49 protein-coding genes and 1 riboswitch are annotated in these 48,554 nt (G+C 70.8%); of the genes, 16 read left to right on the top strand and 33 right to left on the bottom strand.

Translation table 11 applies throughout. The features are described 5' to 3' along the window. The coding region (locus GWK61_RS19060) for a hypothetical protein (protein ID WP_194909869.1) at nt 1-197 on the bottom strand (197 nt) is incomplete at its 3' end. Between the two features lie 195 nt (nt 198-392). Here GWK61_RS19060 and GWK61_RS19055 point away from each other — a divergent pair. Next, the gene (locus tag GWK61_RS19055) at nt 393-2,408 is read left to right on the top strand and encodes a DUF8189 domain-containing protein (RefSeq protein WP_194909867.1); all 2,016 of its coding nucleotides are present in this window, start codon (nt 393-395) and stop codon (nt 2,406-2,408) included. Between the two features lie 129 nt (nt 2,409-2,537). On the opposite strand, the gene GWK61_RS19050 is transcribed toward GWK61_RS19055, so the two are convergent. The 3 genes from GWK61_RS19050 to rsmD form a co-directional block, all read right to left on the bottom strand. Continuing rightward, entirely contained in the window at nt 2,538-3,812 is a 1,275-nt protein-coding gene (locus GWK61_RS19050) for an ATP synthase subunit B family protein (RefSeq protein WP_194909855.1), read from the bottom strand. Between the two features lie 96 nt (nt 3,813-3,908). Beyond that, on the bottom strand, nt 3,909-4,406 hold the full coding sequence (gene coaD, locus GWK61_RS19045) for a pantetheine-phosphate adenylyltransferase (protein WP_194909878.1): 498 nt from the start codon (nt 4,404-4,406) through the stop codon (nt 3,909-3,911). A 17-nt stretch (nt 4,407-4,423) separates the two neighbouring features. After that, entirely contained in the window at nt 4,424-5,032 is a 609-nt protein-coding gene (gene rsmD / locus GWK61_RS19040; RefSeq protein ID WP_194909853.1) for a 16S rRNA (guanine(966)-N(2))-methyltransferase RsmD, read from the bottom strand. Nucleotides 5,033-5,034: 2 nt separating this feature from the next. On the opposite strand from rsmD, the gene GWK61_RS19035 reads away from it, so the two are divergent. Then, nucleotides 5,035-5,187, top strand: coding sequence for a hypothetical protein (locus GWK61_RS19035; protein ID WP_194909841.1), 153 nt, complete (start codon nt 5,035-5,037; stop codon nt 5,185-5,187). Between the two features lie 5 nt (nt 5,188-5,192). On the opposite strand, the gene recG is transcribed toward GWK61_RS19035, so the two are convergent. Further along, the gene (recG, locus tag GWK61_RS19030; RefSeq protein ID WP_194909839.1) at nt 5,193-7,433 is read right to left on the bottom strand and encodes an ATP-dependent DNA helicase RecG; all 2,241 of its coding nucleotides are present in this window, start codon (nt 7,431-7,433) and stop codon (nt 5,193-5,195) included. A 19-nt stretch (nt 7,434-7,452) separates the two neighbouring features. Beyond that, a complete protein-coding gene (locus GWK61_RS19025; protein ID WP_194909837.1) occupies nt 7,453-9,273 on the bottom strand; it encodes a DAK2 domain-containing protein in 1,821 nt (606 codons plus the stop codon). Nucleotides 9,274-9,532: 259 nt separating this feature from the next. On the opposite strand from GWK61_RS19025, the gene rpmB reads away from it, so the two are divergent. The 5 genes from rpmB to egtD all read left to right on the top strand — a co-directional run bounded on the left by rpmB (nt 9,533) and on the right by egtD (nt 14,041). Then, complete coding sequence (gene rpmB, locus GWK61_RS19020) at nt 9,533-9,718, top strand: 50S ribosomal protein L28 (RefSeq protein ID WP_194909835.1); 186 nt, start codon at nt 9,533-9,535, stop codon at nt 9,716-9,718. Between the two features lie 180 nt (nt 9,719-9,898). Next, nucleotides 9,899-10,990 carry a glutamate-cysteine ligase family protein gene (locus GWK61_RS19015; RefSeq protein ID WP_194909833.1) on the top strand — a complete coding sequence of 364 codons (1,092 nt, stop codon included), beginning with the start codon at nt 9,899-9,901 and terminating at the stop codon, nt 10,988-10,990. Continuing rightward, nucleotides 10,987-12,327, top strand: a complete 1,341-nt coding sequence (gene egtB / locus GWK61_RS19010; RefSeq protein WP_194909831.1) for an ergothioneine biosynthesis protein EgtB — start codon at nt 10,987-10,989, stop codon at nt 12,325-12,327. The genes GWK61_RS19015 and egtB overlap by 4 nt, the downstream gene beginning before the upstream one ends. Next, nucleotides 12,327-13,073, top strand: coding sequence for an ergothioneine biosynthesis protein EgtC (gene egtC, locus GWK61_RS19005; protein ID WP_194909829.1), 747 nt, complete (start codon nt 12,327-12,329; stop codon nt 13,071-13,073). Before egtB ends, egtC begins: the two co-directional genes overlap by 1 nt. Beyond that, the gene (gene egtD / locus GWK61_RS19000) at nt 13,070-14,041 is read left to right on the top strand and encodes an L-histidine N(alpha)-methyltransferase (protein WP_194909827.1); all 972 of its coding nucleotides are present in this window, start codon (nt 13,070-13,072) and stop codon (nt 14,039-14,041) included. Before egtC ends, egtD begins: the two co-directional genes overlap by 4 nt. Before the next feature lie 592 nt (nt 14,042-14,633). On the opposite strand, the gene thiD is transcribed toward egtD, so the two are convergent. From thiD to GWK61_RS18985, 3 genes are all read right to left on the bottom strand, one after another. Then, nucleotides 14,634-15,455: a bifunctional hydroxymethylpyrimidine kinase/phosphomethylpyrimidine kinase gene (gene thiD, locus GWK61_RS18995; protein ID WP_228562543.1), complete on the bottom strand. Its 822-nt coding sequence runs from the start codon at nt 15,453-15,455 to the stop codon at nt 14,634-14,636. A 44-nt stretch (nt 15,456-15,499) separates the two neighbouring features. Further along, complete coding sequence (locus GWK61_RS18990) at nt 15,500-16,027, bottom strand: GNAT family N-acetyltransferase (RefSeq protein WP_194909823.1); 528 nt, start codon at nt 16,025-16,027, stop codon at nt 15,500-15,502. Nucleotides 16,028-16,127: 100 nt separating this feature from the next. Next, on the bottom strand, nt 16,128-17,030 hold the full coding sequence (locus GWK61_RS18985) for a LysR family transcriptional regulator (RefSeq protein ID WP_194909822.1): 903 nt from the start codon (nt 17,028-17,030) through the stop codon (nt 16,128-16,130). 142 nt (nt 17,031-17,172) lie between these two features. On the opposite strand from GWK61_RS18985, the gene GWK61_RS18980 reads away from it, so the two are divergent. Then, entirely contained in the window at nt 17,173-17,460 is a 288-nt protein-coding gene (locus tag GWK61_RS18980; RefSeq protein WP_228562542.1) for a YciI family protein, read from the top strand. Between the two features lie 23 nt (nt 17,461-17,483). Here GWK61_RS18980 and GWK61_RS18975 read toward each other — a convergent pair whose 3' ends face one another. Beyond that, complete coding sequence (locus GWK61_RS18975; protein WP_194909821.1) at nt 17,484-17,771, bottom strand: Dabb family protein; 288 nt, start codon at nt 17,769-17,771, stop codon at nt 17,484-17,486. A gap of 107 nt (nt 17,772-17,878) precedes the next feature. Here GWK61_RS18975 and GWK61_RS18970 point away from each other — a divergent pair, with 107 nt between their 5' ends. Further along, nucleotides 17,879-19,252, top strand: coding sequence for an MFS transporter (locus GWK61_RS18970; protein WP_194909818.1), 1,374 nt, complete (start codon nt 17,879-17,881; stop codon nt 19,250-19,252). A gap of 77 nt (nt 19,253-19,329) precedes the next feature. On the opposite strand, the gene GWK61_RS18965 is transcribed toward GWK61_RS18970, so the two are convergent. Further along, on the bottom strand, nt 19,330-20,331 hold the full coding sequence (locus GWK61_RS18965; RefSeq protein ID WP_323747637.1) for a thiamine-phosphate kinase: 1,002 nt from the start codon (nt 20,329-20,331) through the stop codon (nt 19,330-19,332). A 131-nt stretch (nt 20,332-20,462) separates the two neighbouring features. On the opposite strand from GWK61_RS18965, the gene GWK61_RS18960 reads away from it, so the two are divergent. After that, nucleotides 20,463-20,702, top strand: a complete 240-nt coding sequence (locus tag GWK61_RS18960) for an Lrp/AsnC family transcriptional regulator (protein WP_015796587.1) — start codon at nt 20,463-20,465, stop codon at nt 20,700-20,702. Between the two features lies 1 nt (nt 20,703). Further along, nucleotides 20,704-21,330, top strand: a complete 627-nt coding sequence (locus GWK61_RS18955; protein ID WP_323747636.1) for a DUF3515 family protein — start codon at nt 20,704-20,706, stop codon at nt 21,328-21,330. Nucleotides 21,331-21,355: 25 nt separating this feature from the next. Here the strand turns inward: GWK61_RS18955 and GWK61_RS18950 are convergent, their stop codons facing one another. Then, nucleotides 21,356-22,528 (bottom strand): D-alanine--D-alanine ligase family protein, encoded by a 1,173-nt coding sequence (locus GWK61_RS18950; RefSeq protein WP_194909814.1) that lies wholly within the window; start codon nt 22,526-22,528, stop codon nt 21,356-21,358. Nucleotides 22,529-22,566: 38 nt separating this feature from the next. On the opposite strand from GWK61_RS18950, the gene GWK61_RS18945 reads away from it, so the two are divergent. Continuing rightward, nucleotides 22,567-23,877 (top strand): MFS transporter, encoded by a 1,311-nt coding sequence (locus tag GWK61_RS18945; RefSeq protein ID WP_228562539.1) that lies wholly within the window; start codon nt 22,567-22,569, stop codon nt 23,875-23,877. A 63-nt stretch (nt 23,878-23,940) separates the two neighbouring features. Here GWK61_RS18945 and GWK61_RS18940 read toward each other — a convergent pair whose 3' ends face one another. Next, nucleotides 23,941-24,948: an NAD(P)H-dependent glycerol-3-phosphate dehydrogenase gene (locus GWK61_RS18940; RefSeq protein ID WP_194909812.1), complete on the bottom strand. Its 1,008-nt coding sequence runs from the start codon at nt 24,946-24,948 to the stop codon at nt 23,941-23,943. Then, nucleotides 24,945-25,784 carry a lysophospholipid acyltransferase family protein gene (locus GWK61_RS18935; protein ID WP_194909810.1) on the bottom strand — a complete coding sequence of 280 codons (840 nt, stop codon included), beginning with the start codon at nt 25,782-25,784 and terminating at the stop codon, nt 24,945-24,947. The genes GWK61_RS18940 and GWK61_RS18935 overlap by 4 nt, the downstream gene beginning before the upstream one ends. Before the next feature lie 74 nt (nt 25,785-25,858). Here GWK61_RS18935 and cofC point away from each other — a divergent pair, with 74 nt between their 5' ends. Both cofC and GWK61_RS18925 read left to right on the top strand, forming a co-directional pair. Continuing rightward, nucleotides 25,859-26,605: a 2-phospho-L-lactate guanylyltransferase gene (gene cofC / locus GWK61_RS18930; RefSeq protein ID WP_194909807.1), complete on the top strand. Its 747-nt coding sequence runs from the start codon at nt 25,859-25,861 to the stop codon at nt 26,603-26,605. A gap of 7 nt (nt 26,606-26,612) precedes the next feature. Next, complete coding sequence (locus GWK61_RS18925; RefSeq protein ID WP_194909805.1) at nt 26,613-26,831, top strand: hypothetical protein; 219 nt, start codon at nt 26,613-26,615, stop codon at nt 26,829-26,831. A gap of 306 nt (nt 26,832-27,137) precedes the next feature. Here the strand turns inward: GWK61_RS18925 and GWK61_RS60820 are convergent, their stop codons facing one another. The 4 genes from GWK61_RS60820 to leuC all read right to left on the bottom strand — a co-directional run bounded on the left by GWK61_RS60820 (nt 27,138) and on the right by leuC (nt 30,416). After that, a complete protein-coding gene (locus tag GWK61_RS60820; protein ID WP_194909803.1) occupies nt 27,138-27,848 on the bottom strand; it encodes an HU family DNA-binding protein in 711 nt (236 codons plus the stop codon). Nucleotides 27,849-27,979: 131 nt separating this feature from the next. Continuing rightward, a complete protein-coding gene (locus tag GWK61_RS18915) occupies nt 27,980-28,276 on the bottom strand; it encodes an SCO5555 family protein (protein WP_194909801.1) in 297 nt (98 codons plus the stop codon). A 102-nt stretch (nt 28,277-28,378) separates the two neighbouring features. Then, the gene (gene leuD / locus GWK61_RS18910; RefSeq protein WP_194909799.1) at nt 28,379-28,978 is read right to left on the bottom strand and encodes a 3-isopropylmalate dehydratase small subunit; all 600 of its coding nucleotides are present in this window, start codon (nt 28,976-28,978) and stop codon (nt 28,379-28,381) included. Nucleotides 28,979-29,009: 31 nt separating this feature from the next. Further along, nucleotides 29,010-30,416 carry a 3-isopropylmalate dehydratase large subunit gene (leuC, locus tag GWK61_RS18905; RefSeq protein WP_194909797.1) on the bottom strand — a complete coding sequence of 469 codons (1,407 nt, stop codon included), beginning with the start codon at nt 30,414-30,416 and terminating at the stop codon, nt 29,010-29,012. A gap of 129 nt (nt 30,417-30,545) precedes the next feature. On the opposite strand from leuC, the gene GWK61_RS18900 reads away from it, so the two are divergent. Both GWK61_RS18900 and GWK61_RS18895 read left to right on the top strand, forming a co-directional pair. Continuing rightward, nucleotides 30,546-31,262, top strand: a complete 717-nt coding sequence (locus GWK61_RS18900) for an IclR family transcriptional regulator (RefSeq protein ID WP_194909796.1) — start codon at nt 30,546-30,548, stop codon at nt 31,260-31,262. A 69-nt stretch (nt 31,263-31,331) separates the two neighbouring features. Next, on the top strand, nt 31,332-32,579 hold the full coding sequence (locus GWK61_RS18895) for an outer membrane protein assembly factor BamB family protein (protein WP_194909795.1): 1,248 nt from the start codon (nt 31,332-31,334) through the stop codon (nt 32,577-32,579). A 101-nt stretch (nt 32,580-32,680) separates the two neighbouring features. On the opposite strand, the gene GWK61_RS18890 is transcribed toward GWK61_RS18895, so the two are convergent. From GWK61_RS18890 to GWK61_RS18820, 15 genes are all read right to left on the bottom strand, one after another. Further along, nucleotides 32,681-33,517 carry a bifunctional 5,10-methylenetetrahydrofolate dehydrogenase/5,10-methenyltetrahydrofolate cyclohydrolase gene (locus GWK61_RS18890; RefSeq protein WP_194909794.1) on the bottom strand — a complete coding sequence of 279 codons (837 nt, stop codon included), beginning with the start codon at nt 33,515-33,517 and terminating at the stop codon, nt 32,681-32,683. A 25-nt stretch (nt 33,518-33,542) separates the two neighbouring features. Then, nucleotides 33,543-33,630, bottom strand: a riboswitch (ZMP/ZTP riboswitch). A 42-nt stretch (nt 33,631-33,672) separates the two neighbouring features. After that, nucleotides 33,673-34,992: a geranylgeranyl reductase family protein gene (locus GWK61_RS18885; RefSeq protein WP_438939772.1), complete on the bottom strand. Its 1,320-nt coding sequence runs from the start codon at nt 34,990-34,992 to the stop codon at nt 33,673-33,675. Nucleotides 34,993-35,283: 291 nt separating this feature from the next. Then, the gene (locus GWK61_RS18880; RefSeq protein WP_323747634.1) at nt 35,284-36,909 is read right to left on the bottom strand and encodes a N,N-dimethylformamidase beta subunit family domain-containing protein; all 1,626 of its coding nucleotides are present in this window, start codon (nt 36,907-36,909) and stop codon (nt 35,284-35,286) included. Between the two features lie 4 nt (nt 36,910-36,913). Beyond that, on the bottom strand, nt 36,914-37,609 hold the full coding sequence (locus GWK61_RS18875; protein WP_194909793.1) for a demethylmenaquinone methyltransferase: 696 nt from the start codon (nt 37,607-37,609) through the stop codon (nt 36,914-36,916). 42 nt (nt 37,610-37,651) lie between these two features. Further along, nucleotides 37,652-38,953 carry an amidohydrolase family protein gene (locus GWK61_RS18870; RefSeq protein WP_194909792.1) on the bottom strand — a complete coding sequence of 434 codons (1,302 nt, stop codon included), beginning with the start codon at nt 38,951-38,953 and terminating at the stop codon, nt 37,652-37,654. Between the two features lie 157 nt (nt 38,954-39,110). Then, nucleotides 39,111-40,784, bottom strand: a complete 1,674-nt coding sequence (locus GWK61_RS18865; protein WP_194909786.1) for an alkaline phosphatase family protein — start codon at nt 40,782-40,784, stop codon at nt 39,111-39,113. 245 nt (nt 40,785-41,029) lie between these two features. Further along, nucleotides 41,030-42,574 (bottom strand): AMP-binding protein, encoded by a 1,545-nt coding sequence (locus GWK61_RS18860; RefSeq protein WP_194909782.1) that lies wholly within the window; start codon nt 42,572-42,574, stop codon nt 41,030-41,032. 60 nt (nt 42,575-42,634) lie between these two features. Beyond that, the gene (locus tag GWK61_RS18855; RefSeq protein ID WP_194909780.1) at nt 42,635-43,075 is read right to left on the bottom strand and encodes a DUF1003 domain-containing protein; all 441 of its coding nucleotides are present in this window, start codon (nt 43,073-43,075) and stop codon (nt 42,635-42,637) included. Between the two features lie 22 nt (nt 43,076-43,097). Further along, on the bottom strand, nt 43,098-44,312 hold the full coding sequence (mqnC, locus tag GWK61_RS18850) for a cyclic dehypoxanthinyl futalosine synthase (RefSeq protein ID WP_194909778.1): 1,215 nt from the start codon (nt 44,310-44,312) through the stop codon (nt 43,098-43,100). 76 nt (nt 44,313-44,388) lie between these two features. Further along, complete coding sequence (locus tag GWK61_RS18845; RefSeq protein WP_194909776.1) at nt 44,389-45,351, bottom strand: DUF1152 domain-containing protein; 963 nt, start codon at nt 45,349-45,351, stop codon at nt 44,389-44,391. Between the two features lie 139 nt (nt 45,352-45,490). Further along, nucleotides 45,491-46,030: a PaaI family thioesterase gene (locus GWK61_RS18840; protein ID WP_194909773.1), complete on the bottom strand. Its 540-nt coding sequence runs from the start codon at nt 46,028-46,030 to the stop codon at nt 45,491-45,493. 147 nt (nt 46,031-46,177) lie between these two features. Beyond that, nucleotides 46,178-47,068: a menaquinone biosynthetic enzyme MqnA/MqnD family protein gene (locus GWK61_RS18835; RefSeq protein ID WP_194909771.1), complete on the bottom strand. Its 891-nt coding sequence runs from the start codon at nt 47,066-47,068 to the stop codon at nt 46,178-46,180. A 159-nt stretch (nt 47,069-47,227) separates the two neighbouring features. Beyond that, the gene (locus GWK61_RS18830; protein ID WP_194909769.1) at nt 47,228-47,641 is read right to left on the bottom strand and encodes a DUF4229 domain-containing protein; all 414 of its coding nucleotides are present in this window, start codon (nt 47,639-47,641) and stop codon (nt 47,228-47,230) included. Nucleotides 47,642-47,689: 48 nt separating this feature from the next. Continuing rightward, the gene (locus tag GWK61_RS18825; protein WP_194909768.1) at nt 47,690-48,199 is read right to left on the bottom strand and encodes a GNAT family N-acetyltransferase; all 510 of its coding nucleotides are present in this window, start codon (nt 48,197-48,199) and stop codon (nt 47,690-47,692) included. Between the two features lie 17 nt (nt 48,200-48,216). Continuing rightward, nucleotides 48,217-48,465 (bottom strand): hypothetical protein, encoded by a 249-nt coding sequence (locus GWK61_RS18820; protein WP_194909767.1) that lies wholly within the window; start codon nt 48,463-48,465, stop codon nt 48,217-48,219. Between the last annotated feature and the right edge of the window lie 89 nt (nt 48,466-48,554).

Raw genomic sequence — 48,554 nt, 5'->3', positions numbered from 1 at the left:
CCGTCGGGGACCGTGAAGATCCCGTCCTGGGTGAAGGTCTGCGAGGTCTGGGCCCACGCCGGGGCGCTCCCCAGGCAGGCGCCGATCAGCACAGCCGCGCCTGCGGCCGTCGCCAGGCGCCGGGTCAGGACCGGCTTCACGTCCTCGCGCACGATGGCTCCCTGGGTCGCGGTCGACCGGTCACGGTCGACCGCCATGGACGAGCACTGTCGGCGCTTACTTGACTACCGCCGACCGCCTGCCGCCAAGTCCCTTTGCGCCGAATGAGTGCATTGTGACGTGCCGGATCCGGCTCCGCGTGTCGCGCCGGAACTCAACCGCGTCAGACGTGTACGGATAAGGCCGAACAGGCCCCAAGTCGTCGGTTTCCCCTCATCGAACTGGACATTTCCATGCGCCGCCACCTCAGATTCCGCGCCGCCGTGCTGGCGTTCGCGGCGGCCCTGCTCGGGGTGCCGCCGTCACCGGCCCGCGCCGACACGTTCGCCGCCTCGCCGACCATCGTCCAGGTCGTCGCGCACGCGGACGACACGTTCCTGTTCTTCAATCCGGACCTGCGCAAGGTCTACGACTTCCCGCTCGTCACGGTGTTCCTCACCGCCGGCGCGGCCACCACGCAGGTCGGGCCGGGCCAGCCGTTCTCCAGCACCTGCCTGTACGGCAAGAGCCGCGACAAGGGTGCCCGGGCGGCCGCCGCGGAGATCGCCGGCGTGCGCAACCCGACCTGGACCCGGACCCCGCTCACCTTCGCGGGCAGGGTCGTGGAGGAGGACACCCTCGACCAGGCGCCGCAGGTCAAGCTGGTGTTCTTCAAGATGCACGACGCCGGGGACGCCAACTACGTCAGCGGCGTGAACCACCAGGGGATCCTGGAGCAGATCTACAACTCCGGCCAGATCACCGGCTGGCACGAGGCCACCATGGGCACCCTGGCCGCGGACGGCGGCTCGGACTGCGAGCAGCAGTACGCGAACCAGACGTACACGAAGTCCCAGCTGACCGCTTCGCTGACGGCCTTGTACGCGCACTACAACGCGACCGTCGTCTACGGCATGGACCCGCACCGGTTCGACAGCGACCCGGGGAACACCGACCACCTCGGCGCCGGCGGCTTCACGCTGGACTCGGTCGCGGCCTACCACGGCCCGGGCAGCAACGGCCACGTGCTGCTGCGGCCCTACCGGGACTACAACATCAGCAACGAGGAATCAGACCTCGACGCCGGCAACGCCGCAGCGAAGAACGGCGACTTCCTCAGCTATCTCGGTCCGGACCGCGGCGACATCCCCGGGGTGTACCACGGCCTGTACGACACCTCGCCGGATCCGAACAACTCCTTCTACTCGCCGTTCTACACCCGCCAGTACTCGCGCTGGCCGAACGGCTCGGTGTGGACCGCGACCGACGGGACCGGCAAGCTCAACGCCTTCGCGATCCTGGACAGCCAGATCCAGCAATGGGTCGAGACGAGCCCCGGCGGGGCCTGGACGGGCCCCACACCGATCCCGGGCAGTCCGGGGCTGACCCCGAGGCTGTCGGTCACCGTGGACCCCTCAGGCATGGTGCGGGTGTTCACCACAAGGCTCTCGGACTACGCGGTCATGACGGACGTGGAGACCGCGCCGGGCGTCTGGGGCGGCTGGAAGTCGCTGGGCACCCCCAACACGTCGAACCCGACACTGGTCGGCGATCCGGCCGCGTTCACCGAGCAGAACGGGAACGTGACCGTGTTCGTGCGCAACCTCGGCACCGGGGTCAGTGCCAAGACCCTGAACGCCGGGAGCAGCTGGCCCAGCGCCTGGGCCGATCTCAGGGGCTTCCAGGTGCGGGACGACCTGGCGGTGGGCTTCGGCGGCAGCGGCGCCGGCGAGCTGTTCGCGCCGTCCGGCCAGGGCATCCTGCACTGGAAGCAGAACGCCCAGCGGCGGTGGGCGATGGACAGCGCGCCGCTGACCCCGGCGGCGATCGGCAAGACGCAGGTCTCGTTCGCGGTCAACGGCGACGGACGGCCGGAGATCTTCTACGCCGACCCGGACAATCCGACGGTCGCGACGCAGTGGACACAGCTCAACGGCGCCTGGACCACGTCGCCGGGGCTCATCGGCGGCAGTCCGCCGATGCTGGAGAGCGTCGGCGCCACGACCGCCGGCGACGGCCGGATCACCATCGCGATCCGGAACTCCGGGGGCGGGGTCAGCATCGTGTCGCAGACCGCGCCGAACGCCGGGTTCGCCGGGTCCTGGCCGGATCTGGGGAACGTGATCGTCGGGGCGCCGGCGTTGACGGTCGACTCCGACGGAGCGCTGGTGGTGCTGACGTTGGAGCTGGACGGAGCCCTGCACGTCAACCGGCAGACGGCGGTGGGGACGGACAGCCCGTTCGGCGGGTGGCAGTTGGCAGGGGCCTGATACGTGGCCTGATGCCACTGCGGCGAACGGCCCGCTCCCCTTCGTCGGGGTGCGGGCCGTTCGCCGTATCAAGTGCCGCTCAGCGCTGCCCGATGCAGCTCGGTGCTGCTCAGTGCCGCTCCGTACTGCTCAGTGCTGCTGGTACGGGTCGTCCCGGAACTGGCGGACGTCGATCATCCCGGTGTCGAAGAACCCGGACGCCTCGGGGTGCTGCTGGTGCGAGGGCTGCTGGGCGTACTGCTGTTGCTGCTGCTCGTGCTGCGGGTACGCCTGGTACTCGCCGGTGTGGTACTCCGGCTGCTGCTCGTACTGGGCGCCGTAGGGCTGCACCGGGTACGGGACCGAGGCCGGGTCGTTGTAGTTCGCGGCGTAGCCGTTCTCCTGGTCGTAGCCGTAGCCCACCGCGACCTGCGCCGGCTGCTGCTGCTGCTGGTGCTGGTACTCCTGCGGCGCGTAGTCCTGGGAGAAGTCCGGGCGCTGGAAGACGCCGCTCATGTCGGCCGCGGCGAACTCGTGCGAGAGCTCCGGCTCCGGCAGGCCGTACTCGCTGTGGCCGTACTCGTTCTGGCCGTATTCGCCGGCCTGCGCGTAGGCGGGCTGCTGGCCGTAGCCGGCGTCGGCCGGGTAGGCGGCCTCCTGGTAGGCGGGCTGCTCCTGGTAGGCGGGCTGCTCCTGGTACGAGGGCTGCTCCTGATAGGACGGCTGCTCCTGGTACGCGGGCTCCTGGTAGGCGGGCTCCTGCGGCTGGTAGACAGGCTCCTGCTGGTAGCCGTCCTGCTGGGCCTCGTACCCCTCGTCGGTGTACTTGGGGTACTCGCCGGTGTTGTACTCGATGCGGGCGCCGGCGTCGCGCTGGTAGCCGGTGGGGACCTCGTCGCGGTCGTCGAAGTCGTACTCCGGCCGGGTCGCCGCCTCGACGGCGTCCTGCTCGGCCATGTGCTCGCCGAGCTCGGACATCGGGTCCCGGCCGACCATCTTGGCCCGGCCCCGGCCCACGGCCGAGAGCGTCTTGGTCAGCACCACCTCGAAGTTGGCGAGCTTGTCGTCGACGTAGTTGTCGGCGTCCTCGCGGATCCGGCGCGCCTCCTCCAGGGCGGCGCCGCGGATGCGCTCGGCCTCCCGGCCCATCTCGGTGCCGGAGAGCATGCTGCCGCGCTCACGCCGGGCGGCCTCGATGTGCTCGGAGGCGTCCCGCCGAGCCTGGGCTATCACCTCGTCGCGCTCGGCCACGAGGCGCCGCGACTCGGCGAGTTCCTCGGACACCCCGGCGGCGAGCTCGTGCAGGATCTCCAGGACCTCGGCGCGGTTGATCACGCAGGAGGCGGACATGGGGACCGCCTTCGCGGTCTCCACGATCTGCACGAGATCTCCGACCATCTGCTCCAGGCGGTCGCTTGTGGTCACTTCTCACTCGCTCCTCTAGCGGCCCCGAGGGGCCGCCCCTTCTTGGCGACGGTCGGTCTTCGCGGGGGTCCTTGCGCGAGCCCCTAGCGGCAAAGGCTACGCGGACTTCTTCTTCCGTTCAGCCAGTCGGTCGGTAAGGGCCGAAAGCACCAGGTCGGGGACCAGGCCCGAGACGTCCCCGCCCAAGGAGGCGACCTCCTTGAGCAGTGACGAGGACAGGTAGCTGTACAGCGGATTCGAGGCCACGAACAGGGTCTCGATGCCGGACAGCCGGTGGTTCATGTGCGACATCTGGAGTTCGTACTCGTAGTCGCTCACCGCGCGCAGGCCCTTCATGATGGCCCGGATCCGGTGCGTCGCGCAGAAGTCGACGAGCAGTCCCTCGAAGGGCTCGGCCCGCACGTTCCCATACTCGGCGCTGACCTGCTCCACCAGATCGATCCGCTCCTCGACGGTGAACAGCGATCCGGCCTTGCCGGCGTTCACCCCCACCGCGACGATCACCTCGTCGAACAGCCCCGAGGCGCGTCCGATGATGTCCAGATGACCGTTGGTGATCGGGTCGAAGGACCCGGGACAGACCACTCGACGGATGACGGGCTCGTCCATGGTTACTCCGGCGGATTGAGGGGACCGGTCGTTGACGCGCCGCGAACGTACCAGACAGCGAAGTTCATGCGGGCCTCCCCGTAGCTCTTGGTCCGCGTGGCCTCATAGCCCGCCGGCCAGCGGAAAACCTCGTCGCGCGCTGATCGTTCCAGGACGACGACGGCGTCCGGAGCGAGCCAGCCGCCCGCGCCGAGCGCTGTGAGGATGGTCACGACCTCGGCGTCGGGCACCGCGTACGGAGGATCGAGCAGCACCAGGTCGAACGGCGCCTCCTTCGGCACGTCACCGGCCACGGCCCGCTCGGCCCGGTCGGCGACGACCCGCGCCCCGGGCAGGTCGACGGTGGCCACGTTCTGCGCGATCAACCGGGTGACCCGCCGGTCTGCCTCGACCATCAGAACCCTGTCGGCGCCGCGCGAAAGGGCCTCCAGACCCAGCGCGCCGGAACCGGCGAAGAGGTCGAGCACTGACAATCCGGACAAGCCGCCGAACTCGGATTCGAGGGCGGAGAACAGGCTTTCCCGGGCCCGGTCACCGGTCGGCCGGGTGCCGTCGCCCGGCGGGACGGCCAGGCGGCGGCCTCGGGCGGTGCCGGCGATGATGCGGGTCATGAGTGGCGCACCCCGAGGTCCGCTACGGCCTTACCGCGATGGACATCGACATCGGCATGGACGGCACTGGCATCTGCGGGCACGGCGGCACGGCCCGGGCGGCACGCGCCTTCGAGCGCGGCGGCGCGAGCCGAACTGCGGCCGGCGAGAACTGAGCTGATCATGTCTTGCCCAAGTATTCCGCCTGCTCCGGGTCCAGCAAGACGGCAATTGTCCGGGCGAGCGCCGGGTAGGCCGCCAGCGTCGGGTCCGCCTCGACCAGCGGGGTGGCCTCATCGCGTGCGGCGCGGATCACGTCCTCGTCGTCGATCACACTCAGCAGGCGCAGTGAGCTGCGGTAGCCGGACTGCGTGGCGCCCAGGACGTCGCCTTCCTTCCGGATCGCGAGGTCTATCTTCGACAGCTCGAAGCCGTCGAGGGTGGAGGCCACGGCCGCCAGGCGTTCGCGGGCCGGCGCCCCGTCCGGCGACTCGGTGACCAGCAGGCACAGGCCCGCCCACTTGCCCCGGCCGACGCGGCCGCGGAGCTGGTGCAGCTGGGAGACGCCGAAGCGGTCGGCGTCCATCACCACGATCACCGTCGAGTTCGGGACGTTCACGCCGACCTCGATGACCGTGGTCGCGACCAGCACGTCCAGCTCGTGCGCGGCGTACGCGCGCATCACCGCGTCCTTGTCGTCCGGCGCCATGCGGCCGTGCAGCATGCCGACGCGCAGGCCCTTCAGCGGGCCCTCGGCCAGCTTCGCCGCGACGTCCACCACGGCCAGCGGCGGCCGCTGCTGGCCGGGTTCGGAGACGAGCTCGGAGCCGTCGTCGCTCGCTTCTTGATCAACACTGCCCTCGCCGGCCTCGCCGATGCGCGGGCACACCACATAGGCCTGATGCCCCGCGCCGACCTCCTCGCGGATCCGCCCCCACACCCGCGCGAAGTGCGAGGGGTGCTCGTGCGCGGCCACCACGTGGGTGGCGATCGGCGAGCGCCCGGCCGGCAGCTCGGACAGGATCGAGGTCTCCAGGTCGCCGAAGACCGTCATCGCCACGGTGCGCGGGATCGGGGTCGCGGTCATGACCAGGACGTGCGGCGGGTCCTCGCCCTTGGCGCGCAGCGCGTCGCGCTGCTCGACGCCGAAGCGGTGCTGCTCGTCGATAACCACCAGGCCGAGATCGGCGAACTGGACGTGGTCCTGGATCACCGCGTGGGTGCCGATCACGATGCCGGCCGCGCCGGAGGCCGCGTCCAGCAGGTTGCTGCGGCGGTCCTTCGCGTTCTGCGATCCGGTGAGTAGCGCGACCTTCACCTGCTTGCGGGACGGGTCGAAGGGGGTCGCAGCAGGGTCGGCAGCCTCGGAGAACAGGTCCATCGGCACATCCGCCGAGGCGCCCAGCATCTGCACGATCGACCGGTGGTGCTGCTGCGCCAGCACCTCGGTCGGCGCCAGCATCACCGCCTGCCCGCCGGCGTCCACCACCGCGAGCATGGCGCGCAGCGCGACCATCGTCTTGCCCGAGCCCACGTCGCCCTGCAGCAGCCGGTGCATCGGGTGCGAGGAGGCCAGGTCCTGCTCGATCTCCACGCCGACCTGCTTCTGGCCCGCCGTCAGGGTGAACGGCAGGGCGGCGTCGAACGCGTCGAGCAGGCCGCCGGGGACGCGGCGGCGCGGCACCGCCGGCAGCGCCTTGAGGGCCTCGCGCCGCTGGGCCAGCACGACCTGCATCGGCAGCGCCTCGTCCCACTTCAGGCGCTTGCGGGCGACCGCGATCTCCGGCCAGTCGTCGGGCCGGTGGATCCTGCGGAACGCCTCGGTCAGCGGGAGCAGGCCCTGCCGGGCCCGGACCGGGCGGGGCAGCGGGTCGTCCGCCAGATCGGCGTCGAGCTGGTCCAGGACCATCGCGACGCAGCGCGCGATCATCCGCGGCGCCAGGCCGCTGGTGGTGGGGTAGATGGGCAGCAGCTCGCCGGCCCAGCTGTCCACGTCGGTGTCCTCGGTATCCGCGTCCAGCTTCTCGAACTCGGGGTTCGTGAGCTGGATCTTGCCGTGGTACTCGCCGACCTTGCCGGCGAACATGCCGAGCATGCCGGGCTTGAGCGCGTTGGCGGCGCGCGGGTTGAAGAACGTGATCTCCACCGGCACGTCGGCGGCGTCCCGCACCTCGACGGTCAGCATCTGGCCGCGCCGGGCCGCCATCGAGCGCCGGCTGACCTTGGTGACCTGCGCGACGATCGTGGCCTCGGAGCCCGGCTCCAGCTCGGAGAGCTCGGTCAGCTGGCCGCGCTTGACGTACCTGCGCGGATAGTGGCGCAGCAGATCGCCGATCGTCTCCAGGTTGAGTTTGGTGCGCAGCACCTTGGCGGTGCGGTCGCCCACGGCCTTGTGCAGGGGATCGTCCAAGCGGATGCCCATGGTCCGGACACCTCCCGGCTCACTCGACGCCGATCAGGAGCGGGTAGCCGGTCTGCCCGCCCTCGTACACCACCACGTCCACGACCGGATGCCGGGCGCGCACCCGGTCGGTGACGGCCTCGGGCATGCCGGGTTCGGTGCCGTCGCCGACCACCAAGGTCACCATCTCACCGCCCGCCGACAACATCCGCTCCAGCACCGCCTCGGCCGCGGCCGCCTGGTCGTCCTCGATCAGCGCGACGTCGTTCTCGACGTGCCCGAGCACCTGCCCGGGCCGGCACACCCCGGCCATGGTCCAGGCCTCGGTGGCGGCCACCTCGATGGCCCCGTACCGGGTCGCGCCGGCCGCGGCGGTCATGGCCACCACGTCGGCGTCGAAGCGCCGGGACGGCTCGTGCACCGCCAGCGCCGCTATCCCCTGCACGGTCACCTTCGCCGGCACCGCCGCGACCCGCATCGACGGCTGCCCGGCGGACAGCCGCTCGGCCACCGCCGCGGCGACCGCGGTGGTCTCCGCGTCGTTGGACAGCAGCACCACCTCCGAGGCGCGGGTGGCGGCCACGGCCCGCTCGAAGTCGGCGGCGCTCGGCGGCCGGCCGGGCTCGGCGCGCAGGACGTGCGCCCCGGCCGACTCCAGCAGCCCGGCGATGCCGTCGCCGTAGGCCACGGCGACCACGGCCCGGGTCGGGCGCAGGATCGGCGCGGCCGAGGCGCCCGGGGCACCCGAGGCGGCCGAGGCCGGCAGCGGCTCGGCGTGCGGCGCGGCCTGCGAGGCCAGGTGGGTGATCTGGATGTCGCGCGGACGCCCGGCGGCGATCCCGGCCTCCAGCGCGACCCCGGCGTCGTCGACGTGCACGTGGACCCGCCACAGCCCGTCGCCGCCGACCACCACCAGGCTGTCGCCGCCGCCGCGCTCGCAGAACTCGTCGAGCTCGCGCCGCAGCTCGGCGATCGCGGAGTCGGTGGCCTCCACCAGGTAGATGACCTCGAACTCGGGATCCGTCCGGGCCGGGGCCGGGGGCCGCTCGACGGCCGGGGCGGCGGCCAGCCGCCGCTGCCGGTAGGCGCCGCGCGGGTCGAGGCCGCCGGTGTAGGCCGCGAGGGTGTCCAGGAGCACGACCAGGCCGAGCCCGCCGGCGTCGACCACGCCGGCCTGGCGCAGGACCTCGAGCTGGTCGGTGGTGCGGGCCAGCGCCTCGCGGGCGCCGGCCGCCGTGGCCTGCGCGACGTAGGCCAGGGAGTCGTTCGCGGTGAGCTGCGTGGGGGCGGCGGTCAGCTCCCCGATCGCCACCACCGCCGCCGAAGCGGCCTGGGCCGCGGCCGCGGCCACCGACAGGATGGTCCCGGGCGCGGGCCGCGCCACCGCCTCGTACGCCGACTCGGCCCCGGCCGCGAGCCCGGCGGCCAGCGCCGCGCCGTCGACCGCCGAACCGGTGTAGCGGGCCCCTGCGGCGCCGCGCAGCAGCTGGCTGAGGATGACCCCGGAGTTGCCGCGGGCGCCGAGCAGGGCGCCGTGGGCCAGGGCCTGCAGCGCCTCCGGGACCGAGGGCGCGGGGCCCGAAGCGGCCAGGCGGTCGTCCAGGGCGCGGCACGCGGCCTCGAACGTGAGGTACATGTTGGTGCCGGTGTCGGAGTCGGCGATGGGGAAGACGTTCAGCGCGTCGATCTCCTCGCGGTGCCGGCCCAGCACCGCCAGCGCCGCCCCGGCCCAGCGGCGCAGCGCCCCGGCGTCGACGGGGGAAGCGTCGGGTGCCGCGTCGGGTGTCGCGCCGAAGGACGCGTCCGCGCGCGAAGGCGGCACGGCGGCGCTCGCGGCGGATCCGGGGACGCTGGGGGGCATGGCCGCCAGGGTACCGCTGCGGCCTGTGGCAACCGGCGCACGCACCGCCTGGACGCCGTATGTGCGGTGTATATGCACCGCACAGGCACCGGATTGGCGTCACGCCCCGCGCGTCGGGTACTCTGACCAGGTTGCCAGGACGGGCAGTGCCCCCCGGCCATCAGTACCTGCCCGCCGATGACGGCGGGGCTCAAGCAAGCACGCAGCCGCAAAAGACAAGCAACCGGCAGCGTCAACGACTCGGTAGAGGTGAATCGAAGTGGCTGCCAACTGCGACGTGTGCGGCAAGGGGCCGGGCTTCGGCCACAACATCTCGCACTCGCACCGCCGGACCAAGCGGCGCTGGAACCCGAACATCCAGACCGTCCGCGCGGTCGTGAACGGGACCCCGAAGCGCGTCAACGCCTGCACCTCCTGCATCAAGGCGGGCAAGGTCGCGCGCTGAGCGTGTGCGTCGGCGCCGTGCTCACCAAAAGCACAAAGCGGTAGTAAAGACCGCACGCCGTGACGACTTGAGAAACCGCAGGTCAGCCCCACCGGGGCAGACCTGCGGTTTTTCGTGTTCAGAAAACGGTAAGGCTCTCGGCCCACGACTGTGTCGGTACCGCATGTCACGATGGAGTGCATGACCCATCTCACGGTGGAAGGTGCCCTGGAGTACATCTCGGGCATCTGTTTCAAGACCGGGCCGCCCAGCCGTGTCGGCGTGGAACTGGAATGGTTCCCCCGGGACGCGCGCCGCCCGGAGCACCTGCCGGAGCGCGAACGCCTCATGCGTGCCTTCGCGGACGCGGCGGACCAGCCGTTGTCCGGTTCTCTCACGATGGAACCCGGCGGCCAGTGGGAACTCAGTTCCTCCCCCGCCGACACGGTCCGCGATCTGATCGCCGCCACGGACCGTGACCTGACCCTTTTACGGCGATCGGCTGCGGAGGCAGGCTTAGAGCTCGTCGGCACGGGCCGCGAGCACGGCCACCCCCCGAGTCGCGTCATCGACCATCCCCGCTACGTCGCGATGGAGCACTTCTTCGACCGCGACAACGGCTCCGGCCGCGTCATGATGTGCTCGACCGCCTCGATCCAGGTCAACCTGGACGCCGGCACCGAGCACGACGGTCCGGAGGGTTTCCGCCGCCGCTGGCGGCTGGCGCACCAGCTCACCCCGGTCCTGACCGCCGTCTTCTGCCGGACCGACCGGCCGGCGGTGTGGGCCGCGATCGACCCCGGGCGCACCGCCGCCCCACCCCTGGAATCCCCCGACCTGCGTCTGGCGTACGCGCAGTACGCGCTGGACGCCAAGCTGATGTGCGTCCAGCGCCCGGACGGCGCGCCCTGGACCGCACCGCAGGGGCTCACCTTCCGGGAGTGGATCAAGACCGGTGCGCTGGAACCCGGCGAGGACCGCGCCCCCACCCTGGACGACCTCGCCTACCACCTGACCACCCTCTTCCCGCCGGTCCGGCCGCGCGGGCACCTGGAGTTCCGGGTGCTCGACGCGCTGCCCGGCGATCTGTGGCGCGTGCCGACGGCACTGCTCACAGCCCTGTTCCACGACGCCCGGGCGACGGACGACGCCCAGGCCGCCCTCGAACTGACCCCGATCCGGAAAGCCGCCGCGGCCTGCTTCGACGCCGCCCTGTCCGCCCTGGAGCGGATGGACGTGCCCGCCGAGCTCACAGCCGAAGTCGCGCGCTACGCCGAGGAGGACCTCCCATGACAGTGCCCATAGACCACACCAGCTCAGAAGTCGGCGCAGCCGACCTCACCGAGCGCATAGCCCGCAGCCTGGAGCGCGCCCGCGAGCGCACCCAGGGCCTGACCGGACCGGTCGACGAGCCGGACCTGATCCGCCAGCACTCCCCGTTGATGTCGCCCCTGGTCTGGGACCTGGCGCACATCGGCAACCAGGAGGAGCTGTGGCTGCTGCGCAACCTCGGCGGCCGCGAGCCGATGCACCCCGAGATCGACCCGCTGTACGACGCCTTCGAGCATCCGCGCGCCGAGCGCCCCACTCTCCCGCTGCTGCCTCCGGACGAAGCGCGCCGCTACGTCCACGAGGTCCGCGGCCGGGTGATGGACATGCTTGAGCAACCCCGATGGGGAGACGCGGAGCTGAGCCGGGGCGGATTCGCCTTCGGCATGGTCGCGCAGCACGAGCAGCAGCACGACGAGACCATGCTGATCACCCACCAACTGCGGACCGGCGAACCGGTCCTTCACCGCCCCGCGCCCCCCGCACCGCCGGCCGACGCGCACGCGCTGCCGGCGGAGGTCTTCGTCCCGGCCGGGCCGTTCACCATGGGCACCTCGACCGAGGCCTGGGCCCTGGACAACGAGCGGCCGGCGCACGAAGTCGACGTCGCAGGGTTCTGGCTCGACACCACGCCGGTCACCAACGGCGCGTACACGGAGTTCATCGCCGACGGCGGCTACGACGACCCCCGCTGGTGGTCGGAGGCCGGCTGGGCGCACCGGCAGAAGGCGAACCTGGTCGCCCCGCTGTATTGGACGCGCGAGGGTGAGCAGTGGCTGCGCCGACGTTTCGGCGTCGTCGAGCCGGTGCCGGCCCAGGAGCCGGTCGTCCACGTCACCTACTACGAGGCTGAGGCCTACGCGGCTTGGAAGGGCCGGCGCCTGCCGACCGAGGCCGAATGGGAGAAGGCCGCGCGGTACGACCCGATCAGCGGCCGGTCGCGGCGCTACCCGTGGGGCGATGAGGATCCCTTGCCCCAGCACGCGAATCTCGGCCAGTCGCACCTCCAGCCCTCGGCCGCCGGCTCCTACCCGGACGGCGAGGCGCCGTGCGGGGCACGGCAGCTGATCGGCGACGTCTGGGAGTGGGTGTCGTCGGACTTCCTGCCCTACCCCGGCTTCGTGGCGTGGCCGTACCGGGAGTACTCGGAGGTCTTCTTCGGCCCGGACTACAAGGTGCTGCGCGGCGGATCGTTCGCCGTCGACCAGGTGGCGTGCCGGGGCACCTTCCGGAACTGGGACTACCCGATCCGGCGGCAGATCTTCTCCGGCTTCCGGACCGCGCGGGACGGGGCGCTCTGATGTGCCGACACCTGGCCTATCTGGGGCCGCGGAAGTCCTTGCGGGAGTTATTGATCGACCCGCCGCACTCCCTGTACCGGCAGAGCTGGGAGTCGGCTCGGCAGACGCACGGCGTGGTGAACGCCGACGGATTCGGCGTCGGCTGGTTCGCCGACGGGGACCCGGTTCCGGCGCGGTACCGGCAGGGCGGCCCGATCTGGGCCGATCCCTCGTTCCCTGACATCGCCCGGGTGACGCGCAGCGGTGCGGTGCTGGCGGCCGTCCGCGACGCCACGACCGGCTCGGCCACCGGCACCGAGGCCGCCGCGCCGTACCAGGGCCGGGGTTGGCTGTTCAGCCACAACGGATCGATCGGCGGCTACCCGGGTTCGGTGGCGAAGCTCGCCGAGACCGTGCCAGCCGCCGATCTGCTGGCCCTGGAATCGCGGACGGACTCGGCGTTCGTCTGGGCCCTGATCCAGGCCCGGGTGCGCGAGGGCGCCGCGATGAACGAGGCGGTCGCCTCGGTGGTCGCCGACGTCACCGCGGTCGCGGAGGCCCGGCTGAACCTTTTGGTGATGAACGACACCACGATCGTCGCCTCGGTCTTCGGCGACACCCTCAGCGCCCGGACCGGCGACGGCTTCACGGTCGTCGCCTCGGAGCCGGACGACGACTCGCCCGGTTGGGCCGACGTCGGCGAGGGCGTCCACACGTGGAGCGCAGAAGGCTGGAAGGGATCTCAGGAAAGGTCAGTGGGACGATGAGCGGTATAGAGATCGAGCGGCACCTGCCGGAGGACTTCTTCGCGGCGGCGCTGCGGGACGACGTTCTCAAAGGCCTGACGGACGAGCCGAAATGGCTGCCGCCCAAGTGGTTCTACGACGCGCGCGGCAGCGAGCTGTTCGAGGAGATCACCCGGCTGCCGGAGTACTACCCGACGCGCGCCGAGCGGGAGATCCTGGCGGCCCGCGCGGCCGAGATCGCCGACGTGACGCGCGCCGAGACGCTGGCGGAGCTCGGTTCGGGCTCGTCGACCAAGACGACGCTGCTGTTGGACGCCCTGCGCGACATCGGCACGCTGCGCCGGTACGACCCGATCGACGTCAGCGAGGCCGCGTTGCTGGCCTCCGGCGAGCAATTGCAGCAGCGCTACCCGGAGCTGACCATCCACGCGGTCGTCACCGACTTCGAGGAGCGGCTGGCGATCCCGGAGTCGGCGGGCCCGCGGCTGGTGGTCTTCCTCGGCGGGACGATCGGCAACCTGCTGCCGGAGGAACGATCGGTATTCCTCTCACGGGTGCGCGCCGGACTTCGGCCGGGTGAGTGGTTACTGCTCGGCACCGACCTGGTGAAGGACCCTGAGACGCTGGTCGCGGCATACGACGACGCGGCCGGAGTGACGGCGGAGTTCAACAAGAACGTGCTGTCCGTCGTGGACCGCGAACTGGACGCCGACTTCGATCCCGACGACTTCGACCACGTGGCACTCTGGGACGCGAACGCGGAGTGGATCGAGATGCGGCTGCGCGCCCGACGGGACCTTTCAGTCCGGCTCAAGGAGCTGGATCTGGGGGTGTCGTTCGAGCGCGGCGAGGAGCTCCGGACGGAGATCTCGGCGAAGTTCCGGCGCGAGGGCGTGGCGCGCGAACTCGGCGCGGCCGGGTTCGCGGTGCGGCGGTGGTGGACCGATGAGGCCGGGCGGTTCGGGCTTTCGCTGGCTGAGGCGGTCTGAGGCGCTCTAAAGCGGTCTGAGGTCTGATGGTCTCCGGGGAACGGGATGCGGATCCCGTTCCCCGGACATCTCAACGCAGGTGGACCAGCCGATCCCAGCCGACCCTGTCCAGGGTCTCCTAGTAGTAGTTGGGGGCGTTCCACTGCCCGTCGGGCAGACCGTTGAGACCGCCGGACTCGTCACACGCCTTGGTGATCTGGATGAACTTGGTGAGGCAGTTGTTCACCATGAGGTTGTGGTCCTTGCAGCGGTATCTGAAGTAGCTCGGCGTCGTAGCTGTCTCAAAAAGTCGTTCACCATCTGCTGGAATGAACCGTGCCTGCGCCAGCCGTGGTCCTGGGGCCAGCGGTACGCCCAGCCGATGTGTCCTAAGTGCACCGGTGCCTTCGGCGCGTCGAACAGGCACACTCTGCCGTCCAGGTAGCTGAGCGGCTTAGCGTGCTGTCGCTGACGCGGCCGCCAATGCCGCGATCGCGCACTTTATCGCCTTTCGCAAGGTGGTCCTCCATCTCCGGGGAGGCCGCCGCGATCCGACGGCCTCTTGGGGATATCGGCCTTGTCGATCAGGGACTGAAGGGCGCGCGGTTGGGCCCTACCGCCAGCGCCAGCCGTGGTCCACCGGCCCGATGCCGGCGCCGAGGGGGAAGCCGGCCGCGATGCCGCCGGTGACGTACTCCTTCGCGGCGCGGACCGCGGTCGGGACGTCGTCGCCGAGGGCCAGGCGCGAGGCGATGGCGCTGGCGAGCGTGCAGCCGGTGCCGTGGGTGTGGCGGTTGTCGTGGCGCGGGGCGCGCAGCCAGTGCTCCGCGCCGTCCGGGCCGACCAGGAGGTCCACCGATTCCGGGTGGTCGCTCAGGTGGCCGCCCTTGACCAGCACCCAGCGCGGGCCGAGGTCGGCCAGGGCCCGCGCGGCGGCCACCATCCCGGCCTCGGCCACCACGTCCAGGCCGGTGATCAGCCGGACCTCGTCGAGGTTCGGGGTGACGACCGTGGCGCGCGGCAGCAGTTCGCCGCGCAGGGCGTCGAGCGCCTCCGGGGCCAGGAGCGGGTCGCCGTGCTTGGACACGCTCACCGGGTCGACGACCACCGGCACCGCCGGGTCCAGCGTGCCGATCAGCCGGGCGACCGTCGAGGTCAGCTCCGGCGAGGCCAGCATCCCGGTCTTCACCGCGTCCACGCCGATGTCGTCCACGACGGACCGGAACTGGCGCTCCACCGCCTCGATGGGCAGGGCCCAGAAGTCTTGGACGCCGACCGAGTTCTGCGCCGTGACCGCGGTGAGGACGGACATGCCGTGCACGCCGTGCGCCAGCATCGTCTTCAGGTCGGCCTGGATGCCCGCGCCGCCCCCGGAGTCGCTGCCGGCGATGGTGAGGACGCGGGGCGGGGCGCTGGAAACGGGAGCTGCGGACATGGTGATCAGCATACGAGCCGCAGAGGCGGGGTCGCCGGGCGCGGTCAGGCGCGGAAGTCGAGCATGTAGAAGACCTTGTCGTAGCGCCGCTCGCCGACCGCGACGAAACCCGGGAGGCGGCCGTACTCGCGGAAGCCGAGGGTGCGGTACAGGTGCAGCGCGTTCGCGTTGTCACCGCGGGCGTCGAGGGTCAGGACCTCGATGCCGGCCTCGCGCGCGCTGTCCACCAACGCGGCGGTGAGCAAGCGGCCGACTCCCATGCCCTGCGCGTCGGAGGCGATGGCGAGCTTTTCCAGATCAGCGTTCGGACGGTGCGTGGGCCGCTCGTAGCGCAGCCAGTAGCCGAGGCCCAGCAAGCGGTCGCCGGAGTACGCCAGCCGCAGCGCGCCATCGCCGACGCGCGAGGCGGCACTCACCTTCGCCAGGAGCGTGGCGATCTCAGGCTTCGAAGGCGGGTCCACCCACCCGAGCGCGGCGCCGCCGGCGACCAGGTCGGCGAGGATGGCCTGCGCGGCGTCGACCACATTCTCATCGGCCGCGACACCATCGCGGATCTCCACGGCATTGTTCATGATCCTCAGCCTGCCGGGCACCGGACCCCCGAGCCAATGGATGCTGTGGCCAGAGTGCGCGCCGCAGCTGGCCACAGAGTCGCTACCGCGGTGCCCGTGCCTACGCCATCGCCCAAGCCGCCGGGCTGAACTTCTGCGTCAGCTCCACCAAAGCCTTCAACGGCGCCGCCGCCGGCCCGATCCCGTCCCGCCACCGTGCCTCGATGGTCAGCGGCGCCAAGCCCTGCTTCAGATCCAGCATCACCAGGTCGCCGGACTCCAGCTCCGCCGCGACCGAGAACCTCGGGAGTAGCGCCGCGCCGCGGCCGTACACCGTCAGCCGCCGCAGCGCGTTCAGCGAGCCGGTGATCATCGCGATCTTCAACGACGGGCCGAGGTCGCGTCCGCTCTCGTCGAAGAGCTGCCGGTAGATGCAGCCGATCTCGGTGACCATGAACTCGGTGGCGCGGACGTCGTCCAGCGTCAGCGGGCGCACGCTCGCCAGCGGATGCGAGGGGGCCGTCACCAGCACCACGCGGTCGGTGCCGACCACCGCGGTCGGGCCGTCGTAGGCCGGGCCGCTGTCCAGCGTGAACACCGCGTCCAGGCGGGCTTCCTGCAGCTCCTCCATCAGCCGGGTGCGGCTGGTGACGGTGACCGTGACGTCTGCGGTCTCGGGCCCGGCGGCTCCGTGGTCGAAGGCCGTCAGCATCTCGGGCAGCCACTCGTCGGCCAGCGACTGCAACGCCCCGATGCGCAGCAGCGGACGCTTCCCGGAGACGGTGCGGCGCATCTCTCCGTCCAGGTCGAGCATCCGGCGCGCGTACGGCAGCAGGCGCTGGCCGGCCTCGGTCGGGACCGTGCCGATGCTCGTCCGGTTCAGGACCGGCGTGCCGAGGTCCCGCTCCAGGGTCCGCAACTGGTCGCTGACGCTGCTCTGCGCATAGCCGAGCTGCTCGGCGGCCGCGGAGATGCCACCGGCGTCCACGACCGCGAGGAACGCGCGCAACTGTCGGGTGTCCATGCCACCATCCTGCCATCGGCTTCTCCGATAGGGGCGGTCCGCAGGGTACGGTGCGTGCGAAGCCCGGGGCCGCGCGCCGGATCCCCCGGAGCCTTTGAACAGAACGCCGTCGCTGGACTGAAACTTCCATTCCCAAGGAGACATGGTGGCTCGCTTCGCCGTCGAATACGTCTACACCGCGGACACCGCCAAGCGGGACGAGGTCCGCCCGGCACACCGCGCTTTCCTGGCGGAGGCCCAGGGCCGCGGGGAACTGCTGGTGTCCGGGCCGTGGGCCAACAACACCGGCGCGCTGCTGATCTTCGAGGTCGAGGACGAGGCGGCGCTGAAGACTCTGCTGGAGCACGACCCGTTCGCCGAGGCCGACCTGGTCAGCCGGGTGCGGATCAACGAGTTCAACCCGGTGTTGGGGAGTTGGCTGGAGGGCTGAGGAGCCAACCGTCCGGCGACCAGTCAGATACGGAACAGGATCCGTTCCCGCTGAGCGCGGATCGGGTCGAGGAACCGCGACCGCACCTCGTGGTGGCCGGGGTCCGCGACCCAGGCCCGGTAGGCCTCCTCGTCGTCGAAGTCGGCGATCACCGCGGCGTCCATCGCGTCGTCCGTCAGCCGGGCGTCGCGGTGGAACTCGAAGTGCCGGCGCCGCTCGAACGGCAGGTCGCCGAGAGCCTTGCCGAAGGCCTCGATCTGTTCGTCGGTGGCTTCGGGCGTGAATTTGATGAGCAATATGCTTCTGATCACGCTCCGATCCTCGCGCAGACTCCGCTGATCTCGCCATCGGAGTCCCCGATGGTCCGATCGGAAAGAGGGTCTGTCGGTGGCAGCGGGATCGGCCCGATCCTCGAAGCATGGCACTGACCGACGAAGCCGCATCAAAGACCACCGTCCCTGTTCCCCCTGCTGCTCCCAGCGGCCGGACCAAGGCCGCGTTCGCCGGCATCGTGGCCGGCAACTTCATGGTCCTGCTCGACGCGACCATCCTGAACGTCGCCCTCCCCGACCTCAAGACGAACCTGCACGCCTCGGCCTCGGCGCTGCCGTGGACCGTGGACGCTTACACCGTCGTGTTCGCCGGGCTGATGCTGGCCTCCGGCGCGATCGCCGACCGGTTCGGCGCCCGCCGCGTGTACCAGAGCGCGGTCGCGCTGTTCGGCGTGATATCGCTGCTGTCCGCGGCGGCGCCGAACGTCGGCGGCCTGATCGCCGGCCGTGCGCTGCTCGGAGCCGCGGCGGCCGGCATGGTCCCGGCCTCGCTGGCGCTGCTCGCCGGCCTCTACCCCGACGCCAAGGAGCGGATGAAGGCGGTCGGCGCGTGGGCCGCGCTGTCCGGGATCGGGCTGGCCGTCGGGCCGGTACTCGGCGGCGCGCTGGTCGCGGCCGGCGGCTGGCGCCTGGTGTTCGTCGTGAACCCGCCGCTGGCGCTGGTCTCCTGGTTCCTGGTGCGCGGCCTGTCCTCGAACCGTTCCGAGCAGCGCAAGAAGTTCGACATCCCCGGCCTGGCCCTGTTCACCGTCGCGCTCAGCGCCCTGACCTACGGCCTGGTCGACGCCGGCACCGAGGGCTGGGGCACGCCGTCCGCGCTGATCGCGCTGGCGGTCGCGGTTTTGGCGGCCGTCGCGGTGGCCCTCGTCGAGCGCCGGGCCGAGACGCCGGTGCTGCCGCCGGAGCTGCTGCGCCTGGGCCGCGTCCGCAACAACCTGGTGACCGCGGTCGCCGCGAACTACATCTTCTACGGACTGCTGTACTCGGTCACGCTGTGGCTGGAGGAGACGCGGCACCTGAGCGCGGCCATGACCGGCATCGCGTTCCTGCCGATGATGGTGCCGATATGCATCCTGCCGTTCGCGACCAGCCGGCTGGCGCACCGGTTCGGCGCGCGCCCGATGGTGATGGTGGCGATGGCGGTGAACGTCGCGGTCGGCGCGGTCCTGTTCACCGTCGGCCCGCACACCTCGCTGGCCGTGGTGACCGTCGCGCAGGTCCTGATGGCCATCGCCACCACGATGACCATCCCCTCGATCACCGCCGACATGGCCGTGGCCACGCCGCGGGCGCTCGCCGCGACCGGCCAGGGCGCCCTGAACGCGGCCCGGCAGACCGGCAGCGCGCTGGGGGTGGCGATCCTCGGCACGCTGTCCGGGATGCACGCCGCCGGGATCGCGATGGCCGTCGGGGCGCTGGTCACGCTGGTGCTGACCGGGCTGACGCGGCGCGGTGCCTGATCCGCATGTCGGATGCCGAGGTGCGGTTTTGCCCGGCGGGCGGCGCCGGTCCCACGGGGGGATCGGCGCCGTCCGCGTTACGCCGAATGGCCGAAGTGGCTGAAGCCGCCGGGACCCTCCCAGGGCTTACCGTCCACGGTCACGGCCGCGGCGCCTTCGTACACGGTGCCGATGGGGCGCCAGCCCTCAGGAACCTCGGCGGCGAAGGTCGCGACCAGCGCGTGGTCCTCGCCGCCCGTCAGGATCTGGTCCAGGCGCGGGCCGGGGGTGGTGACCAGCAGAGTGCTGTCGACGTCGACCGCGACCCCGCTGGCCACAGCCAGGTGTTTCAGGTCGGCCAGCAGACCGTCGCTCACATCCAGCATCGCCGTGGCACCGGCCCGCGCGGCTTGCGGACCGGCCGCGTACGGAGGGCTCGGGCGGCGGTGCGCAGCAAGATAGTCAGCAGGCTGCGGAAGCGCCTCGGTCCCGGACCCCGCTCCGGTCCCGCCACCCGCCGCTTGCGCCGCGCCATCACCCACGTCACCGTGCGGATCCTGCCCGGACAGCAGCAATTCCAGCCCCGCCGCCGACCACCCGAGCCGTCCGGCCACGGCCACCGTGTCGCCCGGCCGCGCGCCCGAGCGCAGCACCGGGGCCCGGCCCTCCAGCGTGCCGAGCACCGTCACCGAGATGGTGATCAGGTCGCCGCGCACCATGTCGCCGCCGGCCACGATCGCGCCGAGCGGGGCGCATTCGGCGGCCACGCCCTCGGCGAACTCCTCGACCCAGGCCACCGGCAGGTCGCCGGGCAGCACCATGGCCAGCAGCAGCGAGGTCGGGACGCCGCCCATCGCGGCGATGTCGCTGAAGTTCTGGGCCGCGGCCTTGTGTCCGACGTCACGCGGGCCGGACCAGTCACGACGGAAGTGGCGGCCCTCCAGCAGCACGTCGGTGCTGATCGCCAGGCGCCCGTCGGGTGCGGCCAGCACCGCCGCGTCGTCGCCGGACGGCACCAGGGTCTCGGGGCTGGTCAGGGGCAGGCGCGCCTGGACGCGGGCGATGAGCCCGAACTCGCCGACGTCGTCGATGGTCTCCACGCCGGTACCGTAACCCGGCGCAGCCCGACACTACTCGTTCGGGTGAACCGTGGCGGTCCGCCCAACGGGCATGGACTCCCGGAATGGGGGAACCGCAGGCTAAGGTGGCGTTTCCGACAGTAGGAGGACACGTGGTTCAAGCGTACATCCTGGTCCAGACCGAGGTGGGGAAGGCGGGCGCCGTGGCGCAGGCGATCGCCGAACTCGAGAGCGGCATCACCACCGCCGAAGACGTGACCGGGCCCTACGACGTCATCGTTCGCGCCGAGGCCGCGACCATGGACGAGCTCGGCCGGCTGGTGATCGCCAAGATCCAGGTCATCGAGGGCATCACGCGTACACTGACCTGCCCCATCGTGCACTTCGAGTGATGTGGTAGACCAATCTTCCGTGTCGGTGACTGCGGGAGATCCCAAGAATCCATACTCGGGGAACAGGTGGATACCGGCCGCGGCTGTAGCGACAGCCGCGGTTTTGGCGTGCGTGGGGGCGGTGTGGGGCTACCACGTCGGCCAGACCGGCGCCGTCGGCGTCGGACTGCCGGAGACCTCCGACCCGGCCGTCCTCACCGCCTGCGCGAACCTCGTCAAGGCCCTGCCGTCGGACCTGGAGGGCAAGCACCGGCGCGGCGCGGTCGGCACCGACGGCCACGTCGGGCAGCGCGCCGCGGTCTGGGGCTCACCGACCACCGTGCTGCGCTGCGGCGTCGCCGAACCGGCCGCGGTCGTGGTCGGCGGCCCGGACTACACCCCGCTGTCCAACCAGTACGCGAGCATGGGGGACGACACCTCGCAGGTCAACTGGCTGATCCAGGACAACGGCACGGACAGCGTCACCTACACCACCACCGACCGCGCCGTGTACATCGAGGTCACAGTCCCCTACGACGGCGCCGCCCAGAAGCAGGACGCGTCGAACGCGCTGGTGGACCTGGCCCCGCTGATCGTGAAGACCGTGCCGACCAAGGCCGGGCAGTTCGTCAGCGACCAGATCCAGTAGTCCGGCGAGCTCAGACCGAACCGCCTCAGCGCAGCCCGGCCGGCCGCCGCAGCGCCGTGTCGATCAGCCGCGAGATCAGCTCCGGGTACGACATCCCGGCCGCCTGCCACATCTGCGGGAACATCGACGTCGGGGTGAACCCCGGCATGGTGTTGATCTCGTTGACGATGAACCGGCCCGGACCGCCGTCGGCCGACTCCTGGTAGAAGAAGTCGACGCGGGCCAGCCCCTCGCAGCCCAGCGTCTCGAAGACGCCGACGGTCTGCTCCCGGATGTCCGCGATCTCCTCGTCGCTCAACCGCGCCGGGATGTCCACCTGGGTGCTGCCGTCGAGGTACTTGGCCTCGAAGTCGTAGAACGCGTGCTCCCCGGTGACCCGCAGCTCGGCCGGCATCGAGGCCTCGGCCGGGGCCAGCGGATCGATCGCCTCCAGCACCCCGCACTCGATCTCGCGGCCCGCGATCGCGGCCTCCACCAGCACCTTGGGGTCGTGCCGCCGGGCGGTGTCGATCGCCTGGCCGAGGTCCTCGGGGCGGTCGACCTTGGTGATGCCCATCGAAGAGCCGCCGCGGGCCGGCTTGACGAACACCGGGTATCCGAGCTCTTCCACGGCCAGCCGCACCGCGGACCGGCCCTCCTCGGTGGCCCAGTCCCGGGGCCGCACGACCTCGTACGGACCGACCTCGAACCCGGCCTGGGTCAGCAGCCGCTTCATGAACTCCTTGTCCATGGAGACCGCGGAGGCCAGCACGCCGGAGCCGACGTAGGGGATGCCGGCGAGCTCCAGCAGGCCCTGCAGCGTGCCGTCCTCGCCGTAGGGGCCGTGCAGCAGCGGCAGCACCACGTCCACCTCGCCGAGCGACTTCGGCACCGCGCCGGGCTCGTGCACGGTCAGCTCGCGCGCGGTCGGGTCCCCGGCCATGGTGACCAGGTTCGCGCGCTCGGCCGAGGCGGGCTGCCCGATCTCCGGCAGCCGGCCGTCGGTGATGGCCAGCTTCAGGCCGCCGCCGTCCGGCAGGTCGGCCAGCACCCAGCGGCCGTCCGCGGCGATGCCGATCGGCAGGATCTCGTAGCGCAGCGGGTCCGGCCCGTCGCGCAGGGCGTCCAGTATGGAACCGGCGGTGACGCAGGAGATGGCGTGCTCGCTGGAGCGTCCGCCGAACACGACTGCCACCCGGATCCGCTTCTGATCGCTCATGAGACTGACCCTACCGAAGTCGGAGTAGGGTCCGGTGCATGATCGAGCGGGGTGGGAATCCGGCGGGTTACGACGATTCGTCTCGTCAGGAAGCCCCGCGGCGCATCCCCGGCTGGTTGGCGCGGGCGCTCCCGGACACCGGACCGCAGCGCGCGCTGGTGATGTCGAGCTTCGTGAACCGGGTCGGCACCGGCATGTTCCTGGCCACCTCGGCGCTGTATTTCACGGTGATCGTGGGCATCCCGGCGCGCCGGGTCGGCACCGGCCTGAGCCTGGCCGGTCTGGCCGCGCTGCTGGGCTCGGTGCCCGCCGGGACGCTCGCCGACCGGGTCGGGCCGCGCACCGTCCAGCTGGTGACACTCGCGGTGCAGACGGTCACGATGGCGCTGTTCGTGGTCGTGCATTCATGGTGGGCGTTCACCGTGGTGGCGGCCTTCGACTACGTCGCCGACGCGGCGAACAACGCGGCGCGCGGGGCGATGATAGGCCGCGTCGGGGGCGAGCGGCCGGCGCTGTTCCGGGCGAAGCTGCGGACGTTCGTGAGCGTGGCGGTGGTCGCCGGGACGCTGCTCGCGGCGGTGGCGATCCAGATCGGGACGCGCGGGGCCTACGTCACGGTGATTCTGGTGAACGCGGTGTCCTATGTGGTCTGCGCACTGTTGCTGTTGCGTGTCCCGAACTTCACACCGCTGCCGCGACCCGAGGGCGCGCGGCGGTTCGCGGCGCTGGCGGACCGGCCGTACGCGGCGTTCGCCGTTCTCAATGGTCTGATCAACCTGCAGGCGGTGGTCGTGACGCTGCTGATCCCGCTGTGGATAGCGTCGCGGACGCACATCCCGCACTGGGCCGCCGCCGCGGTGTTCGGGCTGAACTTCGTGCTGGGGACGGCGCTGATGCAGCCGGTCGGGCGGCGCATCGAGACGACCGAGCAGGGCGGGAAGGCGTTGCGCGTCGCGGGCGTCGCGATCGCGGTGGGGTGCGCGGTGCTGGCCGGCAGCGGTTCGGGGCCGCGGTGGTCCGAGACGCTGGTGCTGTTCGCCGGGGCGGCGGTGTTATGCGCGGCCGGGGTGTGGGTGACCGCCGCCGGGTTCTCGTTGAGCTTTGGTCTGGCGCCGGCCCATGCGCAGGGGCAGTACCAGGGACTCACGCTGCTGGGGCTCGACGCCGCCGGCGCCGTGGGGCCGGCGCTGCTGACGGCGTTGGTGCTGGGGCTCGGTGGGCCGGGGTGGATCGTGCTCGCGGTGGGATTCGCGGCGGCGGGGTTGGCGGGGCCGGTGGTCACGCGGTGGGCGGAGCGGACCCGGCCCGCGGACGTCGCGGTGGGCGGCGCCGCGCCGGAACCCGCGTAGCGCCCAGTACCCAGCGCGCAACGCCTAGGCCTAGGCCTACGCTCAGCATCCAGTGCCGAGCGCCTAGTGCCCGTGGCGCTCCGGCTTCACGGGCCGCGTCATCAGTTCCTTGAGCATCTCCGCCGGCGCCCGGCCGTCGTGCACGATGGCCACCACCGTCTCGGCGATCGGCATCTCCACGCCGTGCCGGTCCGCCAGCTCCAGCACCGCCTCGCACGACTTCACGCCCTCGGCGGTCTGCTTCACCTCCGCCTGGGCCTGCTCCAGCGTCAGCCCGCGCCCGAGGTGCACGCCGAAGCTGCGGTTGCGGGACAGCGGCGAGGCACAGGTGGCCACCAGGTCGCCGAGGCCGGCCAGCCCCGAGAACGTGTAGGGGTCGGCGCCCAGCGCCGCTCCGAGCCGTGCGGTCTCGGCCAGTCCGCGGGTGATGATGGTCGCCTTGGTGTTGTCGCCGAAGCCCATGCCGTCGGCGATGCCGACCGCCAGGCCGATGACGTTCTTCACCACGCCGCCGAGTTCCACGCCGGTCACGTCGCTGGCGGTGTAGGTGCGGAAGTAGGGGCCGTTCGTGGCGGCCTGCAGGCGCAGCGCCACGTCCTCGTCGCGGCTGGCCACCACCGAGGCGGCGGGCTGGCGGCGGGCGATCTCCGGGGAGAGGTTGGGGCCGGACAGGACTGCGACGCGCTCACGGCCGAAGCCGGTCAGCTCGCGGATCACCTCGGTCATGCGCTTGGCGGTGCCGACTTCCAGGCCCTTCATCAGCGACACCAGGACGGTGTCCGGGCCGATGAGGTCCCTCCACGCGGTGAGGTTCGCGCGCAGCGTCTGGGCCGGGACGCTCAGGTACGCGAACTCCGCGCCGGCCAACGCCTCGGCGGCGCCGGTGGTGGCGCGGACCGCGTCGGGGAGGCGGACGCCGGGGAAGTACTCGGCGTTCTCGTGGTCGGCGTTGATCGCGGCGATCTGCGCCTCGCGGCGTCCGACCATCACGACCTCGTTGCCGGCGTCGGCCAGGACGATGCTCATCGCCGTGCCCCACATGCCGGTGCCGAAGACGGCACAACGCCTCATGCGCTCTCGACCTGCTTTCCGCTGTCGCCGTTCTCGTTCTCGCGCTCGGTGTCGAGCACGTTCTCGCTGTTGTAGCCGTTGTAGCCGTCGTAGCCGTTCTCGCCGTTCTCGACCCCGTTGACCGGCATGTAGCGCACCGCCGGCGGGGCCTCGCCGCGCACCTTCGCCAGCAGCTCGGTGATGGCGTCCATGATGCGGTCGGTCGCCTCGCGCAGCGTCTCCGCGGTCTGCGGGAGGCCGCGCAGGTCGTCGAGGTCCACCGGGGGCCCGGCCAGCATGATCATCCTCTTGCGGGGCAGCAGGTGCGGCCGCCGCTCGTGGTACGCCAGGATCTCCTGCGGTCCCCACTGTGCCACCGGGACGACCGGACAGCCCGTCGCGAGCGCGATCCGCGCCGCGCCGCTCTTCGCCGCCATCGGCCATATCCCGGGGTCGCGCGTGATGGTGCCCTCCGGATACAGCGCGACCGCCTGGCCGTCGTTCACCGCGGCGATCGCGTCGCGCAGCGCGTTGGCCGCGTCCGCGCTGTCCCGGTAGACCGGGATCTGCTTCGCCGCGCGCAGCACCCCGCCGACGAACTTGTTCTTGAACACCCCGGACTTGGCCAGGAACCGCGGGACGCGGCCGTTGCCGTAGACGTAGTGGCCGAACGCGAACGCGTCCACGTGCGAGATGTGATTGGCCGCGATCACCACGCCGCCGGTCTCCGGGATGTTCTCCCCGCCGCGCCAGTCCCGCTTCATCAGCACGCGCAGCAGTGGCACTAACACCACAACGATGAACCGGAAGGCCGCGCCCTGTTTCCTCGGCGGCCGGTAGGGGGTGCTGGAGGGCATCCCCCAAGTGTTCCCGAGTGCGGGGCGTCCGAACAAGTACGCCGGTCGTCGTCCCGGCGTGACAGGATCAAGTCATGCCCCGGTCAGACCTCTCCGAGCACGGCGCGAGCAACACCCCGCGCGCCGCGGACGCCACGGACGCCACCGGCTGGTGCCTGGTGGTGCCGGTGAAACGACTGGGGCTGGCCAAGACCCGCCTGGCCGGCCCGGATATGCCCCCGGCGCTGCGCGAAAGGCTGGCCCTGGCCTTCGCCGCGGACGCGGTGAGTGCGGCCCTGTCGGCGTCCCGGATAGCGCACGCGGTGGTGGTGACAGACGACCCCCGGGCCGCCGAAGTCCTCGGCGCGCTCGGCGCGACGATCGTCCCCGACAAGCCCGACGCGGGATTGAATGCCGCATTCTTGTTCGGTGCCACAGCCGCCCGCCGCGAATTCGGAACCGAAATGGGTATCGCCGCCTGCACAGCCGATCTCCCGGCATTACGCGCCGCCGAGTTGGATATTGCACTTGCGCACATCTCTTCGGCCGCACACAACTCCGGCCCCACCCGCCATTTCATCGCCGACGCCCACGACATCGGCACCACGATGCTCTTCGCACCCCCCACCGCAGACCTGAACCCCAGCTTCGGCGGCCCCTCCCGCGCAGCCCACACCGCCAGCGGCGCCATAGAACTCCCGCCACTGCCGCCCACCGGCATCAGCTCACTGCGACGCGACGTCGACACCGCGTCGGACCTCGCCGACGCCCTCCGCCTGGGAGTAGGACCGCACACCACCGAGATCTGGAGCGCACGGGACCGGGTCGCCTCGGGTGTATAAACAGTGCGTGACGCGCAAAGAGGCCCAAGGCACCGCAAGGGTTTTCGACCCCACGACCCGCACCGGCACCCTCCTGCTCGACGACGGCACGGAGGTCGCCTTCGACACCGCCGCCTTCGACGCCGGCGGCCTGCGCCTGCTGCGCGTCGGCCAGCGCGTGAAGATGAGCGTGGAGGACGGCCGGGTCACGGCGGTGACGCTGGTGACGCTGCCGCTGCCGGAGTAGGGCGCGCGCAGCTGCCGTAGAGCGAGCCGCGACCAACCAAGCCGGGCCAGCCGAAGCACACCATCGCCTGCACATATCGAGCGGCTGGGACAGCCTCGATCCCGACAGCGCACACAGCCCGCCGCCGCCGACCCCATCAGCCCCCAGGCCGCGGGACATCATCATCTGAGCACTCTGACTCGCCGCCGCCCGGACCCCGAGCGCGCCCCCGCGCCAAAGCGACGAGGCGGCGCCCCACCAGGGGCACCGCCTCGTATCAGACTGCTGGGACGGGGGTCCCGGCCGTCATACCATCTGCGCGCGGAACTAGCGCTTCGCGGCGGTCTTCTTCGCCGGGGCCTTCTTGGTGGTGGTGCGCTTGGCCGGGGCCGCCTTCTTGGCCGGGGCCTTGGCGACCTTCTTCGCGACCGGTCGGGCGGCGGCCTTCTTGGCCGGGGTGGCCTTCTTGGCCGGGGCCTTCTTGGCGGTGGCGGCCTTCTTGGCCGCCGCCTTCACGACGGTCGCCTTCTTGGCGGCGGCCTTCTTGGCCGGCGCCGCCTTCTTCGCGGGCGCCTTCTTGGCCGGGGCCGCCTTCTTGGCGGTGGCCTTGACGGCGGTCTTCTTCGCGACGACCTTCTTCGCCGGGGCGGCCTTGGCGGCGGTCGCCTTGGCCGCGGTCTTCTTGGCCGGGGCCGCCTTCTTGGCGGCGGCCTTGACGGTGGTCTTCTTGGCGGCGGCCTTGGCGGCGGCGGGAGCCTTCTTGTCGCCGTTGACCATGTCCTTGAAGCCCTGACCCGCCTTGAACTTCGGCGCGGAGGAGGCCTTGACCTTCACCTGCTCGCCGGTGCGCGGGTTGCGGGCGGTGCGCGCCGGGCGCTTGACCTTCTCGAAGGAGCCGAATCCGGTGATGGAGACCTTGGTCCCCGAGGCCACCGAGGCGATGATCGCGTCCAGGACCGCGTCGACCGCGTCCCCGGCGTCCTTCTTGGACGCAGCGAGCTTGTCGGCGACGGCCTCGATCAGCTGGGCCTTGTTCATGTCTACCTACCCTTGGGGCTGTTGGTACGTCTTGCTCTGATTTCGGCCGTACGTCGCATGCTTGCTCCGTATCAGAACCAATCGCACCGTATGGTGGCGCCAGAGGGCGAATCAAATACCTAGGGGTTAAATCACCCTTGTGTCGCAGTGTTTTTCCCAGAAGGGGTGTCTGCGGGGCCGGAAACGGGGGTGGAAACCACCCCGGGAGCCAGGATCGCGAGTTCGCAGAAAAACTCTTCCAAACGGTGTGCCGCGACCGTCACGTCATGCCGCGACAAAGCGGTGATGGCGAGCACCCGCTTGGTGAGTTCGGCACGCCGCTGCGCGGGGATGCGCGGATCGCCGAGCGCCTTGTGGACGTCCTTCAGACGCGCCGCGAAGGCCGCATAACGCGAAGGGCGGGGCCGCAGAGGCGCGTCGGGTGACATTCACCCATAGTGCCCCTGGGCCCCGCCCAAGAAGAAACTGATCAAGCCGGGACGTCAGCCGACATCAGCCGACGCCGCCAAGCCTTACGCCGACGCCGACCCTCACACCGCCGCCGGCAGCGTCTTCGGCTTGAACCCCGGACGCGTCTCCTCGAACTCGTCGATCACCTCGCCGTGCCGCAGCGTCAGGCTGATGTCGTCCAGCCCCTCCAGCAGCCGCCACCGCGTGTACTCGTCCACCTCGAAGCTGAACACGTGCCCCTCGACCCGCACCTCGCGAGCCTGCAGGTCGACCGTCACCTCCAGCTCCGGGTTCTCCTCCACCAGCTTCCACAGGAGCTCGATGTCCTCCTGCTTCAGCACCGCGGTCAGCAGCCCGTCCTTGGCCGAGTTGCCCCGGAAGATGTCGGCGAACCGCGCCGAGAGCACCACCTTGAACCCGTAGTCCTTCAGCGCCCACACCGCGTGCTCGCGCGAGGAGCCGGTGCCGAAGTCGGGACCGGCGACCAGCACGGTCACGTCCTGGTACTGCTCCTGGTTCAGGATGAACTCCGGGTCCGCGCGCCAGGCGGCGAACAACCCGTCCTCGAAACCGGTGCGCGTGATGCGCTTGAGGTACACCGCCGGGATGATCTGGTCGGTGTCGACGTTGGAGCGGCGCAGCGGCAGCGCGCGCCCGGTGTGCGTCGTGAACTTCTCCATGACTGTCCTCGCTCCTAAAATCTCTGCCGGCTCAGACGGCCAGATCCGACGGGGACGACAAGGTCCCCCTGACCGCCGTCGCGGCGGCCACCAGCGGCGACACCAGGTGCGTGCGCCCGCCCTTGCCCTGCCGCCCCTCGAAGTTGCGGTTGGACGTGGACGCCGAGCGCTCGCCGGGGGCCAGCTGGTCGGGGTTCATGCCCAGGCACATCGAGCAGCCGGCGAACCGCCACTCGGCGCCGGCCGCGGTGAACACCTCGTGCAGCCCCTCGGCCTCGGCCTCCAGCCGCACCCGCGCCGAGCCCGGCACCACGAGCATCCGGACGCCCTCGGCCACCTTGCGGCCCTTGATGACGGCGGCCGCCGCGCGCAGGTCCTCCAGCCGGCCGTTGGTGCACGAGCCGAGGAAGACGGTGTCCACCCTGATCTCCCGCAGCGGCGTGCCGGCCTCCAGGCCCATGTACTCCAAAGCCTTGCGCGCCGCGACCTTGTCGGTCTCCACGCCGAAGTCCGTCTCCGGGTCCGGGACCGACGCCGACAGCGGCAGGCCCTGGCCGGGGTTGGTGCCCCAGGTGACGTACGGGGTCAGCGCGTCGCCGTCGATGACGACCTCGGCGTCGAAGGTCGCGCCCTCGTCGGTGCGCAGCGTCTTCCAGTACGCGACCGCCGCGTCCCAGTCGGCACCGGACGGCGCGTGCGCGCGCCCCTTCAGGTACGCGAACGTGGTCTCGTCCGGCGCGATCATCCCGGCGCGGGCGCCGGCCTCGATGGACATGTTGCAGACCGTCATCCGGCCCTCCATCGACAGCTTCTGGATGGCCTCGCCGCGGTACTCCAGGACGTAGCCCTGCCCGCCGCCGGTGCCGATCTGCGCGATGACCGCGAGCACCACGTCCTTGGCGGTGACGCCCTCGGCCAGCGTGCCGGTGACCGTGACGGCCATCGTCTTGAACGGCTTCAGCGGCAGCGTCTGGGTGGCCAGCACGTGCTCGACCTCGCTGGTGCCGATGCCGAACGCCAGCGCGCCGAAGGCGCCGTGGGTGGAGGTGTGCGAGTCGCCGCACACCACGGTCATCCCGGGCTGGGTCAGGCCCAGCTGCGGGCCGACCACGTGCACGATGCCCTGCTGGGCGTCGCCCAGGGAGTGGATCCGCACGCCGAAGTCGGCGCAGTTCTTGCGCAGCGTCTCGATCTGCAGCCGCGACACCGGGTCGGCGATCGGCTTGTCGATCTCCAGCGTGGGGGTGTTGTGGTCCTCGGTGGCGATGGTGAGATCGGGGCGGCGCACGGACCGGCCGGCCTGGCGGAGTCCGTCGAACGCCTGCGGCGAGGTCACCTCGTGCAGCAGGTGGAGGTCGATGTAGAGCAGGTCGGGCTCGCCGTCGGCCGAGCGGACCACGTGGTCCGCCCACACCTTTTCGGCCAGGGTGTGGGGCATCGTCGCTCCTGTCTTCCCACTTGGATACTTCTGTTGTCGCCGATCGCGCGCCGGCGGCCGCCACAGCGGCTTCGATCATTCCCCGCGCACGCCTTGCGTCTCGGGATCTGAGACGGCAGAATTCGGTCTATGGACAACTCTAGCGGAGTCGGCGTCCTGGACAAGGCCGCCGTCGTATTGAGCGCCCTGGAAGCAGGCCCGACCACCTTGGCGGGCCTGGTGACGGCCACGGGATTGGCGCGCCCGACAGCACACCGGCTGGCGGTGGCCCTTGAGCACCACCGTCTCGTATCCCGGGACATGCAGGGCCGCTTCATCCTCGGGCCCCGGCTGCAGGAACTGGCCTCGGCGGCCGGCGAGGACCGGCTGCTGGCCGCGGCGGGGCCGGTGCTGGCCGCGCTGCGCGACCACACCGGCGAATCGGCGCAGCTCTACCGGCGCCAGGGCGACCTGCGCGTGTGCGTGGCCGCCGCCGAGCGCATGTCAGGGCTGCGCGACACCGTGCCGATCGGCTCGGCGCTGCCGATGACGGCCGGTTCGGCGGCGCAGATCCTGCTGGCGTGGGAGGAGCCGGACCGGCTGCACCGCGGCCTGCAGGGCGCGCGGTTCACCGCGACCACGCTGGCCGGCGTGCGCCGCCGCGGCTGGGCCCAGTCGGTCGCCGAGCGCGAGCAGGGCGTGGCCTCGGTGTCGGCGCCGGTGCGCGGGCCCAACAACCGGGTCATCGCCGCGGTGTCGGTCTCCGGCCCGATCGAGCGCCTGACGCGCCAGCCCGGCCGGCTGCACGCGCAGTCGGTGGTGGAGGCGGCGGCACGGCTGAGCGAGGCTGTGAAGCGCGGCTCGTAACGCCCGCCGCGCAGGCATCAGGGGCACACTGGACCGGTGAGGTCCTTTCGGAGTCGACGACACAACGGCGTGTCCGTCGCCCGGGCCGCGGGAGTGCTGGTGGCACTCGCGGTGGCCGCGGCGGCAGGCTGTTCGGCGCACAGCACCGCCAAGCCGGCGCCCTCGTCCACAGCGGTGACCGCGGTGAGACTCGATGGACCGGTATATGGAGAACCCGCCGATGGCGGGAACGAAGTCTTCGCCGCCACAGAGAACAACACGGTCTACGCGCTCTCACCGACCAATGGTTCGGTGATCTGGAGCAAGCATCTGGCCGAACCCTTTAGGCCGCACGGGTGCGGGAACATCGTTCCCCTGGGGATCACCGGGGCTCCGGTATACGATCCCGCGTCTCATCTCGTGTACGCGGTCGCCGAGGACGCGAACGCACACCACGTGTTGTACGGACTCAGCGCTGCGGACGGCCACGTCGTCTCGCACGCGACAGTCGATCCACCGGTCGGCGACCAGGCCTTCCTGCAACAGCGTTCGGCGCTGACACTGTGGCACGGACATGTGTTCGCAGCCTTCGGGGGTCTGTACGGGGACTGCGGTACCTACACCGGAGCGGTCGCATCCGTAGACACCGCCTCGGGATCCGTCAATTGGTTCGAGGCCTCGTCCGACGGCCGCGGCGGCATGTGGGCTCCCGGCCCAGCGGCAGTGGGCACGGATCGCCTGTACTTCTCGATCGGCAACGGCAACGCGGATAAGGCAAGCCAACCCTTCGACGGCACCGACTCGGTCGTCGCGCTGGACGAGAACGCCAAACGGGTGGACTTCTTCGCACCGGCGTCGTGGGCCGCCGACAACGCGTCAGACCTCGATCTGGGCTCGATGAACCCGACGCTGGCCGCCGGACATGTGATCATCGCCGGTAAATCAGGGCAGGGATACCTGCTGGATCCGACGCGGCTCGGCGGCATCAGCGCGGGGACGGCGTTCACCGCTTGCGCCGCCTTCGGCGCGGCCGCGGTGCAGGGCGACGTGGTGTACCTGCCGTGCGCGGACGGCACGCGCGCCTTCCGGATCGGGAGCCAGGCGACGCAGCTGTGGCATGCGGCGCACAGCAACGGGCAGCCGGTCGTGGCCGGCGGCCGGGTCTGGGTCACCGACTACGACGCCGGGGTGCTCTACGCGCTCGATCCGGCGACGGGGCAGACGACGCGGCAGGTGTCGGCCGGCGCGCTGCCGCATTTCGCCACGCCGGCCGTCGTCGGGGACAAGCTGTTCCTCGGGACGACGGCAGGCGTCGCGGTCATCAGTACGACGCCATAGCGTTCGACCCGAGGTCGCCGCCGCGTAAGTCGGCGCTCCCGTAAGTCAGCGCTCCCGTGAATCAGTGTCCCGTCACTCAGCGCCCCGTCACGCCCCAACAGTCAGCGCCGCGTGAGCTGCCGCCGCGCCGCCTCCACGGTCTGCTCCAGCAGCACCGCGATCGTCATCGGCCCGACGCCGCCGGGCACCGGCGTGATCAGGCTCGCCTTCTCGGCCGCGCTGTCGAAGTCGACGTCGCCGACGTTGCCCGGGTTGTAGCCGGCGTCGATGACGACCGCGCCGGGCTTGATGTCGGCGCCGGTGATGAACCTCGGCCGGCCGACCGCCGCGACCAGGATGTCCGCCTGCCGCGTGTACGAGGCCAGGTCGACGGTGCGCGAGTGGCAGTAGGTCACCGTCGCGTCCCGGGCCAGCAGCATCATCCCCACCGGCCTGCCCAGGATCGGGCTGCGGCCGACCACCACCGCGTGCTTCCCGGCCAGGTCGACCTCGTACTCGTCGAGCAGGCGCAGGATCCCGCCGGGGGTGGCCGAGACGAAGCCGGGCTCGCCGAAGGCCATCGCGGCGAAGGAGTGCATCGTCACGCCGTCCACGTCCTTGGCCGGGTCGATGGCCTCGAAGGCGGCGCGCTCGTCGATGTGCGCCGGGACCGGGTGCTGGAGCAGGATGCCGTGCACGTCCGGGTCCTGCGACAGTTCGGTGAGCGCGGCGACCAGGGTGCCGGTGGTGATGGTGTCCGGCAGTTCCACGTGCCAGGAGCCGATCCCGGCCTTCGCACTGCGGTTCTGCTTCATCCGGACGTAGGTCACCAACGCCGGGTCCGAACCGACCAGCACCGTCGCCAAACACGGCGTCACGCCGTTGGCGGTCAGGGTGGCCGCGTCGGCCGCGGCCTGGTCGACGATGCGCCGGGCCGCGGCGGTTCCGTCCATGAGCATGAGCACGCCTCCTGAGCGGCTTGAAGGAAGTCGCCCAGGCGCACGGCAAAGACAGCGAGTGTCAGGCCGCTCCCCGGTGGTGACCCACCTCAGCGCCAGTCACGGCCTGACAGCACTATGGCACAAGCGCCGCCAACACGGCGGCTAGGCGGCGGCTACGCGTCCGGCGCGATCTTCGCCATCGCGTTGATGACGCGGTCCATCGCGTCGCCGCCCTTGGGGTCGGTGAGGTTGGCGAGCATCTTCAGCGTGAAGCGCATCAGCATCGGGTGCGACAGCCCGCGCTGGGTGGCCAGGCGCATCACCTTCGGGTTGCCGATCAGGCTCACGAACAGCCGGCCCAGCGTGTAGTAGCCGCCGTAGGTCTCCTTCAGCACCCGCGGGTACGCCGAGAGCGCGAGCTCCCGCTCCGGGCCGGAGGGGCGCGCCAGGGCCTGCGCGATCACGTCCGCGGCCAGCTCGCCGGACTCCATCGCGTAGGCGATGCCCTCGCCGTTGAACGGGTTCACCATGCCGCCGGCGTCGCCGACCAGCAGCACGCCGCGGGTGTAGTGCGGCTGGCGGTTGAAGCCCATCGGGAGCGCGGCGCCGCGGATCGGCTCGGTGCGGTTCTCCTCGTTGAAGCCCCACTCCTCGGGGGTGTTCTTCAGCCAGGCGCGCAGCAGGTCCGGGTACTTGACGTTGCGGAAGGACTTGGTGGTGTTCAGGATGCCCAGGCCCACGTTGGAGGTGCCGTCGCCCATGCCGAAGACCCAGCCGTAGCCGGGGAGCAGGCGCGTGCCGTCCCAGAGCTCCAGCCAGGACTCGAGGTAGTCGTCGTTGGTGCGCGGCGACTTGTAGTAGGTGCGGTAGGCCACACCCATCGGCCGGTCGTCGCGCTTGTGCAGGCCCAGCGCGATCGAGAGCCGGGTGGAGTTGCCGTCGGCGGCGACGATCAGCGGGGCGTGGAAGGCGGTGTCGCGCTTGCCGCCGTCGGCGTCGGTGATGCGCGCGGTCACGCCGATCACCCGGTTGCTGCGCTGGTCCACGATAGGACCGGTGACGTTCGTGTTCTCGTGCAGCCGGGCCCCGGTCTTCTGCGCCTGCCGCGCCAGGATCTGGTCGAAGTCGGCGCGCGGCCGCACCAGCCCGTAGTTCGGGTAGGCGGCCAGCTCCGGCCACGGCAGCTCCAGCCGCATGCCGCCGCCGAGGATCCGCAGGCCCCTGTTGTGCAGCCAGCCGGCTTCCTCGGACGTGTCGACGCCCATCCGCACGAGCGACTTCACCGCACGCGGCGTCAGGCCGTCGCCGCACACCTTCTCCCGCGGGAACTGGGACTTCTCCAGCAGCAGGACGTCCAGGCCGGCGGTGGCCAGATGATGGGCCGTCGCCGAGCCCGAGGGCCCGGCCCCGACCACGATGACGTCGGCGACGTTCTCCGAGGGCACGGCCTCGCTCGGAGCGGTGGAAGAGGTTTGCGCGGTCACCCGCCCGATTCTAAGCGCAGGCCGGTCGGGACCTGCGCGAGGGCCGGGCAGTGCGGCACACGGCGCACACACGAGTCGCGGCGGTCGCGACCCGGCAGGCGCGAAGCGGCGAGCAAAACCGCGTGACGCTCAAGCCGCCGTGCCGGTCGCGACCGCGGCAGGCACGGAGCGGCGAGCAAGGCCTCGTGAGGCTTGAGCCGCCGAGCCGGTCGCGACGCCGACAGACACGAAGCAGCGAGCAGGACTGCGTGAGCCGGCCGCCGAGCCGCCGTGCCACCCCCCGCACAAGCGCGACACCCGCTAAGGCGCCACCCCGCCCCGGCTCGGCGCCGGCTTGAGCTTCGCCATGTTGTCCACCGCCGGGTGCGCCTGGCCGGCCGGGCCGGCGGCGAAGGCCAGCAACATGTTGGCCGTCACCTGCTGCGCGAAGGTGTGCGCGGCGGCGTCCATCTTGTCCGTGCAGCCGCCGCTGACCAGGGCGCAGTTCCAGCGCATCGTGCCGCTCGCGAAGACGCCCGCGCCCGAGGGCACCGTGTAGTACGCCGAGTCCGCGTAGGAGGCCTTGCCCTGGCAGGTGATAGGCGAGTGGGTCAGCGCCTCGATCGGGTGCGGGGTCGTGGAGTCCGCGACCACCCGGTCGTACTCCACGCCGACCAGCCCCTTGAACGACTCCCCCGCGTGCGCGTCCGTGCCGGCCAGGAGCCAGGACGTCGGGTCGTACACGACCATGTTCGCGTTCGCCGGGTTGCACTCGTAGTAGACGCCGGTCAGGACGTTCTCCGGCCGCGGGTCCGGCGGGTTGCGCCAGTCCTGGGTCGACTCCTCCGGGTTGGTCACGTGCATCGGGTCCTCGGCCGCGTCCTTGTAGTCCACCTGGATGCGGTCCTTGCCCAGCGGCGAGTCCTGGAAGCGTATGTGGCGGAAGATCGCGTTGGCGCCGAGGAAGGCGAGGTTCGTCCCGGCGCCGCGCGCCTGCGTCAGGGTCTGGCGCATCTGCGTCGAGTAGTACTCGTCGTGGCCCAGCGAGATGATCGCCCGCGCGCCCTGGAACATGCCGGGGTTCTCGTGCAGGTCGAGGTCCGTGGCATAGGCGAGCTGCAGGTTGTGGGAGGCGGCCAGCTTCTCGGCGAAGACGATCGAGGACTGCTCGTAGGTCTGGAACCGGTCCGCGCCGGTGGTGTCGTACGGCCGGTCGAAGGACACGATGCGCGCGCGGTGCCCGTAGTCGTTCTTCGGGCCGCCGCTGTAGAGGTCGAAGCCGCCGTAGGAGTTGTAGGCCTGCCACGTGGTGACGCCGTTGAGCAGCACCACCTTGCCGGCCGTGGACGTCGACTTGACGGTGATCGGCACGAACCGTGGGCCCTTCACCTTGCCGCCGACCGCGTCCAGCCGGATCAGGTAGGAGCCCTCGGGCCAGTTGTCGGTGGCCACCGTCAGGGACGGCTGCCAGGTCGTGCTGACCGTGTTCACCTGGGCCTCGACGGTGAACTTCGGCTGCGCCTTCCCCTGCGTCGCGTCGGACTTCCACACCTGCCGGGCCTGCGTCCCGCCGTAGTAGCCGATCCGGTACGCGGTGGCCGTGAACTGCGGCGCGGTGGTGTTGACGTAGAGCTTGAAGCTCTGTCCGGAGGTCACCGCGATCTGGTCGGCGTACCCCTCGATGCCGTGGTCCTCGCCGGAATCTATGCCCTTGTTCCAGTTCGGCGCGCCGGGCTGGGCGTTCTCGGCCGCGGCGTTCAGAGCCCCAGCGGGAGCCCCAGTAGGCCCTCCGGGATTCGTCCCGGACGCACCGCCCTGAGCAGTACCCGGCGCCCCGCCGTTGTTAGGACCCGACTGCTTCGAGCCGCCCCCCGAACACGCCGCCGCCGATGCCACCATGAGCACCGCGGCGACGAGAGCTGCCGCCCGGCCTATTCGAGCCTTCACAGGCTCAGTCTTCCTTATACGCGCGATGCAATGCGACGATTCCGCCAGTCAGGTTACGGTGCGCGACCCGGTGCCAACCCGCAGCACCGATCACACTCGCGAGTTCCCGCTGGTCCGGCCAGGCGCGGATGGACTCGGCGAGATAGACGTACGCGTCCGGGTTCGAACTCACCTTCGTCGCCACCGCGGGCAGCGCCTTCATCAGGTACTCGATGTACACGGTGCGCAACGGCGCGAGCGTCGGGTGCGAGAACTCGCAGACCACCAGCCGCCCGCCGGGCTTGGTGACGCGCAGCATCTCGCGCAGTCCGCCCTCGGTGTCCTGGACGTTGCGCAGCCCGAAGGAGATCGTCACCGCGTCGAAGACGCCGTCCCGGAACGGCAGCCGCGTCGCGTCCCCGGCGGCGAACGTCAGGTGCGGCAGCCGGCGCTTGCCGACCTGCAGCATGCCGAGCGAGAAGTCGCAGGAGACGGTGTCCGCGCCGGCGTCGTGGAACGGCTGCGTGCTGGTGCCGGTGCCGGCCGCCAGGTCCAGGACGCGCTGCCCGGGCCTGGCGTCCACCGCCTGCCGCACCGCCCGGCGCCACAGGCGCGTCTGGCCGAGCGCGAGCACGTCGTTCGTCAGGTCGTAGCGCTCGGCTACGCCGTCGAACATGGCGGCGACCTCGTGCGGCTGTTTGTCCAGGGATGCTCGGCTCACGGGGCGATTCTCTCACCCGGGGTGCGCGGCTCCCGTACCGCCTCAGACGGTGCGGTGCACGATGGTGCCGCCGAGCACGGTCGCCACGCACGTCCCGTGGTCGATCAGGCGCCGGTAGGGATCGCCGTGGCCTTTCTCAACGCCGCTTTCTTCAACGCCGCTTTCTTCAACGCCGCTTTGTTCAACGGAGAACACGGCGAAGTCGGCGCGCACCCCGGGCTCCAGCCGTCCGACCCGATCGGGCCCCTCGGTCAGCCCGAGCGCGACCGCGCCGCCGAGCGTCGCCGCCTCCACGATGCGCCGGTCCAGATCGTCGGCGGCGTACCCCTGAGCACGGGCCACCGCGCGCAAAGCCCGCGCCTCGTCGAGCAAGTCGAGCGACGGCGAGGAAGCGGCCGAGTCGGTGCCCACGCCGATCGGCGATCCCTCTTCCAGATACGCGGCCACCGGCGGCTCGCCGGCCTCCAGGATCCGGTTCGAGCGCACGCACAGCGCCACCGCCGTCCCGCGCTCGCGCAGCAGCGCGCGGTCGGACTCGCTGACGTGGATGCCGTGCGCGATGTGGCAGTCGTCGCCGAGCGCGCCGCGCGCGTCGGCCCACTCCACCGGCGTCATCCCGGTACCGCGGTCGAGGATGTCGGAGAAGTCGAGCCCGAACTGCTTAGCGTTGTCGGCGAAGGGGCCGGTGCCGGTCAGCACGTACTCCGATTCCTGCGTGGTCTCGGCGATGTGCGGGTGCAGGCGCTTGCCGCGCTCGTGCGCGATCGTGACGCAGTCCTCGTACACACCGGTGCTGATGGTGAACGGCGTGTGCGGCGAGACGCCGCGGGTCGGGCCGCCGGCGCCGTCGACCGCCCCGACGAGCTCGGCCCGCTTGCCGGCCGCCCACGAGGCGTCGTCGGCGAAGACCGCCTCGATGTAGGCCACGCCCCGGATCCCGCTGCGCGCGATCGCCGAGAGCACCACCGGCTCGGTCACGATGTCCGCGACCGCCGTGGTCCCGGTCTTCAGGTAGGCGTGCAGCCCGCGCCGCGTGGACTCCTGCCACATCGCGTCGGTGAAGGTCGCCCGGCGCTCGACCATCTGGTGCAGCCACTCCGGGAACGGCAGGCCGGAGGTCGCCAGGTCCGCGAAGTCGTAGTACTGCGTGTGGGCGTGGCTGTTGACCAGTCCCGGCGTCAGGATGCCCGGCCAGTCGCGCACGCGCGCCTCGGGATGCGCGGCGACGAGGTCGGCGCGGGTTCCGACGGCGATGACGCGGTCGTTGTCCACGACGATCGCGCCGTCGGCGATCGGGGCGGAGGTCATCGGGAGGACGAGCGGGGCGGCGTGGAGGGTCAGCACCGTTCGAGGTTAAGGCACGGCGTGCGGCCGGGGCCGCGCGAGGGCTTACGGTCCACGGAAAACCGCCGGGCCGGTGCGCGGAACGCACCGGCCCGGCGGCCTTGTCTCAACTCACCTCAGCTCACCTCAGCTCACCTCGGTTGAGCTCGCGATCAGCTCAGTCGCACTCGCGGCCGAGCTCCGGCAGCACCTTGGTGTGCTCGATCCGCACCGCCTGCAGGCGCTGCGAGTCCAGGCCGAGCAGGCGCAGGATGGTCGGCGCGATCTGCGTGGTCTCGACCTTCTGGTCGTTCACGCCGCGCTCGCTGACACCGGCGCCCGACACCACGATCGGCACGTTGGTGTCGTCCGCGGCCGCGCCGCCGTGCTCGGCGATCTTGCCCTTGCCGCCGGTGAACACCACGCCGTGCTGCGCGATGGCGAAGATGTCCGGCACCCGGTTGTCGCCCGGCTGCACGTGGAAGTACTTGCGGGCCTCGGCGCCGGCGTAGACGGTGGTCAGACCGCTGTGCGTGTACGCCTTCGGGTTGCCCTTGATGTCGTTGCCAGTGCCGCTCTGGGCCAGCAGGTACTTCTTGGCGAAGTCGGCGGCGGCCTGGCTGCGGTCGTTGAGCCACAGCAGCATGCCGTCGTCGTCGGTGGACAGCGCGACCAGGTCGCCGGCGCCCGGGTGGGCCTTCTTCCAGGCCGCGTTCAGGCCGTCGAGCAGCGGGCCGTCCGGGATGCGGGTGAGCGCGGCCGGGTTCTTCGGGGACTGGGCGTGCTTGGCGGACAGGATGATCGTGGTGCCCTTCGCCAGGCCCTTCTTCTTCAGCTCGGCGGTGAACTTGCCGACCTCGCCGTTGACGAAGTCCAGCGCGCCGGACAGCAGCGGGCCCGGGGTCTGGCCGTCGGCGAGGTAGCCGCCGGGCTGGCCCTCGGAGGTCGGGAGCTTCTGCGCGGTGGAGACGGACTGGAAGTTCAGGCCGAAGACAGCCGGAGTGCCGACCTTGGTCTTGCCGCTGTGGTCGTAGCCGTCGATCTCGTTGAGGACGGCCTGGACCTTGTAGTCGTCGTACTGCCGGGTCGCGGCGTTGTCGGTGGTCCAGTCCTTGCCGGCGGGCAGCGCCGGGTCCTGGCTGTTGATCTCGGGCGCGAACAGGTCCTGGATGCCGTTGCCCTCGGGGCCGGACAGCAGGTCGTACGCGGCGTGCTTGTCGGACCACGCGGTGCGCAGGCCGGCGTCGTGAACCACGTTGAAGACCGTGTTCACCTGCAGGTAGCTGTTCGGGTAGACCGGCTTGCAGGTCTTCGGGTCCACGGGCAGGTTCGCCGGGTTCATCAGCTTCTTGGCGTCACCGGTGAGGTTCAGGATCGAGTTCGGCAGGCCGGTCAGGCCCTGGCCGGCGTCCAGCGAGTTCAGGTTCCAGTCGGCGGCCTCGGTGTAGGACACCTCGGCGCCCAGCGGGACACTGCCGTCGCACTTGGTGGTGCCGGCCGGCAGCAGGCCGTGGTTGAAGGTGTCGTCGTAGTAGACCCCGGTGGTACCCGGGTTGCCGCCGGTGACCTGCGCGGTCATGCCGGGGAAGGAGTCCGACGGGACCGGGGTCGAGGCCGCGGAGTAGTCCACGCCGCCCTTGACCAGCTTGGCCAGCGCCGACTCCGGGTGCTGCTTCACGTACCAGGCCAGGTCGGACTGGTGCAGGCCGTCCACGGAGATCAGGAGCACGTGCTTGGCCGGGGCGTGCGACTTGGTGGGCGAGGCCGCCTGCGACGGGGCGACGGCCAGGACGCCGCCGAGCAGGGCGGTGAGGCCGCCGGCTACGGCGAGCCGGGTGACGGTGCGGGACAAGGTTGGGACCCCCTTGTGATGTGCGAGCAGCCCGGGATGGCCGGTCGCCGCCCGGTATCCTCCGAGGCGAAAGTGGACGGCGGGCGCACCGTCGGTTGAACAAAGCCCCAACTGCGCGCTTCTGGATCATGGATCGTACGACAAAGAGGGGCGTTGTGGATGGCAGGGGGCTGACGTCACGGGGTTGCCAAGCGGGGTCGAAGGCCCCGGACGTCAGCAGGATCCGGTGGCGAACAGGGTGCTTATCAGTTCACCTTGCGCTCCCGGCCCTCCCAGTACGGCTCGCGCAGTTTGAACTTCTGGAGCTTGCCGGTCGCGGTGCGCGGCAGCGTCTCCCGGAACTCCACACTCGTCGGCGCCTTGTAGCCGGCGATCAGGCCTTTGCAGTGCTTGATCACCTCGGCCTCGGTGGTGGCGCGCGAGGAGTGGTCCTCCTTCAGGACGACGAGCGCCTTGATGGTCTCGCCCCACTTCTCGTCCGGCACGCCGATCACCGCGCACTCGGCGATCGCCGGGTGCTTGTAGAGCGCGTCCTCGACCTCGATCGAGGAGACGTTCTCGCCGCCGGTGATGATGACGTCCTTCTTGCGGTCGGAGATGGTCAGGTGGCCGTCGGTCCCGATGGTGCCGCCGTCGCCGGTGTGGAACCAGTCCTCGGCCAGCGCGCGCTCGGACTCCTCGGGCTGCTGCCAGTAGCCCTCCAGGACCACGTTGGAGCGCACCAGGACCTCGCCCTCGGGGTCGGTGACCATCCGGGTGCCCAGGGACGGCACGCCGGCGCGCATCAGGTTCTGCGCGCGCTCCAGGCTCGACAGCGCATCCCACTCCTCGCGGGTGCGGTTCACGGTGACCAGCGGGGCGGTCTCGGTCAGGCCGTAGATCTGGTTGAACTGCCAGCCCAGCACGTCCTCGACCTGCTGGATGACGGTGCTCGGCGGCGGCGCGCCGGCCACCACGATGCGCACGCGGTCGCGGCCGGGGATCTCGCCGTCCCAGTCCTTCGCGGCGGCCAGCACCATCGCGATGACGGTCGGGGCGCCGTTCAGGAGGGTGACGCCGTGCTGGTCGATGCGCCGCAGAACCTCGGCGCCGTCCACCTTGCGCAGGACGACCTGCTTCGCACCGAGGCCGGTGACGACGTACGGCATGCCCCAGCCGTTCGCGTGGAACATCGGGAGCGTGTGCAGGTAGACGTCCCGGTCGCTGACGCCGAGGTGCAGACCCATCAGGACGGCGTTCAGCCACAGGTTGCGGTGCGTCAGCTGCACGCCCTTGGGGCGCGCGGTGGTGCCCGAGGTGTAGTTGATCGTCGCGGTGTCGTTCTCCCCGACCGCGTGCCGCACCGGCTCGTGGTCGCCCTCGAAGAACTCGGCGTCGGTCTCCGCGCCGATGACGAAGCGGTGGCGCGCCTTCACGTCTGTGAGCGCGTCCTCCAGCTCCGGATCGACGAGCAGTACGTCGGCACCACTGTGCTCGACGATGTACGCCACCTCGTCGGCGCGCAGCCGGAAGTTCACCGGCACCAAGACCCGGCCGTAACCGCTGACGCCGAAGAAGGAGGTGAGCAAGCGCGCGGAGTTGTGTGAGACCACTGCCACCCGGGCCCCTGCGCCGACGCCTAGGCGGTCGAGAGCGGCCGCCTGCGCACGTGCACGCTTAGCGATGTCCTTATACGTAAGTGTGCCCCAGGACGGCGCAGGCTGATCGGGTTCGTCGACGACAGATGCTCGGTCGCCGTAGACGACTTCTGCGCGGTCCAGGAAGTCGGAGACAGTGAGGGGAATCTGCATTCCCTCACTGTCTTACTTCCCAGTAGCTCTGCATAGAGGCTGTTCGGCGTGTCGCGGTTCTCAGTTCTGCTGCTGCTTCTCGGCGGCCACCGCCGCGTGGATCTCTATGGTCAGCTGGTGGATGAGCTCGGTGACCTTCGTGTTGTGGTCGAGCTCCAGTTCCTGCTCCCGGTAGTCGTGGTCCGCCTTGGCCTGCGAGATCTCGGCCTGGCGGTTCTGGCCGATCATCACGAAGGTGGACAGGAAGATCGCCTCGAGCGACACGACGAGCGTCAGCGTGGGCCACGGGCTCTTCTCCAGCCCCAGCATCCAGACGGCGAAGAGCACCGCGTGGATGTAGACGAACTGCATCGACCCGGCGAAGCGGGTGATCTGGTCGGCGATCCGGAGCTGGACGCTCTGGGCACGCTTGCGCTGGACCGCTATGACAGCCGGGTGCCGGAGCGTCGAGTGGTGCTTGTCAGCCGGGACGTGCTGCGGCGTTTCAGTCGCACTGGTCATGCGCTGAATTATCGGGGACGCCCTACCGCACGTCGACGAGCTTCAGCTCCGGATGCGCGGTACCGCCCTCGATCGCCGTGGAGGCGATGTGGCTCATCACGTGGTCGTCGACCGGGTCGTGCGCCGGGTCGTCGTGCACGGTGATGAGGTCGTAGGTGGTGCTGCGCTGGGCCGGGACGCGGCCGGCGGCGCGGATCAGGTGGATCAGCTCCATGCGGTTGGAGCGGTGCTTCGCGCCGGCGGAGGAGACCACGTTCTCCTCCAGCATCACCGAGCCGAGGTCGTCGGCGCCGTAGTGTAGGGACAGCTGGCCGGCCTCCTTGCCGACCGTCAGCCAGGAGCCCTGGATGTGCGCGACGTTGTGGAGGTACAGGCGGGCGACCGCGATCAGGCGCAGGTACTCGAACATCGTGGCCTGCGTGCGGCCCTTCAGGTGGTTGTTCTCCGGCTGGTACGTGTACGGGATGAAGGCGCGGAAGCCGCCGGTGCGGTCCTGGACGTCCCGGATCATGCGCAGGTGCTCGATGCGCTCTGCGTTGGTCTCTCCGGTGCCCATGAGCATCGTGGAGGTGCTCTCCAGGCCGAGGCCGTGGGCCGTCTCCATGATCTCCAGCCAGCGTTCTCCGGACTCCTTAAGCGGAGCGATGGCGGTGCGGGGGCGGGCCGGCAGCAGTTCGGCGCCGGCGCCGGCGAAGGAGTCCAGACCGGAGTCCTTCAGGCGGGTGATGGCCTCTTCGATGGTGACGCCGGAGACCTTCGCCATGTGCTGCACTTCGGAGGCACCCAGGGAGTGGATGACCAGCTGCGGGTACTCGGCCTTGATGGCGCGGAAGTTCTCTTCGTAGTACTCGACGCCGTAGTCCGGATGGTGGCCGCCCTGGAACATGATCTGCGTGCCGCCGAGGGCCACGGTCTCCGCGCAGCGCCGGAGGATGTCCTCCAGCGGACGGCTCCAGACCTTGTCGGACTTCGGCGCCGCGTAGAAGGCGCAGAACTTGCACGCGGTGACGCAGGCGTTGGTGTAGTTGATGTTCCGCTCGATGATGTACGTCGCGATCTCACCGTGCTCGCCGTACACGCCGGAGTAGCGCTTGCGGCGTGCCGCGTCCGCGGCGGTGCCCAAGGAGTGCAGAGGCGCGTGGCGGTACAGCTCCAGCGCTTCCTCGTACTCGATGCGGCCGCCGTCGGCCGCCCGGTCGAGGGCGTCTTGGAGCTCCGCGGAGATCTGCTTGCTCATCGGGCGTGCCCTTCGTCCGGGATCTTCAGTGCCCCTCCAGGGTACTTCGGCTGTCAGTGCGGAAGTACTTCGGCTGTCAGTGCGGAAACTGTCTGGGTATCCGGCGCTCGGCCAGACTGTCACGAAACCGTCCGATGATCGACGAGATCTGTCGGAAGGTCTGAGTACCTTCCAACTCCGGCAAGTAGAGGTGTCGGGCCGCGAGCCCTTCGACGGTGACTGTGAAGTACATCGCCATGAGGGGGTTCACGAAAAGCACACTGTTGTGTGTGCGTTGTGTGAAGTGGATGTCGCCACACACGCCGAGCATCGCCGAGGCGATCTGGCCGTGCACGATCGAGGGCCGCAGAGGGGTGTTCTCCTGCGCGTACGCCACGGCGTCGAGGTAGAGCGAGCCCTCGCGGCTGGCGCGCGGGATGGAGAAGGCGCCCAGGTACGCGCCGTCGGTGTCGAGGTCCGCGAGGTTCTCCAGAACCTGCACGTGGTTCACGCCGTGGTAGGCGTCAATGCCGAAGCCGATGCTGACCACCAGCCGGACCGGGATCTCGGCCAGACCCGCCACGGCCGCCAGGCTCAGCATGTCCTCCTCCGGCGTGCCCAGGCCCGTCTCGTCGCCGCGCATGAGGATGTCGGTGCCGCCGTCCACCAGCACGATCGCGTCGATCTCGTGGTGCGCGATCAGGGCCCGGTACGCCTCGCGCAGGGGCTCGACGCCGGTGCGCTGGAAGGAGTAGACGGTCGACGGTTCGCCGACGGTGTCCAGCCAGCGCGCGAGCGTGCGCTCCGGGAAGTAATCGGTGAAGCCGCCGCTGGTCGGCGTGATGGCCGCGACGTCGGGGGCGAGCCAGGCGTCGAGGCTGAAGCCGGAGGAGACGAAGGTCAGGTTGCCGAGGAAAACCTCGGCGCCACGCTCCCGTAGCGCCAGGGCCAGGGGGATCCCGCCGAGGACGTCGAACCCGCCGCCGGCGCCGGCGATCAGGACGCGGCGGGAGTCGGCGAGGGCGGCGAACAGCGGCAGCTCGCGCAGGCTGGTGGTCATGGCTGAGGACGATAATGGGAGGGCGGCTGCTGTGCGCGTGGTTACGCGGTGCGCTCTGTTGTGCGCTGCTGTTGTGCGCGGCTAGCGTGCGCCGCCGCCGCCGCGCTGCTGCTGCTGCGTCCGGTCGCTGTCCGCGCGGCTACTTGTCGCCGGCGCGGAAGATCATGCAGGTCGAGGTGGCGGTCGCGTAGAGCTTGCCGTTCCCGTCGACGATGCGCGCCTCGGCGAGCGCCGTGCGGCGGCCCATGTGCGTGACCGTACCGATGCATTGGACTTGGCCGGTGTCCTTGGTCATGCCGCGCACGAACTTCACCGACAGGTCGAGCGAGGTGTAGTAGTCGCCGGCCGGCAGCAGTGACTGCACCGCGCAACCGCAGGAGGAGTCCAGCATCGTGGCGAAGACGCCGCCGTGCACCGACCCGATCGGGTTGTAGTGGAACTCCTGGGGCGTCACGGTGAACACCACCCGGCCCTCCTCGACGTCGCCGAGGTAGATGCCGGTCGTCGCAGCGATCGGCGGCCACGGGATCCGGCCCTCGGCCATGGCCCGCAGGTATTCGATGCCGGACAGGCCCGCGCCTTCGGCGAAGGAGGCCAGCGGATCGCTCCAGCTGTAGGTGCGGGTGCGGTCGGCGTCGGCCGCGGCGGCGTCGTCGACGCCCTCAACGGTCTCGGTCATGGCTGCGGTCCTCCCAGATCCGGGCGCGACTCACTGAGTTAGCTACCGATAAGTAACAACCAGTCTAGCCCACGCCGCGGTTCCAGGCGGTGTGCGGACGACCCCCGTGGCGCCGGCTCCCCTCCGGCGCCCCCGGACGGACCCGGCTCAGATCTGCTGTGGCAGCAGCATGACCTCCGGCACTTGCAGCACGCCGATCTGGTCGCCGACCTGGCGGGCGAACTCGCGGACCCCCTCCAGCTGGCGCTCCCCCAGGGAGAAGTCCAGCGTCGTGAAGTAGTCCTCCAGCTCCGCGGCCGGGAACTGCTCCCAGCGCTCGACCTGGCGGGCCACCTTGTCGACGTGCTCCAGGGAGATGTCGCGGCTGCGCAGGAAGCCGCGATGGACCTCGTGGACGATGTCCGGGCAGCGCTCCAGGTACTCCTTGCGGACCGCCCAGACGGCGAACACCATCGGCAGCCCGGTCCAGTCTTTCCAGGCCTGGCCGAGGTCGAGGAGGTTGGTGCCGAGGCGGTCGGAGTCGTAGAGCCAGGCGCGCAGGGCCGGGTCGCCGATGATCACGCCGGCGTCCCCCTCGCGGAGCATCTGCTCCAGGTCGGGGGCGCAGGGGAAGTAGTCGGGCGTGACGCCGTACTTCTCGCGCAGGATGAGCTTGGCCAGCTGGACCGTGGTGCGGCTGGTCGAGCCGAGCGCGACGCGGGCGCCGTGCAGCTGCTCATAGGGGATCTTGCTGACCAGGTTGCAGCTGGTCACCGGGCCGTCGCTGCCGACCGCGACGTCGGGGAGGACCACCAGGTCCTCGGCGTTGCGGAGGTACTCCACCAGGCTGATCGGGCCGATGTCCAGGTCGCCGGCCACCAGCATGTTGGAGAGCACGTCGGGGCTGTGTTTGATCAGCTCCATGTCCAGGATCGCGCCGGAGTTGACCAGACCCCAGTAGATGGGCAGGCAGTTGAGGAACTGGATGTGCCCGACGCGGGGTCGCCGCCGGCACTGGGAGAGATGCGCTTCGAGCCGCGCTCCGGAGAGTTCGTCCACGGGGTTAGGGTACGACCGGGTGATCAGGTGTCCAGAGGCGGGGCAGTCGGGCGAAAGCGGCGAGCCGGACACGCGCCCCCCGGCGCGCCGCGTGGGGCGGGCCGGTGCTCGTCTCGGTTCCGGCTCGGTCCTCGTCTCGGTCCCGGCTCGGACCCCGTCTCAGTCCTCGTCCTCCATGGCCGCGTTCTCCTCGAACTTGTGCGCCATGCGCTCGGTCCGGCGGGTGACCTGCACGGACATCGCGTCGCGCTGCCGGGAGAGCAGGAAGAAGGACGCGATGCCGGAGACCAGCAGCGCGCCCATCATCAGGTACAGCACCCCGTTGCCGGTCACGATGTGACCGGTCGCCGCGACCAGGCCCCACAACACGGCGAGCGAGACGATGAAGATCGCGATGCGCAGGGTCGCGTAGCGCATCGTGGCGTGCTTGCCCTGCGCCGCCGCCGCACCGGCGGCCAGCGTCTCGGAGTCGGACCCGGAGTCGGTCCCGGAGTCGGAGCCGATCGCCGCCACGGCGACGCCGGCCGCGTCCTTCACCTCGGCCTTGTCAGCCGTCTTGTTGTCGGCAGGCATCCGCCGACTCCTTCCATCGGTATGAGAGACCAGCCCCGGGTGCGAGGTCTACAGGCTCAGGGCCATGTGGATCTCGTCCCGGTAGTCGTCCGCGGCGACCCGCAACATGCGCGGGATGCGGCCGACCTCGGTGTATCCGCACTTGCTGTAGAAGTGTTCCAGCCCGAGCCCGCCGCGGCAGGTGAGGTGGAGCATTTCGACACCGTCGAGGGTACGCGCCACCCGCTCGGCCGCCCGCAGCAGTTCCGCCCCGTACCCCCGCCCCTGGTGCTTCGGGTCCACGACCACGGTCTTGAGCAGGCGCGCGTGGTTCATCAACGGGAACTGGTGGTCCACGATGACCAGGAACGCGGCGGGCCGGCCGTCCGCGAACCCGACCAGCATCAGATCCTTGCCGACCGCGAACGCCCGGAACGCCTTGGCGTCCACGACCTCCCGCTCCACCGGCGCGACGAAACCGATCGCCCCGCCGGCGTTGGTGGCATCGGTCCAGATGTCGACGAGCAGAGGACGCAGCGACTCGGGGATCTCGGTATACGTCTCGAAAGTCAGAGCCATGACAACCATCGCCCCGTTCAGCGCTCGACGGCGTCGGCCGCGCGCCGAGCCCGGCGCAGACCCACCGCGATGTTCAACACCGTCACCGCGACCACGACCAACGCAGCCCCGGCCACCTCCGAAGGGGCGACCGGCTGCGACTCGCTCAACAGCAAAGCGCCCCCGGCCACCGCGAACAGGCCGACGGCCAACACGCGCAACTCGGTCGCCAGACTGAAGGCGCGGGGACGACGGGGCCGACGGCTGAGGCGGTCGCGGAAGTTCACAAGATAGGACTATGCGGCACCGGTCCGCCGATCCCCAAATCAGTCCCGCAGCGCAGACGCGCCCCCTACCGGTGGCGGCGGGGCTGGGG

Source organism: Catenulispora rubra, from assembly GCF_015356825.1.
Lineage (GTDB): Bacteria > Actinomycetota > Actinomycetes > Streptomycetales > Catenulisporaceae > Catenulispora > Catenulispora rubra.
This window is presented reverse-complemented; position numbering and strand designations above follow the sequence as displayed.

Coding starts and splice junctions, on each gene's coding strand:
- GWK61_RS19055 (WP_194909867.1), top strand. CDS start 393: ATGCGCCGCCACCTCAGATTCCGCGCCGCCGTGCTGGCGTTCGCGGCG.
- rsmD (WP_194909853.1), bottom strand. CDS start 5,032: ATGACCCGCATCATCGCCGGCACCGCCCGAGGCCGCCGCCTGGCCGTC.
- recG (WP_194909839.1), bottom strand. CDS start 7,433: ATGGGCATCCGCTTGGACGATCCCCTGCACAAGGCCGTGGGCGACCGC.
- GWK61_RS19025 (WP_194909837.1), bottom strand. CDS start 9,273: ATGCCCCCCAGCGTCCCCGGATCCGCCGCGAGCGCCGCCGTGCCGCCT.
- GWK61_RS19015 (WP_194909833.1), top strand. CDS start 9,899: ATGACCCATCTCACGGTGGAAGGTGCCCTGGAGTACATCTCGGGCATC.
- egtB (WP_194909831.1), top strand. CDS start 10,987: ATGACAGTGCCCATAGACCACACCAGCTCAGAAGTCGGCGCAGCCGAC.
- egtC (WP_194909829.1), top strand. CDS start 12,327: ATGTGCCGACACCTGGCCTATCTGGGGCCGCGGAAGTCCTTGCGGGAG.
- egtD (WP_194909827.1), top strand. CDS start 13,070: ATGAGCGGTATAGAGATCGAGCGGCACCTGCCGGAGGACTTCTTCGCG.
- thiD (WP_228562543.1), bottom strand. CDS start 15,455: ATGTCCGCAGCTCCCGTTTCCAGCGCCCCGCCCCGCGTCCTCACCATC.
- GWK61_RS18990 (WP_194909823.1), bottom strand. CDS start 16,027: ATGAACAATGCCGTGGAGATCCGCGATGGTGTCGCGGCCGATGAGAAT.
- GWK61_RS18985 (WP_194909822.1), bottom strand. CDS start 17,030: ATGGACACCCGACAGTTGCGCGCGTTCCTCGCGGTCGTGGACGCCGGT.
- GWK61_RS18980 (WP_228562542.1), top strand. CDS start 17,173: ATGGTGGCTCGCTTCGCCGTCGAATACGTCTACACCGCGGACACCGCC.
- GWK61_RS18970 (WP_194909818.1), top strand. CDS start 17,879: ATGGCACTGACCGACGAAGCCGCATCAAAGACCACCGTCCCTGTTCCC.
- GWK61_RS18950 (WP_194909814.1), bottom strand. CDS start 22,528: ATGAGCGATCAGAAGCGGATCCGGGTGGCAGTCGTGTTCGGCGGACGC.
- GWK61_RS18945 (WP_228562539.1), top strand. CDS start 22,567: ATGATCGAGCGGGGTGGGAATCCGGCGGGTTACGACGATTCGTCTCGT.
- GWK61_RS18940 (WP_194909812.1), bottom strand. CDS start 24,948: ATGAGGCGTTGTGCCGTCTTCGGCACCGGCATGTGGGGCACGGCGATG.
- GWK61_RS18935 (WP_194909810.1), bottom strand. CDS start 25,784: ATGCCCTCCAGCACCCCCTACCGGCCGCCGAGGAAACAGGGCGCGGCC.
- cofC (WP_194909807.1), top strand. CDS start 25,859: ATGCCCCGGTCAGACCTCTCCGAGCACGGCGCGAGCAACACCCCGCGC.
- GWK61_RS60820 (WP_194909803.1), bottom strand. CDS start 27,848: ATGAACAAGGCCCAGCTGATCGAGGCCGTCGCCGACAAGCTCGCTGCG.
- GWK61_RS18915 (WP_194909801.1), bottom strand. CDS start 28,276: ATGTCACCCGACGCGCCTCTGCGGCCCCGCCCTTCGCGTTATGCGGCC.
- leuD (WP_194909799.1), bottom strand. CDS start 28,978: ATGGAGAAGTTCACGACGCACACCGGGCGCGCGCTGCCGCTGCGCCGC.
- leuC (WP_194909797.1), bottom strand. CDS start 30,416: ATGCCCCACACCCTGGCCGAAAAGGTGTGGGCGGACCACGTGGTCCGC.
- GWK61_RS18900 (WP_194909796.1), top strand. CDS start 30,546: ATGGACAACTCTAGCGGAGTCGGCGTCCTGGACAAGGCCGCCGTCGTA.
- GWK61_RS18890 (WP_194909794.1), bottom strand. CDS start 33,517: ATGCTCATGGACGGAACCGCCGCGGCCCGGCGCATCGTCGACCAGGCC.
- GWK61_RS18860 (WP_194909782.1), bottom strand. CDS start 42,574: ATGCAGATTCCCCTCACTGTCTCCGACTTCCTGGACCGCGCAGAAGTC.
- GWK61_RS18855 (WP_194909780.1), bottom strand. CDS start 43,075: ATGACCAGTGCGACTGAAACGCCGCAGCACGTCCCGGCTGACAAGCAC.
- mqnC (WP_194909778.1), bottom strand. CDS start 44,312: ATGAGCAAGCAGATCTCCGCGGAGCTCCAAGACGCCCTCGACCGGGCG.
- GWK61_RS18845 (WP_194909776.1), bottom strand. CDS start 45,351: ATGACCACCAGCCTGCGCGAGCTGCCGCTGTTCGCCGCCCTCGCCGAC.
- GWK61_RS18840 (WP_194909773.1), bottom strand. CDS start 46,030: ATGACCGAGACCGTTGAGGGCGTCGACGACGCCGCCGCGGCCGACGCC.
- GWK61_RS18830 (WP_194909769.1), bottom strand. CDS start 47,641: ATGCCTGCCGACAACAAGACGGCTGACAAGGCCGAGGTGAAGGACGCG.
- GWK61_RS18825 (WP_194909768.1), bottom strand. CDS start 48,199: ATGGCTCTGACTTTCGAGACGTATACCGAGATCCCCGAGTCGCTGCGT.